The sequence below is a fragment of the Lactiplantibacillus sp. DA1 genome, from assembly GCF_032681335.1.
Classification (GTDB): Bacteria; Bacillota; Bacilli; order Lactobacillales; family Lactobacillaceae; genus Lactiplantibacillus.
On sequence record NZ_JAWHTQ010000008.1, the window covers coordinates 1 to 57,671 of the forward strand.

Annotated in this window: 55 protein-coding genes and 1 pseudogene (1 of these 56 running past the window's edge); 20 read left to right on the plus strand and 36 right to left on the minus strand. The window is 42.6% G+C overall.

The window, feature by feature from the left end; all coding sequences use genetic code 11:
- Nucleotides 1-474 (plus strand): LPXTG cell wall anchor domain-containing protein (locus tag RXV91_RS12585; RefSeq protein WP_316440142.1); only part of this gene is annotated, 474 nt, incomplete at its 5' end.
- 177 nt (nt 475-651) lie between these two features.
- Here the strand turns inward: RXV91_RS12585 and RXV91_RS12590 are convergent.
- Nucleotides 652-1,536: a polyphosphate kinase 2 family protein gene (locus RXV91_RS12590; protein WP_316440143.1), complete on the minus strand. Its 885-nt coding sequence runs from the start codon at nt 1,534-1,536 to the stop codon at nt 652-654.
- Nucleotides 1,537-1,556: 20 nt separating this feature from the next.
- On the minus strand, nt 1,557-2,120 hold the full coding sequence (locus tag RXV91_RS12595) for a nitroreductase family protein (RefSeq protein WP_316440144.1): 564 nt from the start codon (nt 2,118-2,120) through the stop codon (nt 1,557-1,559).
- Between the two features lie 200 nt (nt 2,121-2,320).
- On the opposite strand from RXV91_RS12595, the gene RXV91_RS12600 reads away from it, so the two are divergent.
- Together RXV91_RS12600 and RXV91_RS12605 are read left to right on the plus strand one after the other, a co-directional pair.
- A complete protein-coding gene (locus RXV91_RS12600; protein ID WP_316440145.1) occupies nt 2,321-3,277 on the plus strand; it encodes a nucleoside hydrolase in 957 nt (318 codons plus the stop codon).
- A 149-nt stretch (nt 3,278-3,426) separates the two neighbouring features.
- Entirely contained in the window at nt 3,427-4,329 is a 903-nt protein-coding gene (locus RXV91_RS12605; RefSeq protein WP_316440146.1) for a ribonuclease H family protein, read from the plus strand.
- Nucleotides 4,330-4,599: 270 nt separating this feature from the next.
- Here the strand turns inward: RXV91_RS12605 and RXV91_RS12610 are convergent, their stop codons facing one another.
- Nucleotides 4,600-5,403 (minus strand): glycyl-radical enzyme activating protein, encoded by an 804-nt coding sequence (locus RXV91_RS12610; RefSeq protein ID WP_316440147.1) that lies wholly within the window; start codon nt 5,401-5,403, stop codon nt 4,600-4,602.
- Nucleotides 5,404-5,539: 136 nt separating this feature from the next.
- On the opposite strand from RXV91_RS12610, the gene RXV91_RS12615 reads away from it, so the two are divergent.
- Nucleotides 5,540-6,295 (plus strand): DeoR/GlpR family DNA-binding transcription regulator, encoded by a 756-nt coding sequence (locus tag RXV91_RS12615; RefSeq protein WP_316440148.1) that lies wholly within the window; start codon nt 5,540-5,542, stop codon nt 6,293-6,295.
- Nucleotides 6,296-6,523: 228 nt separating this feature from the next.
- Complete coding sequence (locus RXV91_RS12620; protein WP_316440149.1) at nt 6,524-8,962, plus strand: glycyl radical protein; 2,439 nt, start codon at nt 6,524-6,526, stop codon at nt 8,960-8,962.
- Between the two features lie 278 nt (nt 8,963-9,240).
- Here RXV91_RS12620 and RXV91_RS12625 read toward each other — a convergent pair whose 3' ends face one another.
- From RXV91_RS12625 to RXV91_RS12645, 5 genes are all read right to left on the minus strand, one after another.
- Nucleotides 9,241-10,347: a PTS fructose transporter subunit EIIC gene (locus RXV91_RS12625; protein ID WP_316440150.1), complete on the minus strand. Its 1,107-nt coding sequence runs from the start codon at nt 10,345-10,347 to the stop codon at nt 9,241-9,243.
- Nucleotides 10,347-10,667, minus strand: a complete 321-nt coding sequence (locus tag RXV91_RS12630; RefSeq protein ID WP_316440151.1) for a PTS fructose-like transporter subunit IIB — start codon at nt 10,665-10,667, stop codon at nt 10,347-10,349. Before RXV91_RS12630 ends, RXV91_RS12625 begins: the two co-directional genes overlap by 1 nt.
- A 5-nt stretch (nt 10,668-10,672) precedes the next feature.
- Nucleotides 10,673-11,140: a fructose PTS transporter subunit IIA gene (locus RXV91_RS12635; RefSeq protein ID WP_316440152.1), complete on the minus strand. Its 468-nt coding sequence runs from the start codon at nt 11,138-11,140 to the stop codon at nt 10,673-10,675.
- A gap of 255 nt (nt 11,141-11,395) precedes the next feature.
- A complete protein-coding gene (locus tag RXV91_RS12640) occupies nt 11,396-12,190 on the minus strand; it encodes a glycyl-radical enzyme activating protein (protein ID WP_316440153.1) in 795 nt (264 codons plus the stop codon).
- Nucleotides 12,191-12,205: 15 nt separating this feature from the next.
- Nucleotides 12,206-14,554 (minus strand): formate C-acetyltransferase, encoded by a 2,349-nt coding sequence (locus RXV91_RS12645; protein WP_316440154.1) that lies wholly within the window; start codon nt 14,552-14,554, stop codon nt 12,206-12,208.
- A gap of 181 nt (nt 14,555-14,735) precedes the next feature.
- On the opposite strand from RXV91_RS12645, the gene RXV91_RS12650 reads away from it, so the two are divergent.
- The 3 genes from RXV91_RS12650 (at nt 14,736) to RXV91_RS12660 (ending at nt 17,357) form a co-directional block, all read left to right on the plus strand.
- The gene (locus tag RXV91_RS12650) at nt 14,736-15,503 is read left to right on the plus strand and encodes a DeoR/GlpR family DNA-binding transcription regulator (protein ID WP_316440155.1); all 768 of its coding nucleotides are present in this window, start codon (nt 14,736-14,738) and stop codon (nt 15,501-15,503) included.
- 48 nt (nt 15,504-15,551) lie between these two features.
- Entirely contained in the window at nt 15,552-16,502 is a 951-nt protein-coding gene (locus tag RXV91_RS12655; protein WP_316440156.1) for a sugar-binding transcriptional regulator, read from the plus strand.
- Between the two features lie 141 nt (nt 16,503-16,643).
- Entirely contained in the window at nt 16,644-17,357 is a 714-nt protein-coding gene (locus tag RXV91_RS12660) for a fructose-6-phosphate aldolase (protein WP_316440157.1), read from the plus strand.
- A gap of 61 nt (nt 17,358-17,418) precedes the next feature.
- Here the strand turns inward: RXV91_RS12660 and RXV91_RS12665 are convergent, their stop codons facing one another.
- Both RXV91_RS12665 and RXV91_RS12670 read right to left on the minus strand, forming a co-directional pair.
- Entirely contained in the window at nt 17,419-18,189 is a 771-nt protein-coding gene (locus tag RXV91_RS12665) for an HAD family hydrolase (RefSeq protein WP_316440158.1), read from the minus strand.
- A 15-nt stretch (nt 18,190-18,204) separates the two neighbouring features.
- On the minus strand, nt 18,205-19,143 hold the full coding sequence (locus RXV91_RS12670; RefSeq protein WP_316440159.1) for a LacI family DNA-binding transcriptional regulator: 939 nt from the start codon (nt 19,141-19,143) through the stop codon (nt 18,205-18,207).
- A gap of 172 nt (nt 19,144-19,315) precedes the next feature.
- Here RXV91_RS12670 and RXV91_RS12675 point away from each other — a divergent pair, with 172 nt between their 5' ends.
- Nucleotides 19,316-20,179: a MurR/RpiR family transcriptional regulator gene (locus RXV91_RS12675; protein WP_316440160.1), complete on the plus strand. Its 864-nt coding sequence runs from the start codon at nt 19,316-19,318 to the stop codon at nt 20,177-20,179.
- A 129-nt stretch (nt 20,180-20,308) separates the two neighbouring features.
- Here the strand turns inward: RXV91_RS12675 and RXV91_RS12680 are convergent, their stop codons facing one another.
- Entirely contained in the window at nt 20,309-21,286 is a 978-nt protein-coding gene (locus RXV91_RS12680) for a Gfo/Idh/MocA family oxidoreductase (protein ID WP_316440286.1), read from the minus strand.
- A gap of 225 nt (nt 21,287-21,511) precedes the next feature.
- Nucleotides 21,512-22,531, minus strand: a complete 1,020-nt coding sequence (locus tag RXV91_RS12685; RefSeq protein WP_316440161.1) for a Gfo/Idh/MocA family oxidoreductase — start codon at nt 22,529-22,531, stop codon at nt 21,512-21,514.
- Nucleotides 22,532-22,752: 221 nt separating this feature from the next.
- On the opposite strand from RXV91_RS12685, the gene RXV91_RS12690 reads away from it, so the two are divergent.
- The 3 genes from RXV91_RS12690 (at nt 22,753) to RXV91_RS12700 (ending at nt 27,768) form a co-directional block, all read left to right on the plus strand.
- The gene (locus tag RXV91_RS12690; RefSeq protein ID WP_316440162.1) at nt 22,753-24,756 is read left to right on the plus strand and encodes a sodium:proton antiporter; all 2,004 of its coding nucleotides are present in this window, start codon (nt 22,753-22,755) and stop codon (nt 24,754-24,756) included.
- A 269-nt stretch (nt 24,757-25,025) separates the two neighbouring features.
- Nucleotides 25,026-26,777, plus strand: a complete 1,752-nt coding sequence (locus RXV91_RS12695) for a 1-deoxy-D-xylulose-5-phosphate synthase (protein WP_316440163.1) — start codon at nt 25,026-25,028, stop codon at nt 26,775-26,777.
- A gap of 436 nt (nt 26,778-27,213) precedes the next feature.
- The gene (locus tag RXV91_RS12700) at nt 27,214-27,768 is read left to right on the plus strand and encodes an isochorismatase family cysteine hydrolase (RefSeq protein ID WP_316440164.1); all 555 of its coding nucleotides are present in this window, start codon (nt 27,214-27,216) and stop codon (nt 27,766-27,768) included.
- A 60-nt stretch (nt 27,769-27,828) separates the two neighbouring features.
- On the opposite strand, the gene RXV91_RS12705 is transcribed toward RXV91_RS12700, so the two are convergent.
- From RXV91_RS12705 to RXV91_RS12715, 3 genes are read right to left on the minus strand one after another with little or no spacing between them, the layout of a single operon-like run.
- On the minus strand, nt 27,829-28,602 hold the full coding sequence (locus RXV91_RS12705) for an ABC transporter permease (protein ID WP_003642673.1): 774 nt from the start codon (nt 28,600-28,602) through the stop codon (nt 27,829-27,831).
- Nucleotides 28,592-29,302: an ABC transporter ATP-binding protein gene (locus RXV91_RS12710; protein WP_003642672.1), complete on the minus strand. Its 711-nt coding sequence runs from the start codon at nt 29,300-29,302 to the stop codon at nt 28,592-28,594. Before RXV91_RS12710 ends, RXV91_RS12705 begins: the two co-directional genes overlap by 11 nt.
- Nucleotides 29,283-29,672, minus strand: a complete 390-nt coding sequence (locus tag RXV91_RS12715) for a GntR family transcriptional regulator (RefSeq protein WP_003642671.1) — start codon at nt 29,670-29,672, stop codon at nt 29,283-29,285. The genes RXV91_RS12710 and RXV91_RS12715 overlap by 20 nt, the downstream gene beginning before the upstream one ends.
- A gap of 187 nt (nt 29,673-29,859) precedes the next feature.
- Here RXV91_RS12715 and RXV91_RS12720 point away from each other — a divergent pair, with 187 nt between their 5' ends.
- Nucleotides 29,860-30,141: a bacteriocin immunity protein gene (locus RXV91_RS12720; protein WP_316440165.1), complete on the plus strand. Its 282-nt coding sequence runs from the start codon at nt 29,860-29,862 to the stop codon at nt 30,139-30,141.
- Between the two features lie 733 nt (nt 30,142-30,874).
- Here RXV91_RS12720 and RXV91_RS12725 read toward each other — a convergent pair.
- Nucleotides 30,875-31,799 (minus strand): annotated as a pseudogene (locus tag RXV91_RS12725) (alpha/beta hydrolase).
- Nucleotides 31,800-31,916: 117 nt separating this feature from the next.
- On the opposite strand from RXV91_RS12725, the gene RXV91_RS12730 reads away from it, so the two are divergent.
- Genes RXV91_RS12730 through RXV91_RS12740 form a run of 3 tightly spaced genes read left to right on the plus strand, consistent with a single transcriptional unit; the run spans nt 31,917 to nt 35,011 of the window.
- Nucleotides 31,917-33,716, plus strand: a complete 1,800-nt coding sequence (locus RXV91_RS12730) for a M3 family oligoendopeptidase (protein WP_316440166.1) — start codon at nt 31,917-31,919, stop codon at nt 33,714-33,716.
- A gap of 17 nt (nt 33,717-33,733) precedes the next feature.
- Nucleotides 33,734-34,150: a helix-turn-helix transcriptional regulator gene (locus RXV91_RS12735; protein WP_316440167.1), complete on the plus strand. Its 417-nt coding sequence runs from the start codon at nt 33,734-33,736 to the stop codon at nt 34,148-34,150.
- Nucleotides 34,151-34,159: 9 nt separating this feature from the next.
- The gene (locus tag RXV91_RS12740) at nt 34,160-35,011 is read left to right on the plus strand and encodes an SAM-dependent methyltransferase (RefSeq protein ID WP_316440168.1); all 852 of its coding nucleotides are present in this window, start codon (nt 34,160-34,162) and stop codon (nt 35,009-35,011) included.
- A gap of 127 nt (nt 35,012-35,138) precedes the next feature.
- On the opposite strand, the gene RXV91_RS12745 is transcribed toward RXV91_RS12740, so the two are convergent.
- From RXV91_RS12745 to spxB, 3 genes are all read right to left on the minus strand, one after another.
- The gene (locus tag RXV91_RS12745; protein ID WP_024002669.1) at nt 35,139-35,495 is read right to left on the minus strand and encodes a DUF6483 family protein; all 357 of its coding nucleotides are present in this window, start codon (nt 35,493-35,495) and stop codon (nt 35,139-35,141) included.
- Between the two features lie 14 nt (nt 35,496-35,509).
- Nucleotides 35,510-35,824: a LasU family protein gene (locus RXV91_RS12750; RefSeq protein WP_027821859.1), complete on the minus strand. Its 315-nt coding sequence runs from the start codon at nt 35,822-35,824 to the stop codon at nt 35,510-35,512.
- A gap of 898 nt (nt 35,825-36,722) precedes the next feature.
- A complete protein-coding gene (spxB, locus tag RXV91_RS12755) occupies nt 36,723-38,480 on the minus strand; it encodes a pyruvate oxidase (RefSeq protein ID WP_316440169.1) in 1,758 nt (585 codons plus the stop codon).
- A 232-nt stretch (nt 38,481-38,712) separates the two neighbouring features.
- Here spxB and RXV91_RS12760 point away from each other — a divergent pair, with 232 nt between their 5' ends.
- Nucleotides 38,713-39,108: a hypothetical protein gene (locus tag RXV91_RS12760; RefSeq protein ID WP_316440170.1), complete on the plus strand. Its 396-nt coding sequence runs from the start codon at nt 38,713-38,715 to the stop codon at nt 39,106-39,108.
- A 58-nt stretch (nt 39,109-39,166) separates the two neighbouring features.
- On the opposite strand, the gene RXV91_RS12765 is transcribed toward RXV91_RS12760, so the two are convergent.
- From RXV91_RS12765 to RXV91_RS12785, 5 genes are all read right to left on the minus strand, one after another.
- Entirely contained in the window at nt 39,167-39,952 is a 786-nt protein-coding gene (locus tag RXV91_RS12765; RefSeq protein WP_316440171.1) for an alpha/beta fold hydrolase, read from the minus strand.
- Between the two features lie 163 nt (nt 39,953-40,115).
- A complete protein-coding gene (locus RXV91_RS12770; protein WP_003642657.1) occupies nt 40,116-40,436 on the minus strand; it encodes a thioredoxin family protein in 321 nt (106 codons plus the stop codon).
- 71 nt (nt 40,437-40,507) lie between these two features.
- Complete coding sequence (locus RXV91_RS12775) at nt 40,508-41,629, minus strand: PLP-dependent transferase (protein WP_316440172.1); 1,122 nt, start codon at nt 41,627-41,629, stop codon at nt 40,508-40,510.
- 459 nt (nt 41,630-42,088) lie between these two features.
- The gene (locus RXV91_RS12780; RefSeq protein WP_316440173.1) at nt 42,089-42,388 is read right to left on the minus strand and encodes a hypothetical protein; all 300 of its coding nucleotides are present in this window, start codon (nt 42,386-42,388) and stop codon (nt 42,089-42,091) included.
- Between the two features lie 286 nt (nt 42,389-42,674).
- Nucleotides 42,675-43,337: a hypothetical protein gene (locus RXV91_RS12785; RefSeq protein ID WP_316440174.1), complete on the minus strand. Its 663-nt coding sequence runs from the start codon at nt 43,335-43,337 to the stop codon at nt 42,675-42,677.
- A gap of 232 nt (nt 43,338-43,569) precedes the next feature.
- Here RXV91_RS12785 and RXV91_RS12790 point away from each other — a divergent pair, with 232 nt between their 5' ends.
- The gene (locus RXV91_RS12790; RefSeq protein WP_316440175.1) at nt 43,570-44,076 is read left to right on the plus strand and encodes a DUF2798 domain-containing protein; all 507 of its coding nucleotides are present in this window, start codon (nt 43,570-43,572) and stop codon (nt 44,074-44,076) included.
- Nucleotides 44,077-44,621: 545 nt separating this feature from the next.
- On the opposite strand, the gene RXV91_RS12795 is transcribed toward RXV91_RS12790, so the two are convergent.
- The 9 genes from RXV91_RS12795 to RXV91_RS12835 all read right to left on the minus strand — a co-directional run bounded on the left by RXV91_RS12795 (nt 44,622) and on the right by RXV91_RS12835 (nt 53,167).
- On the minus strand, nt 44,622-45,071 hold the full coding sequence (locus RXV91_RS12795) for a hypothetical protein (protein WP_316440176.1): 450 nt from the start codon (nt 45,069-45,071) through the stop codon (nt 44,622-44,624).
- A 34-nt stretch (nt 45,072-45,105) separates the two neighbouring features.
- Complete coding sequence (locus RXV91_RS12800) at nt 45,106-45,486, minus strand: hypothetical protein (protein ID WP_033609678.1); 381 nt, start codon at nt 45,484-45,486, stop codon at nt 45,106-45,108.
- Between the two features lie 13 nt (nt 45,487-45,499).
- Nucleotides 45,500-46,513, minus strand: a complete 1,014-nt coding sequence (locus RXV91_RS12805; RefSeq protein WP_316440177.1) for a lipoate--protein ligase — start codon at nt 46,511-46,513, stop codon at nt 45,500-45,502.
- A 500-nt stretch (nt 46,514-47,013) separates the two neighbouring features.
- On the minus strand, nt 47,014-49,353 hold the full coding sequence (locus RXV91_RS12810) for an SH3 domain-containing protein (protein ID WP_316440178.1): 2,340 nt from the start codon (nt 49,351-49,353) through the stop codon (nt 47,014-47,016).
- Nucleotides 49,354-49,832: 479 nt separating this feature from the next.
- Nucleotides 49,833-50,255 carry a PTS sugar transporter subunit IIA gene (locus tag RXV91_RS12815; protein ID WP_316440179.1) on the minus strand — a complete coding sequence of 141 codons (423 nt, stop codon included), beginning with the start codon at nt 50,253-50,255 and terminating at the stop codon, nt 49,833-49,835.
- A 1-nt stretch (nt 50,256) separates the two neighbouring features.
- The gene (gene agaD, locus RXV91_RS12820; protein ID WP_131510159.1) at nt 50,257-51,072 is read right to left on the minus strand and encodes a PTS galactosamine transporter subunit IID; all 816 of its coding nucleotides are present in this window, start codon (nt 51,070-51,072) and stop codon (nt 50,257-50,259) included.
- Nucleotides 51,062-51,871 carry a PTS galactosamine transporter subunit IIC gene (agaC, locus tag RXV91_RS12825; protein WP_131510160.1) on the minus strand — a complete coding sequence of 270 codons (810 nt, stop codon included), beginning with the start codon at nt 51,869-51,871 and terminating at the stop codon, nt 51,062-51,064. Before agaC ends, agaD begins: the two co-directional genes overlap by 11 nt.
- Complete coding sequence (gene agaB, locus RXV91_RS12830) at nt 51,872-52,354, minus strand: PTS galactosamine transporter subunit IIB (protein ID WP_316440180.1); 483 nt, start codon at nt 52,352-52,354, stop codon at nt 51,872-51,874.
- Between the two features lie 30 nt (nt 52,355-52,384).
- Nucleotides 52,385-53,167, minus strand: a complete 783-nt coding sequence (locus RXV91_RS12835) for a GntR family transcriptional regulator (protein WP_316440181.1) — start codon at nt 53,165-53,167, stop codon at nt 52,385-52,387.
- 809 nt (nt 53,168-53,976) lie between these two features.
- Between RXV91_RS12835 and RXV91_RS12840 the strand changes: the two genes are divergently transcribed.
- Together RXV91_RS12840 and RXV91_RS12845 are read left to right on the plus strand one after the other, a co-directional pair.
- Nucleotides 53,977-54,438 (plus strand): universal stress protein, encoded by a 462-nt coding sequence (locus RXV91_RS12840; protein ID WP_021732767.1) that lies wholly within the window; start codon nt 53,977-53,979, stop codon nt 54,436-54,438.
- 83 nt (nt 54,439-54,521) lie between these two features.
- Nucleotides 54,522-55,424 carry an RluA family pseudouridine synthase gene (locus tag RXV91_RS12845; RefSeq protein ID WP_316440182.1) on the plus strand — a complete coding sequence of 301 codons (903 nt, stop codon included), beginning with the start codon at nt 54,522-54,524 and terminating at the stop codon, nt 55,422-55,424.
- Between the two features lie 164 nt (nt 55,425-55,588).
- Here RXV91_RS12845 and RXV91_RS12850 read toward each other — a convergent pair whose 3' ends face one another.
- The 3 genes from RXV91_RS12850 to RXV91_RS12860 form a co-directional block, all read right to left on the minus strand.
- A complete protein-coding gene (locus RXV91_RS12850) occupies nt 55,589-56,491 on the minus strand; it encodes a DUF6287 domain-containing protein (protein WP_316440183.1) in 903 nt (300 codons plus the stop codon).
- On the minus strand, nt 56,481-56,744 hold the full coding sequence (locus RXV91_RS12855) for a hypothetical protein (RefSeq protein WP_316440184.1): 264 nt from the start codon (nt 56,742-56,744) through the stop codon (nt 56,481-56,483). The genes RXV91_RS12850 and RXV91_RS12855 overlap by 11 nt, the downstream gene beginning before the upstream one ends.
- Before the next feature lie 107 nt (nt 56,745-56,851).
- Nucleotides 56,852-57,671: the 3' portion of a zinc ribbon domain-containing protein gene (locus RXV91_RS12860; protein ID WP_003642645.1), read on the minus strand. 56 nt of this gene lie beyond the right edge of the window; the window shows 820 of its 876 coding nt (coding positions 57-876); the start codon falls outside the window, past its right edge — the gene reads right to left on this strand; it ends in the stop codon at nt 56,852-56,854.

The following is a 57,671-nucleotide window of genomic DNA, read 5'->3' on the forward strand; positions in this document are numbered from 1 at the left end:
GAACAACCAAGTCACCCTGAACCGGAACAGCCTAGTACCACGACACCAGAACAACCAAGCCACCCTGAACCGGAACAACCTGGTACCACGACACCAGAACAACCAAGTCACCCTGAACCGGAACAGCCTAGTACCACGACACCAGAACAACCAAGCCACCCTGAACCGGAACAGCCTAGTACCACGACACCGGGAATGTCAGCTAAAGCGAACTGTCCAAATACAAACGTGGCAACCCCATTTTACCGTACACCGCTATCATCAACGAGCGCAGCATTGACGATACATCCAGGAATATGCTTATCGGCTGCTAATGCATTGATCTTACCCGATTTTGAAAGGGCCCAAAATCATAGCTTGCCACAAACCAATGAATATTCAAGTAAGTGGCAACTATTGTTTGGCCTAGTGCTACTAGGAGTGACCATTGGCTTTGCCTTCATATACTGGCAACGGCAATATCATCATTCCTAACTCAATCTTTGTAAAGTTGTAAAACGAGCCGTCCCAACTTAGCTTCAGTCACCTCTGAAGTAGCATGAACAGCTCGTTTTTTGTTGACTATCGAAACTGCCAACATTTCGATAAATATCTTTGTTTTTTATTTTGCTAAAGAATTATTTGTCACTATCCACTAACACCACTCAAGAACTAATCAGTTTCCCGATCCAACTGCTCCAAGGCCGTCTTTAATTGCAGTTGGGCTGTTTTATCCAATGACGGATAAGCTAGTGGCAACTCAGAAAGTCGCTGATTGATAATCTCAGACACACAGAGACGCGAATACCACTTATCATCAGATGGAATCACATACCACGGCGTGTTCTTGGTGGCTGTCTGTGTAATTGCCTCATCGTAAGCCCGCTGGTAGTCATTCCAATATTGTCGTTCCTGAATATCTGCCGCAGAGAATTTCCAGTTGTGACTAGGAATTTCGATACGCCGGATAAACCGTTGCTTTTGTTCCGCTTTAGACATGTGTAAGAAGAATTTCAACACTAAGTACCCATTATGTTGCAAATAATCTTCAAAATAACGTAGGTCTCCAAAACGGCGCTCAAAAAATGCATCATCAACTTGCTTCTTATGTGCAATCTCACCAATATGTTCATTAACAATAATTTCTGGATGGACTCGGCTAACGAGCACATCTTCATAATACGAACGGTTGAAAATTCCAATCATGCCCCGTTTAGGAACACGGTTATGAATACGCCACAAATAGTCGTGCGCGATTTCTTGACTAGTTGGCTGTTTGAATGACGTAACCTCACAACCTTGTGGATTGACACCGCTCATAATGTGACGAATCATACTGTCCTTGCCAGCCGCATCCATCGCTTGAAAAATAATTAGTACGCCAAATCGGTCTTGGGCGTAAAGTTTCCCCTGTAACTCCGTTAATTGTTTAATATTCTTCGCAATTTGTGTCTTCATTACCTTTTCATCTTCAAATTCCGGATCGACAGTCGTTGCTAATTTCGTCAATCCGAGTTGTTGTTTACCGGTATATCGGTAATTTTTTTCAAAGTTCATACCACAGCCCCCTTTCTGTTTTAGCGATAATCTACTAATGTCGACAACGGCTGATGATCCGCCATCTTACCTGCAACAGCCGCCTTACCAATTGATACGAGTAGTAATGGCTGGTAACGTTGCGCATCTAATTTTAAGATAGACGTGAATTCAGCCGCATCAAAACCAGTCATTGGATTAGTGTCATAGCCATGATCCTTAGCAACCAACATAAATTGCATTGCAACCAGCCCAGTGTCCAATGCGCCGAGCATGTCTGACTGTTGGCTAAACATATTATTACCTTGACCTGCTTGAAACGCGGGTTTTTGATGGTGATTTTCTCGGTCCAACACGAATAGTACTACGGCACTGGACGTGGTCAGTTGACTGATATTCCCAGTCGCCACACATAACTGTTTACGAAGCGCCAAATCTGTAATAACTAATGCGCGAATTGGCTGTTGATTTAGTGCGGTTGGTGCCAGAAAAGCAGTCTGTAACATCGTTTCCATTTCGGCTGGCTCAATCTTAGTTTGACCGTCATACTTTCGAACTGAATGCCGGGCATTCATCATTGCTTCTACTGGACTTTGAATTGTCATTAACTTCACCTTCCTTGGCTTTCAGTATAAGTCAGACATTTAATTTTCGCTAGTAAGCATTTTATTAAAATAATTCCGAACAATTTATAACTTGAAGGACATTTAATTCGCCGCTAGCCGTTGTCAGCGTCACCTGAAACGTTTACAATGAAACCATAGCTCCACAGCGCTTCAGACCTAATTTAGGAAGGATGTTTTTCATGGCAAAACGCAAAATGATTTTAGACTTAGATACTGGGATTGATGACGCGATGGCAATTGCTTACGCGGTTGGTGCCCCCAACGTTGATCTGATTGGAATTATTAGTTCTTATGGAAACTGCCTTGTCGACCAAGCCGCCATTAATAGTTTACAAATTCTAGAATTACTCGGAGCTACTGATGTTCCCGTCTTCCTAGGTGAGCCCCATTCAAGTACAACTGAGCACTTTGATGTCATGCCAATCTCACAACAAATCCATGGAATGAATGGTATCGGTGATGTCGACTTGCCAACACCACAACGTGCCGTTGAAAAACAATCTGGTGTCGACTTCTTAATCGATGCCGTTCACCAATACGGCGCTGACTTGACCTTAGTGCCAACTGGACCACTAACCAACCTTGCGGAAGCCCTTGAAAAAGCACCGGATATTGCGAGCACGATTGGTAACGTAACGTTGATGGGTGGTGCTCTGACTGTACCAGGTAATGTCAGTCACTATGCTGAAGCCAATATCAACCAGGACGCTGAGGCTGCTAACACAGTCTTCACCAGCAACATGGCGCTGACGATGGTTGGACTCGATGTCACCTTACGGACATTATTGACTAAAACTGAGACTCAACAGTGGCGTGATTTGAAGACGACAGCTGGTGAAAAATTTGCTGACATCGTTGACTACTATATTGCAGCCTACGATATTACCAGTCCCGACTTGCACGGTTGCGCCCTCCACGACCCATTAGCCGTCGGAGTCTCACTGGACCCCAGCTTTGTGACAACGCTCGACCTAAACATGTATGTTCAGGCTAGTGGCGAAGATTACGGTCGTACCATTGGTGATCCGGCCCGACTTAATGATCCCACCAACGTCACGGTTGCTTTAATGGTCGACAAAGAGCGCTACTTGAAGACGTTCATGGATTACTTAACTACATTATTTAAAGCTCATTAATTAAATCTCATCATCACAACCGGGTCGCAGAAGTTCGTTTCTGTGATCCGGTTGTTGTCATTTTATTTGACGTGTGCGCTAATTTTTCGTTCTTTCGTGGTAATTTATGGTAAATTAACAGTATCACCTTTCAGAAAGTAGGCAGCGTTATGTCACAAAAATATTACGCGGTTCGTAAAGGCCGCCAACCTGGTATTTACCGAACCTGGCCAGAAACACAACAACAAGTTAGCGGATATCCGCAAGCACAATACAAGAGCTTTACAAGCGAGGGAGATGCTCGGGCTTTTATGACTGGCAAGGCTACCCCGAGTCGAACATTCCATTCCCAGTCAAAATCGACACCTAATCAAGCCCCCATCAACGCAACAATTACCGTCTATACCGATGGTGGTTCACGGAACACGGGTAACATTGCCGGCCAACACGTGCACCAGGATGACAAGGCAGCCTGGGCTTATCGGATTGAAATGCCCGACCAACTCGTCACTGATTCAGCCGGTGAATGGGGCGCTACAAATAACCGCATGGAAATTATGGCGTTCTTACGAGCTCTCGAACAATTACAACGGCTTGGCCAAACTAAGACTATGATTCTCTTCGTGCTTGATTCACAATACGTACTCAATGCAGTCACCAAGGGCTGGCTGGCTGGTTGGAAACGTCGGGGCTGGAAACGTAGTAATGGGCCATTAGTTAACGCCGAATTATGGCGCAAAGTCGACCGACTCCTCGCAGAATTCACGACACTCCATTATCATTGGACCAAGGGCCACGCCACTAACCAGGGAAACGTCTTTGTCGACCATTTATTGAACCAGACCATGGATCAGATGCACCCCGGTCAACGGGCACAAGCATCGACCGGGGCCAAGATTAGTCCACGACAAGCAAAAGCAATTGTCCCTAATAATAAGGCTAGCTCAGTCCAATCGAGGATTGAGCAGCTCACCACTTTGAACCCTGCTCCGTCTGAAAAGAAAACCGTTGATCCAGAACAAGTCGCCCGCTCGGTAGCAGCGATTAAAAAGATACTACGCGATAATAACTAAATACTTGGTGATTACCACCATTGCGAATTATTCAGTAACTATCATCAGCATAATCAAAAGCTAGTTCCACAATTGAATTTTTGTGAAACTAGCTTTTAATTAGCAGTCATTCAAAACACATGATTCAATTAAATCAATACTACTATCTTAGTAATTAGTGCTTCTAGATTTACTTTTCGACTTCCATAATCACAAAAACGGCTTGTGTTTAGAAAGCGTTAACAAAATTGAGTTACTTCTAAAAATAACACAGCAAAACATCTTTAAAGCTTACCAACCGTTTATCCGCACTTTAATGCCATGCGCTCGAATATGTGTAGCATAATCGACTAAGTCATCCGCTTGTAATTGTTTAACATTAACTAGCGCATATTTTCGGCCCAAATCTTGATACTTTTTCAACCCAAACTGGTGAAATGGCAATAATTCAACTTCGGTTACGCCAATCTGATTAAATAGTTCTCCAAAATGATCCGCGTCATTCAATGTATAATTGAAACCTGGAACAACTGGAATCCGAACCATCATCTTTTGATGAGCTTGCACTGCAGTTGCTAAGTTACGTAAAATTCCCCCGTTATCGGCACCCGTTCCGATTCGATGTTGGGCTGGGTCCCATTGTTTACAGTCATAATACATGAAGTCCATATAAGACATGAATTCATTAAAAACCTTAGGGCGTGCGTAACCAGTTGTCTCACAGGCTAAATTAATGCCGGCTGCTTTAACTGCCTTAGCAAGCTCAATCGCAAAGGAAGCTTGAAAAAGAACTTCACCACCAGAGAAGGTTACCCCACCGCCAGACTCTTCATAGAAGTCTTTATCTTGTAGAATAACTTTCATAATATCATCAACCGTCATATAATCACCGACGATGGTTTGCTTGGCGGTCTGTTCATCATACATTGATTCTTGCTCACCTGATTGTGATTCTGGATTAGAACACCACTTGCAGCGTAACGGGCACCCTTTAAAGAAAACCACTGTTCGAATACCTGGTCCATCATTGATACTAAATTTTTGAATGTTAAATATTAGTCCTTTTACGGGCGTCTTAGTTGTGATCGTTGGCATTATGACCACTCCTTTACTTAATGTTGCCTTCAGAATAACACCAATTGCATTAAACGTAAATGCTTTTAGTTTCAAACGAAAGTAATTTTCAATCAAATAAAATGTTATAATCATTAAAGCAAGGAAGTGAAAATCTATGAATCAACGCAATGAACAATTATTAGAAATCGTCAATCAACGAAAAAAAGTCGAAGTGAACGAGTTAGCAAACTTACTTGAGGTCTCAAAAGTGACCATCCGTAAGGACCTTACTGAATTAGAAAATCGTGGTCTACTGCAACGGCAACATGGTTTTGCAATTATTAATAATCCAAACAATCTGAACTTTCGACTTGCTCAAAATTACGACATTAAACATAAAATTGCGGAAGCCGCCGCAACTCTAGTTCAAGATAATGAGACCATCATGATCGAGTCAGGATCAACTTGTGCACTTTTAGCCGAAGAGCTAGGAAAAAGTGGGAAACACGTGACAATTATTACAATTTCATTTTTCATCGCTAATTACGTACGTCACTACGACAATATTACCGTCTACACTTTAGGCGGACAATACCAATCCGATGCCCAAGTGGCAGTTGGACCACTAACAAAAACGATGCTAGCTAACTTTCACACCGAAAAGCTTTTTTTAGGTATTGACGGTTTCGATCGTAACTATGGCTTTTATGGTAATGATATTATGCGCACTGATACGGTCCATGCCATGGCTGATAACGCCGACAAGACTTATATCTTAACAGATTCAAGTAAATTTGAATTAACCAGTACTGTTCATCAATTGCCATTCCAGCAAGTTGATACAGTGATTACCGATAACCAGCTTTCAAAAGAGGCTCATCGCGTACTCAATTTTCAACAAATCAAAGTCCAGACTGTTGCGACTCATTAAGCAAATTGTCGCAATGACCGAAGCGACTCAAACCGCATACTTATTGCTGCTACCCCCATCGACTTCGATGAGGGTTTTTCGATACGCACTTCCTTAATTCGTTGATTTTTGCACAAATGTGCATTTCATAATTATTCATTATTTTGATGATATTTCTAGTCAAAAGATGCTATGATTATTACGTAAGAAAGTCATTTCTGTTTCTAACGATAGAAAGGAAGCATAATCATGTCTGAAACTTTAACTAAAACAACGACAACTATTAACCACTTCGGTAAATTGACGCCAATGATGGATCGCTTACGCGATAGCATCATTGATGCAAAACCTTATGTCGATCCAGAACGGGCGATTCTCACAACCGAAACTTATCGACAACACCAAGACGAACAAGTCGATATATTACGGGCTAAAATGCTTGAACACGTTCTTGATAAAATGAGTATCTTCATTGAAGATGATACTTTAATTGTTGGTAACCAAGCACGCCAAAATCGTTGGGCACCAGTATTCCCTGAGTATTCTATGAATTGGGTCATTGATGAATTAGATACATTTGAGAAGCGTCCTGGTGACGTTTTCTATATTACGGAGAAATCTAAGGAAGAACTTCGTGCGATTGCGCCTTTCTGGAAACATAATACCTTGGAAGACCGCGGCTACGCTAGTTTTCCAGAAGCAAGTCGTATTTTTTATGATTTAGGTATTATTGGAGCCGATGGTAATATCACTTCTGGTGATGGTCACATTGCGGTCGACTATAAGAACGTTGTTAATAAGGGACTTAAATGGTATGAAGACCGCATTAAGACAGCACTTGCTAATCTTGACCTTACTGATTTTAACCAGCAAAAACAATACTATTTCTATAAAGCGGGCCTAATTGTAATCGATGCCATTCACCATTTTGCTAAACGTTACGCCCAATTAGCGTCCAAGCAATCTCAAACCACGACATCCGCAACTCGCAAAGCACAACTTGAAAAAATCGCTCAAATTCTAAACAAGGTTCCTTACGAACCTGCAAATTCATTTTATGAAGCGATTCAAGCCGTCTGGTTAGTTCATCTGACCTTACAAATCGAATCCAACGGTCATTCTGTCTCATATGGTCGTCTAGATCAGTACCTAGATCCATTCTATGAGCACGATTTAAAAACTGGTACTATTGACGCCAACGGTGCAACCGAATTACTCACAAACTTATGTCTTAAGACGTTAACGATTAATAAAGTACGCTCATGGCAACATACTGAATTTTCTGCAGGGAGTCCCCTCTACCAAAATATTACGATTGGTGGTCAAACACCAGATGGCAAAGATGCCGTTAATCCGACATCCTATCTGATTTTACGAGCAATTGCGCAAGCACATTTACCACAACCCAACTTAACGGTCCGTTATCACCATGGCTTAAGCGATAAGTTTATGCGTGAATGTGTCGAAGTTATTAAACAAGGCTTAGGCATGCCTGCGTTTAATAACGACGAAATTATTATTCCGTCGTTTATTCGTCGTGGCGTCAAGAAAGAAGACGCCTATAATTACAGTGCTATCGGTTGTGTCGAAACAGCGATTCCTGGAAAATGGGGATATCGTTGCACCGGGATGAGCTTCATTAACTTCCCACGCGTTCTCTTGCTCATTATGAATGGTGGCATTGATCCTGAATCTGGCAAACGGTTATTACCCGATTATGGTAAGTTCACTGATATGACTTCTTTTGATCAACTTATGACTGCTTGGGACAAAGCCCTCCGCGAAATGACACGGCAAAGTGTGATTATCGAAAATAGTTGTGATTTGGCTTTGGAACAAAATTATCCTGATATTCTCTGCTCCGTTTTAACCGACGATTGTATCGGTCGTGGTAAGACCATTAAAGAAGGTGGCGCGGTATACGACTTTATCAGTGGATTACAAGTTGGTATTGCTAACCTAGCGGACTCCCTAGCCGCAATTAAGAAACTTGTCTTTGAAGAAAAAAAGTTGACGACGACCCAACTTTGGCACGCACTTACCGCTGATTTTGCGGATGAAGACGGTGAAAAGATTCGGCAGATGCTCATTAATGATGCCCCAAAGTATGGTAACGATGATGATTATGTTGATGATTTGATTGTTGAAGCTTATAAACCTTATATTGATGAAATTGCCAAGTACAAAAACACGCGCTACGGTCGCGGCCCTATTGGTGGCTTGCGTTACGCAGGAACCTCTTCTATTTCGGCCAACGTTGGTCAAGGGCACAGCACTTTGGCTACACCAGATGGTCGGCACGCACGGACACCATTAGCTGAAGGTTGCTCACCAGAACATGCAATGGATACCGATGGCCCAACTGCTGTGTTCAAATCAGTTTCCAAGTTATCTACTAAGGATATCACTGGCGGCGTATTACTGAACCAAAAGATGTCACCACAAATTCTACGGAGTGATGAGAGTTGCATGAAATTGGTTGCACTACTACGGACCTTCTTCAACCGACTTCATGGTTACCATGTCCAATACAACATTGTTTCACGGGACACCTTGATTGATGCACAGAACCGTCCTGACAAGCACCGTGACTTGATTGTTCGGGTTGCTGGATATTCCGCCTTCTTCGTGGGACTATCCAAAGAAACCCAAGATGATATTATCGAACGGACGGAGCAATCTTTGTAACGTCTACCTTATTTACAGTAGCTGTTCAGAAGAATTAAAATTCTGGACGGCTATTTTAATTGATCATTAATTAAAATTATTTATGGTTAAGTTTTTCAAGCATCATGTTATATTCAATTATTATTCATTTTGAGGTTTGCTTTAAAACTCTATTCATATGATGTAATAGTTCATATAAATACTCTCGAAATTTTTCTAATATTATGGACGTGCCATTAATCCGTTATTGCAAATAAGCCTTGCAAGAATTTCACTTTTCTTACAAGACTTGAATAAAACTATTCCATAATTTTAAGATTATCTAAACTAAAGTCATCATCAACGGTCGGTTTAGATTTAACAGCTATTTTTTGATCTGGCTTCAATAGAATAACCATTGCCGTTGTAATCACAATACCAACTACTGAAGCCAATATATACGTTAAAGGTTTTTGGGCAACAAATGCTACGATCCAACCACCCCAAGGTGCTGGGTTTCCTGCACCTAACCACATGGCCAAGCAAGCTCCAACAGATGATCCGATAACGTTGCTAGGAATTACTCTTAAAGGGTCTGAGGCCGCAAATGGAATCGCGCCTTCTGTAATCCCTACCAATCCCATAATAATTGCAGCTTTACCAGAATTTTGTTCCTCAACATTAAACTTACGAGGTGCAATTAGAGTAGCCAGCCCCATACTTAACGGTGGAATACAAATTGCAACACCGATACCAGCCATGATTAGCATTGCAGCCTGTGATGGCAATCCAGTAACCTTATCAATTGTGCCAACCATAGCAGCACCAAAACTAAATGCTACTTTATTAATTGGACCTCCCATATCGAAACCAATCATTGCGCCCAAAATTAGACCCAATACAATAACATTGCCAGTTCCCATTCCTGCTAACCATTTGCTCAAAAACATCATAATGGATGCTATGGGTTCACCAATCACCCACATCATTAACGCTCCAACAGCCAATGTACCAACCAGCGGTATAATGAAAATTGGCATTACGGATTGTAGACTTGCGGGTACTTTGATTTTCTTTAAATAAAAAACAATTATTCCTGAAACTAATCCAGATATAATTCCGCCAATAAAACCAGCACCAATCTGAGTTGCTAGTAAGCCACTGACAATTCCAGGTGCAAGCCCTGGACGATCAACCATTGAAAATGCAATATATCCAGATAAAATTGGAACCATTAAACTCAAGCCAGCACTACCAATTTTGGCTAAATTTAATAAATTTCCAGTTGTCGGCACTGCAGAATGACCAGAGAATAAAACACTTAGTGCCAGCAACACACCACCCGCCACAACGAAGGGAATCATGTACGAAACACCAGTCATTAAATGTTTCCGCGTGTCTTTCATCAAAGAGATAAAATCTGACATTAATTATCACTCCCATCAAACTTTTCTGTTAATTTATTTATAATTATTTCTGACTTGTTGACAAGATCACTCGTTCCGACCTTCAAAACAGGTTTACCGATAAACCGTTTTTCATCCTTAATACCAATATCATTAGTTAAAATTACAACATCGGCATCTTTAATCTGTTCAGTAGTCAATTCATTTTCAATACCAATCTGACCTTGAGTTTCGACAAAACAACTATCTTTATGTTTCTTAGCAGCTAACTGCAGACTCTCTGCCGCCATATACGTATGTGCAACTCCGGATGGACAAGCTGTAACACCAACAATTTTCATGATATTTATACCTCCATTTTGGACTCAAGCGATGAGCCAATAATCTTTAACACTTCTTCTGAACTATCAGCTTTTTGTAATTCTTGCCGAAATTCTTCATGAATTAATTGCCGAGACAGCGCTGAGATCAATCTTAAATGTTCATCTCCACAACTACTTTCTGGCACTGCAAGCTGAAAAATCATCGATACCGGCTTACCATCCAAAGATTCCCATTCAATCGGATTGTGCAATCGTCCAAACGCAACCGATATTTCCTTAACAGCATTCGTTTTACCATGCGGAATCGCTATTCCAAAACCAATTCCTGTTGTTGTTAACGCTTCTCGTTCTTGGACATTCTTTATATAAGCATCGTAATCTCGTAGTCGATTGGCATCATTTAATAAACAGCCTAATTGCTTAATGGCGGCTTGTTTATTATTCGCTTTTAAATCCAAATTAATTAAATTTGGCACAATAATTTTTTCCATGTGATAACCTCCGTTAATCTTATTTACATACTTAGTGTATTTGTGATAGCCAACACAAGCAACAAATTAAGAGTCGCTTTTGGAAGCGCTTTCCAAATAATCCTTATATATTGGGCTTTTCCTTACACTAACTACTTTTTTTATTGAATTAAACACAACAATTGTGCGTTATCAAAATTTTTATCTAGATTTTCCAAGCTTTATTGATAAAAAATGTCAAATCATACTAACAAGTATAATTTGACATTGGAAACACTACTCCAACCCACTTACAATCGTTTTTATTCGTTCATTTTCAAAAAATTGATGAATGTTATTTACTTGTGTTTCTGTTAGAAGCGCAGTATCTTTTAATTCATAATTGCGACTCAAATAATCATATTTTTGACTTCCATATTGATGGAACGGTAAAATATGAACCTCATGGACACCGACTTTGTGCACATAATCTGCAATTAATTGTAAATTACTTGTCGAAGTTGTATAGCCTGGTATTAACGGTATTCGTGGCGTTACTCGAACATTAACTGTTTTTAGTGCAGTTTCAAAGCTAGCTTTAACTTGTGAAACTTCATCTCCAATGACTTGTTTTGCGCGTACAGGATTCATTATTTTGAGATCAAACATCACGTTATCAGTATACGGTAGAACTTTTTCTATTTCTGTCACCGGCATTGCGCCCGTTGTTTCAATAGCTGTTGAAATCCCTAATTGTTTACAATTCTTTAAAATACTAGCAGCAAAATCAGCCTGTAACAGACACTCACCACCGGATAATGTCACTCCACCACCAGAGGTACGATAAAAAATTTCATCTTTCTCAATTTCTGTCAAAACTTCTGCTACAGTCATCCACTTACTAATCGTTTCTTCTTTGCCATTTTTCACCCACGTTACCGGTCTAACACTCCCTTGTGATTCAGGATTACAACACCATGGACAACGTAATGGACACCCTTGTAAAAAGACAATTGTTCTAATACCAGGTCCGTCATGAATCGAATAACGCTGAATATTAAAAACTAGTCCGTGATCCTTGTTAGAACGCAAGATACTCCCCCCACTCTATAATTCATGCTCTGTTCGTCTGATAATGTCATCTTGGATCTTCTTGTTTAAGTCTACAAAGAATGCACTGTATCCAGCAACCCTGACGACAAGTCCAGCATAATTTTCGGGATGCTGTTGTGCATCTAATAATGTTTGCCGTGATTGAATATTAAATTGTACATGTCTAATTTTTAACTGCGTAAAAGCCATTAAAAAGTCAGCAAATTTACGAATACCAGCGTCGCCTTTTAACGTATTGGGTGAAAATTTAACATTCAACAAACTACCATTAACTGCTAGAGTATTGTCAATCTTAGATACTGATTTCAAAACTGCAGTCGGACCAAGATGATCTCTCCCAACCATTGGCGACAAACCACCATCGGCTAATTGATCATGTGCCTTTCTACCGTCCGGTGTTGCACCAACGTCTTCACCTAATGGAATATGTGCAGAGACCGTATACGCCCCAGCATTAAATCTTCCACCTCGAATATTATGATACTTATCCAATTCCAAAGCATAATGTCGAAATATTTTAGCGCACTCTAAGTCTAAATCAGCATTATCGTTGCCATATTTATCAAAATCATGAATCAGATGTTGACGTAATTGCTCACCCGTTTGTCCAATAAAATTATGTTCCATTTCGTCAACTAGTTCTGAAAATGATAGTTCATGATTTTTAAATACCGCCTGCCTAACCGCATATAGTGAATCCGCAAGATTAGGCTCGCCAATACCTTGAATACCTGAAAAATTATATCGAGCACCACCAGCAGTCACATCTTTACCATTTTTCAAGCAATCAGAAACTAATGATGACAAAAACGGAATTGGCGCAAACTCACGGTGTCCCAGATCAACTATGTCAGATCCTTTAGTAACAACTTTTACATAATAGTCAATATTATCTAGTATACGTTGCCGTAATTGCTCATATGTCAAGTCCGATTGATCACGTAATTCATACATACTAAGTTCCATAATACGCATTAAATTAAACAGTGCAATATCGTGTAAGCCATAAGTTTTTCCAGGAATTGTTGTTTCGACACAGCCTACAACAGCATAATCTCGTGCATCATCTAATGATACCCCTTTGCTTAGAAAACCGGGCACACATACTTCATCATTGAAAATCATTGGGATACCAGTTCCTAGCCGAATCGTTTCACAAGTCTTATTTAAGAACTGTCGTGGAATCTGTTCATTAATTCTTACCGATAAATTTGGTTGTGGCAGTTGAATATCTTGATACAAATCTAGCATTTTATAAGAAAGTTCATTAACCGCATATTGACTATATTTATCAAAACCACCAAGTGCAACCGTGTAACCAGTTGGAAAACCCGCAAAACATTTCGCGCTTTCTGCACTTCTAAGTAACACTACATCATCGGTTTTAATATAAAAGTCGCCTAAAACTTCGCGCATAAAGAACTCTGGAACCCCATTCTCTCGTGAACGTTTATAAAATGGGTACATATACTGATCCATCCGCCCTAAAGACAATGAAGAAGCATTCGATTCAAATTGACCAACAATGCACGTCATCCATAACAACTGTAATGCTTCATAAAAACTTTCCGGAGCATGTGTTTGAAGCCGAACACACATAGTAGCAATCTCCTGCAATTCGATTCTACGATAGCTTGGACATGATCGATTCATGCTCATCGCCAATGCTAGATCAGCATATCGCTGAAAGTGCCGCTGCATAGCTTTAAAAATTAATAATCCGGCTTTATAGAATTCATTTTTGGGCTGTTCTACCGCTAATGCCGTCATTCGATCAATATAATCACCCAATCCTGTATTGAGAATTTTGGAAAAGTTCATAATAATATGCCCTTGCCCCTTATCTGTCTGATTGAGTTTGATAACCAATTCAGCTTCTGCTCTTTTAACATCAGGAGTAATTTTTTGGTTGATAAAATCTTTCATTGAACGTTTAGACCAGTATGGCAACAAATATTTACGGTAATAGTTCTGATCTGCACTTGTAAATTCAAATTGATCTTGAGGTCGATCACTAATCGTATCAATCTCATTCATGATCCAATAAGGATCCATTTCAGGTGATAAGATTCCACTACGAGGACGAACAGTGCGATTACCAACTAATAATTCTCCTGGACGAATACTAATTTTAACATGGTCAAGAACATGTACTGTAGCTCGTGCCCGTCGCATAATAACTGTCTCGCCTTCAGTTTGCTGATAACTCTCTGTGTATAATTTTGCCCGTTCCAATGAAATCCGTCTTTTTTGTTTAAATAAATTCGCTTTCATTTCATTAATTCGAGACTCTGGACGACAATTTTGAAAATTTTTTGTTTGTTCATGAACTATCACAGTCATACCTGATCACTCCTTTGATTTCAGTTACATTGTCATCGCTTTACTGAACAAAATCAACAAAATGTTTGGAATTACTAAATTTAAGCTTGAATTAGCACAAATGTGCCAACTTTTTTGATTGTTTTTGCTGAAAATACTTTTATAATTAAATTAATACATTAATCAATGGAGGTCTTCAATATTGAAAGCAACCGAAATTCAAGCGCGCCGTGATCAAATATTAACATTACTTGAGTCTAGGAAAACCATGCGTGTTAGCGAACTAGTTAACATTTTAAAGATATCTGATGAAACTGTGCGTAAAGACCTATCACAACTTAGCACTCAAGGACTCGTCAAAAAGGAATTTGGTAAAGTATCACTTCTTGTTGCCCCAACCCTTGCCCCTGTTCATCAACGAACAACTGTCAATGCTTCATTTAAAGCAGCAATCGCAAATGAAGCGCTTGAGTTACTTCCAGACAGACCATCAACGATCGCATTAGATCAAGGAAGCTCCGTTGCACAACTTGCTAATCTGATTGCAAATCGAACTCGGGACACAATTATCACTAACTCGCTTCTTGCTATGATTGCATTACAAAATAGCCACCAGCAAATCTATGTAACTGGTGGAAAATATAATGTCACCGACATGTCATTCCAGGGCGAGCGACCGTCTAGAATGTACACTGATAGTTTGTTTGACTTTTGCTTTCTTGGTTCTAGTGGTGTGGCAGGTAGAAATGGATTATGCTCTTCAAGCTTCGCAGATGCAGAAATGAAACGTCAAATGATTAAAAATAGTCACGTCAGTATCGTCTTACTTGATGCAACCAAATTTCAACAGTCTTCCTTAGTTCAAGTAGCAGATTGGAATCAAGTCGATTATGTCGTAACTAATCTATCTCCAACGAATCCGCTATATGTCGAAATTAATCAGCAAACACATCTTGTTTCAGTTATGTGAATCGCTCTCAAAAGCCATCAAACTAACTATTAAGGAGAATCTATATTCATGGGTAATAATCGTCACCAATTACTTGCAAAAGTCGCTTACCTGTACTATGAACGTGATTACACTCAAGCAGAGATTGCAAAAGAACTGAGTATTTATCGAACCACAATCAGTCGAATGTTAAAGCAGGCACGTGAAGATGGCATTGTCGAAATTAAAATAAATGATTTTAATTCTGATTTATTCACTCTGGAAGAAAAACTTAAGCAACGCTATCACTTAAAGAAAGCCGTCATCATCGCTGGCGAGCCACACGCTAATCATCAGCGTAAAGAACAGCTACTATCAACGGAAGCTGCGCTCTACCTCAAACAAATCATCAAACCAAATAACATTGTCGGTTTTGCATGGGGATCAATACTTAGTGGTATGATTGGCCAATTGCAACACCCTATCCAAACTGACGCTACCTTTGTGCCACTAGTCGGTGGGCCTAGCCCATCAAATGCAGCATACCACGTTAATGGTATTGTCTATGACGCTGCACGTACTTTTGGTGGTCACAGTTTATTTGTAGATGCTGCTGCGGTTCAAGAATCTAAATATATTCGTGATGGTATCTTGACGTCTAATTACTTCCGTCAGATTCGTGATTGTTGGAACCACTTAGATATTGCACTACTCGGTATTGGGGGACCACTCTCCAATACTAGTAGCCGTTGGCGCGATCTGTTAACCGATACTGACCGTGAGCTTTTAAAGGAACGACAAGCAATTGGTGATTGTTGTTGTACCTTTTTTGATAAGCATGGCAAAATTCTGACTGGTGACCTGCTTGATCGCACAATCGCGATTCCCCTACCACAATTAGCACACGTTCCCAATTCAGTAGGTATTGCTCGTTCATTAACTAAAGCACCCGCTATCTTAGCTCTCTTAAAAATGGGCGTCCTAAATACACTGGTTACGGATGCCGAAACCGCACAAAGAGTGCTGGATTTGGACGATTAGCACATTTGTGCATTTTCCAATCATAAAAAGATGCTCATCCCTGTTATACCGGGATTCTAGCGATTATTACTCTGCAGATTATTGGTATCGCTTCCACAACCGGTTACCATATAGTTGTAAATAAAAACAGGGGTGATTATCATGGAATTCTTATTAGATACTGTACACATTGAAGATATTAAAAAATACGTGGATATCATACCACTTAGCGGCGTAACGTCTAATCCTTCGATTGTTAAGAAGGAAGGTCGCATTGACTTTTTCAAGCATATGCAATCCGTTCGGCAAATCATTGGTGACCAAGCAACGCTCCACATTCAAGCCGTTGGTCAGACCACGGATGCAATGTTACAAGATGCATATACAATTCTTAAAAATGTTGATGAAAATGTTTATATTAAGATTCCGACAAACGAAGCTGGATTAGCAGCTATCAAGCAATTAAAAGCTGCTGGTATTAATGTTACCGCAACCGCAATTTATACGAAATTTCAAGGCTATCTAGCTATGACGGCGGGTGCCGATTATCTCGCACCATATTACAACCGGATGGTCAATATGAATATTAATGCCGATGAAGTTATCGGCGAGCTTTCAACCCAGATTTTACGTGAAAACAGTAACACTAAAATCTTGGCAGCCAGCTTCCACACCGTACAGCAGGTCAACTCAGCCTTTGAAATGGGTGCCCAAGCTGCAACGATGAGTGCTGACATTCTAGAAACAGCGCTTTCAGCGCCGGCTATCAGTGCTGCCATTAATGATTTTACAACTGACTGGGAATCACTTTATGGTAAGGGAAGCACCATCAAGTCACTTGCTAAAAAACAAAACTTGACCACCGCTACACACTAAATCAAAAATAACGTCACAATGATGATTATTAAAAACACCATTGTGACGTTATTTATCTCATTTAAATCCAACCGATTGATTTTAGACCATTTTCAATTCCATCGTGATCACAATCAGTAGTCGTCATATCAGCTTGAGCCTTGATTTCAGGTGCAGCATTTCCCATTGCGATACCAATACCGGCACTCTGCAACATTTCACGATCATTTTGATTATCACCAAATGCAACAACATTTTCAGGAGCAACTTTCAACGATGCGGCCAGCTTGGCGACACCCTGCGCCTTTGAACCCACTTTGGGAATAATATCGACACCGTTAACATCAAAGCGAACAAATGAGAATTCATCTGCATGCGGTAAATTAGCGTCCTGTTGGTGCGGATAAAACATCATTGCTTGATAAATATCATTATCCAAATAATAATTTGGTGCATATTCAACAGCAGGTGCCCGAAAAGTATCCAGTACTTGGCGTGTTTGTTCATTCAGATGCGTGTGCGCATGCAAGCCATCTAACGACTCAAAAATAATATCAATATTATTCGCATCCGCAGCAGCAACTAATGTCGCCATATTATCACGCGAGAGCGTATGTTCATGAACCTGTTGATGGTTGGCAAATGCGGCGGAGCCATTGCAAAGCACAAAATCATTCAGGTCAAGCTTATGAATGACTGCCTTAGCCATCGCCAGATTGCGCCCAGTGGCAATTGCAACATTAATTTGTTGTTGCTTTAACTTCTTAATACTCGTCAACGTACTTTTTAAAAACGTCTTGTTACTTGCTAATAATGTATCGTCAATATCAAAAACTGCTAACTTTGCTACCATAGTTGTTCCTCCGACCTATCTTTCAATAAATTCTGATTTTATTAATTGGTGTTTCTGACCATGACTAATTGACAACTCAAAGGCAGCTTTTCCTAATGCTTCCAAGTGATGGTCAATTGTTGAAAACTGCATAAGGCGACTGGAAAGTAAATTTTCTTGGCCAATAATTTTTACCGGTGTTAACTGGTGTGCCCGATAATAGTCCTGAATACCAGCACCAATATCGTCGCCATTCGCTAAAATGGCATCAACAGATGGCTTCAACTTTGCAAAGTAACGCCCCGCACGATAACCGTCTTCAAAAGTGACCGCACCAGTAAAAAGATTAGCTGCTGGTAATTTCCCATATGTTTCTTGATAGGCCATTCGGGTCACCCGAGAACTCGCACTGATCAAATTATCCCGACTGATAACCACCCCTACATTTTGACAGCCTTGTTGCTTGGCCCACATCAAGGCGCGTACATATGATGCCAAACGGTCGGTATAAGCCGCAGCCAAGCAACTACTTGTTCCTGGATCTTCACAACAAACAATCCGACCATATTTCTGATACCGCTCTAATGCATCCAATGAATTACTACGTGATGTAAATATTAACGCATCATAAGCCTTACTCTTGAGCTGTTCAAGGTAATGTCGTTCCACTGTCATATCATAATTAGTCGGCAACAATGTGACTTTGTAACCCTTTGCAAAACCGGCACTGACAATCCCATCAACAATTCGAGCAAAATAAGGATGGTTCGCGTATGGCAAGACAATCCCAATTGTCTTAGTTTGCCCCTTACTCAAATCCCGTGCTAATCGATTAGGAACATAGTCCAATTCTTTAATTAATGTCTCAATTTTTTGCCGTTTATCATCCGCAACGTACTTTTGATGATTAATTACACGTGAGACGGTCGAAACTGAGTACCCCGATAATCGAGCAATGTCATGAATATTGGTCATTAATTCCACCTTCGTCTATTATTTGATTTTTAATTGATTGTTGGCCAATATTAAATACTTCGCTAGTGTAGCCTGTGAAACCGGTACCAGGTCAATCAAACATCCCGGTGATTGTTAAGAATTTCGCACAATCCCATCATTTATCGTACAATGTTAATATTGGAGGGATTGTATGCAACTTATTGAACAATTAAGCCATCGTTCTGACTTTACCACTACTGAAACACGCATTGCAACTTATATTTTGAGCCACCAAGATGCAATGCCTAATATCTTAATTAAAGAATTGGCTGCTAAAACTTATACCTCGCATTCTGCCATCATTCGGTTAGCGCAAAAGCTAGGGTTTCATGGGTTTCGTGATTTTCAGCGAGCACTAACAACTGAAGTTGTCATTAACACCCAGGCCACAACAAACGTTGATGCTAACTTTCCATTCACTGATAAAGACGCGGTCACTGAAATCATCAAAAAAATGGCGGATCTAAAAACCAATGCCATTGCCAATGCTCAACATCAATTGAGACCTGAAGTACTAACAAAGTCTGCTTATTTGCTAAACAACGCACGGCATATTATGCTCTTTTCCCAAGGTGACTCTCAGCTACGGGCTCGTAGTTTTCAAAATAAGCTCGTTAAAATTAACCGATTTGCCCAAATTGCCGAAATGTACGCAGATGAGGCTTGGAATATTGCCAGCCTGACACCACAAGATTGTGCCATGTTTATTTCATATGCCGGTACAACCAACATTCACCGACAATTTGCCAAATACTGTCAAACACATCATATTCCCGTCATAGTATTAACTGGAAACGTCGATTCGCCGCTACAAAAATTCGCCACCTATCAATTAGTCATCACACAAAACGAACAGAACGACGCCAAACTAGGAACGTTTGCCTCACAAGTCTCCTTTGACTACGTCTTGGACACACTCTTCGCTATCATGTACGCAAATAATTTCCAAACAAACTTAGCCCACTTGAAAACAACTCAACTATTGATTCAAGATGGGACACTACAGACAAAATAGCGTGACGAATTGTCATTCTACAATTGAATAACCGCTTTTAAAAAGGCCGACTTCTTAATTTTATAAGAAGTCGGCCTTTTCAATCACATTAATACGAATCTATAATAATTTGATAATTAGCTTTGGAAATTAGCCCAATCGCAATCCCGCGCTCGCTAACGCTTGGTCAACAACTTCCATGACCGCTTGGGAATGATCTAATTGCCGCTTAACGGTTACCATATCGTGATTAGCAATAAGACGTTCAAACGCCACAAACTCAGCATACATCCGATGCTCAGCTTGATTAAGCGCTAAATCAGTTGTCGTTCCATCATGTGCAATTTCAGTGATACTTTCGACCGTATTAGTAGGACCGTTGACAATGATCGAACCAGTCGTCCCCTGAATCGTGGAACGTACCGGTGAAGTCGAATCCTTGGCACCGATACAAACGACTTTAACATTCGGATAGGTCAACACTAAGATGCCTGATGTATCAATATTTCGTTCAACATTAGCTAAATACTGCACGTGCGTTGGTGCGCCTAACAAGCCAACCACAAAATGAATATTATAAATATTCAAGTCCATCAGGGCGCCCCCACCAAGCTTAGGATTAAAAGCTGGTAAGATCGTTCCGGCTTTAAACTGATCATAACGTGATGAATACTGCGAATAGTTGCATTCGATAATTTTCAAGTCGCCCAACTTGGTCAAATCACGTTTGATTGCCTGATAGTTTTCCAAATACTGATTCGTAATTGCTTCGATTAACACTAAGTCTTGGCGACCTGCCAATTCGATTAGTTCCGTTAGCTGGGATGCCACTAACGTAAACGGCTTCTCACAAATGACGTTCTTCCCCGCTTGCAATGCCCGCTTCGCATAGTCATAATGTAATGAATTCGGCAAAGCGACGTACACTGTATCAATTGTTGTATCGGCTAGCAAAGCTGCATAATCTGTGTAGACCGTTCCAATACGATACGTGGCTTGCAGCTCGCGAGCTCGCGCCACACTCCGCGGCGTTGACAGCAACCCCACCAATTCAATCGCGGGAATGCGCTTCACCATTGGCAAGAAGTCCTGAACAATCTTGCCTGTTCCTAAAATTCCTAATCGCATCATAATCCTCCTCATAATTTATATTAACGAATTAATGCCTGCCAAATGCAACCAGCTAAGGCCCGCTGAAAAAAGCTCAAGTTTGCGTAAACATGTTTGGCCAGCATCGTCCTACACCGACTTCCAACAATTGGCACCCAGCCCCTAGGACGCACACCGGCAGACGAACAACAATCTAAAAACGACACGTACTAATAGCTAGACTAGTGCAGTGCTCAAGAAGATCTAATGTCGGCATTGTTGAATACCAGTTTCTAACATTTTCACTTGCAGCAACGTTTCCTCATCTTTGACTAACTTAGGTTGCCCATTGATAATGCTGTCGTAAACACCGGCGTAAACCCGACTGTAGTCACCAACTTCCGAAACGACTGCCTCTTCATGATACTGACCCGCATCGTCGATATAAGTTAACGTACCATAGTTTTCAGATTGATCAATGCCAAAGTCAGCGTGATTCGGCATGTAAAAATGTTTCAGATCGTATTCCTGACGATCCTTAGTCGCCTTTACGAACATGCCCTTTTTGCCATAAACCACGAAGCTCGGCCGTGATTTAATGCGGAAATAGCTAGATTTTACAGAGACTTTCAAGGCACCGTAATACAGGTCGATATCAAAATAATCATTCATCCGGTCACTTCCCAATAGTTGCCGAACATCATAGTGCACGTCATCCGGCTCCCCGAAGTATGCAATCACTTGGTCTAAAGTATGGCAAGCATGACCATATAAATAACTCGTATCTAATGAAAAATGGTCAACATTGGTTGGAACCTCTGGCCGGAAATAATCAAAGTGCATTTCGACTTCCAGCAAGTCACCGAGGACGCCGCTTTCAATGACCTTTTGTGTCGTCAAATAGTCCGAATCAAAGCGCCGATTCTGGTAACACTGAATAAACAAATGCTTTTGCTTAGCCAATTCAAAAAGTTCGCGGGCTTCCGCTGATGTTTCCGTAAATGGTTTTTCCACCAAGACATTCTTACCATGGTTCAAGACATCCTTAGCTACCGAATAGTGCGTATGACTAGGCGTTGAAACAACTACGAGCTGAATATCAGGGTCCTCATAAATATCTGCTAACGTAGTCGTGTAATGCACGTCCGCAATTGGTTGCCAATTCTGGCGTCCTGAACGTGAATAGATGGTCTTCACCTTAATTTGATCTTTGAGTTTCAGTGCAAATGGTAAGTGATAGCGGTTAGCACTCTTACCGTTGCCGATATAAGCAATTGTTAACATCACGATGTCCTCCAGTTAAGTTGATAATTTCATTATACTGACTTAGAACGTCACGCCAAGCTAATGACATACTTTAGGTCAAAACGTTCAATAATTAACTTCTAATCGGTCTGTTTTTAAACATTAGGTCCAGCCCCAAATTAATCATTGCAGATAATACTTTTATTCATATGATTGCGTTAAAATTAAACTACTTTACAAAATCTAGGAGGAAATTTGGTTTGCAAACCGTTTTCTTAGTCTTATTACTCGTCGCGGCGGTCGTCGTTGCTAACGCCGTCTACGCACGTTTCAATCAAGTCCCAGTTGCCTTTCTACAAATTGGTGCTGGTTTAATCTTGTCACTGATTCCACTGTATCGAAATTTTGAATTGGAACCTGAAATTTTCCTATTCGTCATTATTTCGATTTTAATGTTTAACGATGGTCAAAACACCAACTTTCGCAAGCTCAGTCACCAGTTTGGCACGACCCTTTCGCTTTCGGTAGTGTTAGCCATCGTGACCATCCTAATTGTTGGTACGGTCACTCACTTACTGATTCCCGAGTTTTCGCTGGCACTTGCTTTTGCCCTTGGCGCTATTATTACGCCAACCGATGCCGTCGCGGTCTCATCGATTACGACTAAAGTTGCGATTCCAGGTGAGGTCATGACGACCCTTGAAAATGAATCACTGTTCAATGACGCTTCCGGAATCGTGGCCTTTAACTTAGCGATTGCTGCGATCGTCACTGGTAAGTTTTCGGTCTGGCACGGAATCACTAACTTTTTATATGTTTTTGCCGGTGGAATCTTCGTCGGCCTAATCATCGGTTATGTCATTGTTGCCGTCAGGATCATGCTTATTCACATGCGAGTCGACACGCCTTCTGTGATCGTCCCCTACACATTACTGACACCGTTTGTCGTCTATTTCTTAGCCGAATCATTAGGCGTTTCCGGTATCTTGGCTGTTGTTGCCACCGGTCTCATTCATGGTGTCCAGTCCGATCAATTGCGGTTGACCACTTCCCGGCTACAAATCGTGATGACAACGACTTGGTCAATCGTGGCTAGTATTTTGAACGGTATCGTCTTTGTGTTATTAGGTGTGTCGTTGCCAAGTGTCATCAACCACTTACAGCAACGTGATACTAGTTCGGTCGCGGTATTAGTCGGTCTGGGAATCTTGCTCTACCTAATCATGACGTTCGCCCGTTTTCTCTGGACGCGCTTCGACTTAGCCCGTATTCGCGCGTGGGATAATCATGAAAAGACCCGTAATGCATTCGTGATGGGTCTGAGCGGCGTTCACGGCACGATTACGCTGGCGATGGCCTTTTCATTACCACTAACACTCAACGGCAGTGCTTTTCCTTATCGCAACGATATTATTTTCGTTGCCGCAGTGGTCATTCTAACTAGTCTGCTGGTGCCAACACTTTTGTTACCGTTGACGTTGCCAAAACAAGTTGTTAAGGTCACTGAAGATGAATTGGCAACCGCCAAAGCTGACATGGTAACTCACGCTATTGATCTCATGCAAGCACGCCATGGTAATAATGCTGGCACTAGTAAAGTGATTGCGATTCTGTCCGGCCAACGAGTACTAGATGGTCGTCCTAAGCGCTCGCAACTGGCGAGCTTGTTCGACGCCACTTTCAAAGTTGAACAAACCACTATTGATGAAATGGTTGCCAACAATGAAATCACGCCCCAGGCCGCCGAAAAGTACATGCGCGTCGCTAGTCAGACGCGTCTGCAGAATCAACAAACTTTCTTCGAACGCTTTAAATTATTTTTCCGGTTTACACTCAGCAAATGGTCGCTCAGTAAAAAAGCTCGTGCCCGACGTAAAATGTTCCGACAATACCGGCCCCGTGGTGGTCAGAGTCGAACTGAGCTCATGACTCGTAATCGGCAAATGTGGCAACAAATGCGACAGATCGAACAAAAGCCGTATGAGGCCGTGTTAGCTTATTTAGCTGACACGATTACTGCCGAAAATCAGCAAGCTATCGGGATCGTTCGCCGCGCCTATGATGAACGTCATCGCCGCCTATCTGGTGAACGGGATTTCCAGGAAACTCAAAATGAGCTTCTAATTGAAGCATTCCAGTTGGAATATAACTTCATTCAGACCCAATTAGCCAATAAAACATTCAGCTCAGAACTTGGTAACCAACTCTATGAACAAATTTCAACTGATCAGTTAGTTTACTTGCAATCGATCAATACCGACTAAATTCGTTTAGTAATGTCAATAACGTGACCAACTGTCCACACCACTATTTGGGCATCGGGTCCGTTACACTAACGTTGTACCATTGGTCGAACTGCCAACTGAACGTCCCAACAAGCCCCCCAATCTTGTGACCATGGTAACCTAATGACGCCTGACAACTTGTCGGCGTCATTTTTTATGATATTTTTGAAACAAAACACTTGTCTTAGAGTGGCTCTAAGGTGCTAATCTATAAAAGTATTCATGAATGAGAAAGTGAGCGATAGATAATGGAAACACCGATTTTAGCACGCATTGATCAGCCGGCCGATCTGAAACAATTATCCTTGCCGGAATTAACACAACTCGCAAGCGAGTTACGTCACGTCCTACTCAATAAAGTTAGTCAAACTGGTGGTCACGTTGGCCCTAACTTGGGCGTAGTCGAATTAACCATTGCCTTTCACACCATTTTTAATTCACCAGTTGATAAGGTTGTATGGGATGTTTCACACCAATCCTACACACACAAGATTCTAACGGGCCGAAAGCAAGCTTGGCTTGACCCCGCTCATTATAATGATGTCAGCGGCTACACTGCCCCAGAAGAAAGCCCCCACGACTATTTCAATATTGGTCATACTTCAACCTCGATTGCCTTGGCAACTGGCATGGCTGTTGCTCGTGACCTTGAGGGCAAAACAGGCAATGTCATGGCAGTGATTGGTGACGGCTCATTATCCGGTGGTTTAGCATTGGAAGGTCTAAACATCGCGGCCACCTTAAAGTCTAACCTCATTATTCTGGTTAACGATAATGGCATGGCAATTGCAGAAGACCATGGTGGCATTTACCAAAATCTCCGTGAACTCCGCGAAACTAACGGCACGAGTTCCCATAACTTGTTCAAAGATTTTGGCCTCGATTATCGCTACGTTAATGATGGTAACGACCTTGAGACCATGCTAACGACTTTTAAGGAAATTAAGGATGTCGACCACCCAATCGTGTTGCACGTCCATACCGAAAAGGGTCACGGCTATCAACCCGCGATCACTAATAAAGAAGCTTTCCACTGGCACGTGCCGTTTGACCTAGCGACCGGTCAGACGTTGCATCCCAACACCAAGGAAACGTATACGGATGTCATTCATGCCACGTTAGCCGATGAGTTAGCAGCCAAGACGCCTATCACGGCAATTACGGCGGCTGTTCCAGGAACTTATGACCTCAAACGCTTTGCTCGCCAATATCCAGACCGGTACTTTGACGTCGGCATTGCCGAACAAGAATCGATTACATTTGCTGCCGGACAGGCCCAACAAGGCTTACGGCCAATCGTCTTCCATTCTGGTACCTTCTTGCAACGGGCCTATGATCAACTATCCCATGATCTTGGCATCAATAAATTGCCCGTTACGATCATGGTTGCCGGTGGCCGCATTAACGCAGGCGATCCAACTCATCAAGGTATCTTTGACGTTGCCATGCTCAGTAATATTCCTAACTTAACTTACTTAGCGCCAACGACCAAGGAAGAACTTCAAGCCATGATGCACTGGGCTCTCCATCAAAATAACGGTCCGGTTGCCATCCGGGTACCAAGTAATGACGTCCAGTCAGTACCTCTAGCGCCTGATTTTGACGCAACTAAGATGCACACATTACACGCTGGTCAGCAAGTTGCTTTACTCGGTGTAGGCAGTCTCCTGCCTTTAGCAACAGCCGTGCAACAACAATTAGCTGAGCAACACATTGACGCGACGCTCATTGATCCCCGGGACATTTCTGACCCCGATACGACGACTTTGGCCAACTTAAAGGCCGACCATCAGTTAGTTGTCACGGTTGAGGAAGCCAGTCTCAGCGGTGGTTTTGGTGAAAAAGTTAGTCGCTACTATGGCAACAGCGCTATGCGCGTTCTGAACTTTGGTGCTGCCAAACGCTTTAATGACCGTGAAACAACTAATGAACTGCGGCATGAATTTAAGCTGACCCCTGACCAAATTGTCACGGCAATTACTGATCAACTAGCAGAATAATCATCAGGCCAGCGACTCAACTTTCGTTTACCCACCAAAAGTCTAGCCAGTATGTTGTCGAACTCAACACGCTGGCTAGACTTTTTATATTTAACTGACAATAACCCAATCTCAGTTTAACGATTGGGAAAACAGGACGGCGGCTACTGTGCCAATTTGGGGCAAAAATCAGCAATTAGCAAACAGAACGCCGGCTAATAAGTCGCCATTCGCAATTATTTATATTAACGCCCGATACCTGGCGCCTTGGTCGGCCACAAAATATTATTAATATTTTATTGTTCAGAAAAGACTTTCAGCAAGCTGCTGTCCTTATAGCTCCAAATCTCATTAATATAATTATTTAGTCAATCCAACGCTAGTTAAACAATTGACAGTCCCATCAGAGTTGTTTACAGTAAAACCAATCTCAAACCTAATATTGGAGGCCTTTATTATGGCAAGTCACCAAGCCTTACTGATTATTGATTATACGAATGATTTTGTGGCTGACGGCGGGGCACTCACTTGTGGGCAACCCGGCCAAGCGCTCGCACCAACGATCGTCAAACTCGCCAACCAAATGGCTACGGCAAGCGACTGGGTCTTACTGCCAACCGATGTCCATACCCCGCATGATCCTTACCATCCCGAAAGCAAGTTGTTTCCACCTCATAATGTTCGGGGTACTTGGGGTCGTGAACTCTATGGGCCACTCAAAGATTGGTACGCTGATCATCAAGCCGCCGATAATGTTTGGGCATTCGACAAGACGCGTTACAGTTCATTTGCGGGTACTGATTTGGATTTACGTCTGCGAGAACGCCATGTTGACACCCTGCACTTAGTCGGTGTTTGTACCGACATTTGTGTCCTTCACACGGCTGTTGACGCCTATAATTTGGGTTACCAACTCGTCATTCATCAGGATGCCGTTGCTAGTTTTGACGCCGCTGATCACGAATGGGCGTTGCGTCACTTCAAAAACAGCTTAGGTGCAACCATCGTTTAAAAAATGCGCAATAAAAATCACTCATTCAATACGAATGAGTGATTTTTTAGGATTACTAAATTAATTCAAGGTTGGCTCAACCCATTTTTGCAACATCAAGGTATTCAACACACCTTCAACTAAGATAACTGCCAACATGACGAGACTACCGACCCATAAAGAATCGATTTGTCCCTGGTTGACTAGCTGACTGGAGAGAAAGCTGACCATGCTAATCAACAAATTAGCTAAGCGGAAAGCTACGTAAATGACCACCACCGTGATAATCACATTGACGAACCGTTGCCGAAATCGTGGTAAAAAGCCCTTGGTCGCATTCGTAACAAAATGGCAAAGCGTTATCGTGCTCCAAATCAGAATCGTCACAAGAACTAAGACTAGCAACGTTCCGAGTGCGAACTGCACGGCACTACCCGCATCAAACTGGCTAAAGAACAGCGACGCTGATGTTAAGCCTCCCATCAGTTCATTCCAACCAATCCACAGAGTTAAGCAGAATAAAATCACTTGGACCAACCAAACATAAACAATATCAACCAACGAAACGACTAAATTAATCGTATAGCGTCGCCAATCGCTAATTGGCAATAACCAGAACGTCCCCGCCCGGAAGAATTTTTCATTTGAAACTGCCAATAAGATAAACCCAACGATTAAAGGTAACGCCATCCAAGCACATAAATTATAGAATAATGTGGCAGCTGTGAAGTTTCCTTTGATGGCAGTCCACAAACTAGTGACAATCACCGCCAAAGCTTCGATACCAATCAATAAACTCATTTGCTTAAAGCGTGGCCAACTGAGGGCCTTAAATAGTGACCAACTACTTGTCATCCGTCACACCTCCCATATATAAGCTCTCATAATAATCTTCAAGTTCCATGCCATGTTCGTCGCGAATCTCATCTGCACCCTGATGAACAACAATTGTTTGGTCCTTAACGACCACGATTTCATCAAGAATCGGCGCGATTTCAGTGACATAATGATCACTAATCAATAATGTCGCTTCGGCAGGCGTCCACTTGATAATACTGTTAATAATTTTTTTGCGGCTCATACTGTCGATCCCACTAAACGGTTCATCTAATAAGTACAAAGCCACTTTGCGACTCAGGGTCAGCGCAATGATTAATTTCTCGCGGGTCCCCTTAGACAACTCACCCAATTTTTGTTGTTGGTTGAGTTCCAGAAAGTCAACCAGCTCTTGATAGCGTTTGGCGTCAAAATCAGGATAAACAAGTTGATAAAATTGCGCGATTTGTTGTAATTTCATACCGGCACTAAAACCAGTCAAATGATCCGTGAAACTTACCTGCTGCTTACGGGCTACGGCAGTTGTCGCGCCATTGATCACAATACTGCCCTGACCCTTGGCACTACCCGTAATTAGTCGCATCAAGGTCGTTTTACCCGCCCCGTTTTCACCTAATAAACCGACAATCTTGCTGGGCGCCAGGGTTAATTGAACATTTTGTAAAATCATTCGTTGATTATGTTTATATCGTAAATCCTTAATCGTCAATGCTGTCATGATTGTGCTCCTCTCGTTGGGCAATGTATTGTTGCAGACTCGCCACGATTTCGGCGTCACTTAAATTTAGTGCGTGCAATTGGTCGTACGCTAATGCTAATTGCTCGTTCACCAGTGTAGTCCTCAATTGCATAATATGCGCCTGATCTTCCGTTACGAAATTCCCCTTACCTCGTTGGGACGTCAGAGTGCCTTCCGTAATCATCTCACTGAGTGCCCGCTGAACTGTATTAACATTAACCGTCAAGTCCAACGCAAGCTGCCGGACTGCGGGCAACTTTGCCCCTGGTGGTAACGTTCCGTCAATCATTTTATGATAAATATACTGTTTGATTTGATAATAAATCGGAACCTTGTCATCAAATTTCAATTTAACGGCCTCCTTAGTGTTCTATTTTTCTATTACAATATAACACAGCTGATACCAAAAGTACAATAATGACCTACCGTTACTTGTGATAGCGGTTACATTTGTAACTTGAATCTCAATTTAGGAGCGCTATACTTAAATTAGGACGTGGACTAAGTTCGCCACATCACAGGAGAGGGATGGTAGCATGTTAAAAAACGAAAACGCCATTGCGCTAATTCGCGCCATCGATGTCGCTTATAGTGACCCCGAAGTACGCGCAATTCCCGAATTACAACAAGCCTTAGCTAAGGCCGCACAAGACTTAGACTGTGTTGCGGACCACCATCAAGTCGCTAGCCGCCTAAACCAGTTGCTAACTACTTGGGGGGCTCGTCATTCACAAGACCCCGCCGTACTTGACCAGTTATACCTGATCACACTCAAAGATGGCGTCGATGTACCTTGCCAGGTCCCATACCGGGCATAATTATCTTAATATCACAAAAACTCCCAGATCGAATCGATTTGGGAGTTTTTGTGATATTAAGAGGCCGTTTGTTTGATTCCTGTTCGTCAGCAATGATCGTCCGATTCCGACCTCCGGGGCTGGGTGACAATTGCTGGAACGTAAGCCGAAAGCAACCCACTTCCGACTAAGAATAATTTGGCTACTAAGCATTGTCACCCAGCCCCTCCAGTCGGTAAGCCGCTCGAATGGCTGATGAACGGCCACTGAACTCGGTACAATCTGTCGTTGGCTATTTTGGCAAAGGAACCTCCAACGAAAATTTAAGGTTACAGTAACCGCTTTGTCTAGACGGTCAATTATTACTATGTTGATTGAGAAAATTACCGTTTATGAAAAGCAACGACAAATCCAGCAAAAGTTGGGTATATCCCTGTCCGCCATTCGAATACTCTCCCGACTGGAAGGCGTTTCTGACAATGCCCAGTGGTGAAATTTCACTTAGCAAGCGTCCTGTGCTTGGTTAGTGAAAGGCTAGTATTTGAGACGTGGTTTTTCGGCTCAAATCTGTGCTCACCACGTTCCGGCAATTGGCAGAAATGCCTGGAAGTCGGCGTAGGACGAACTAACTAAGCAAGGTTACGCTAACTCGCACTTCTTCCAGTGGTCCATAGCTGGCTGCTTTTGACCTTGAAAGTTAGCCTCTTAATATTACGATTCATGACAAATCAGTGCTAATTCAAGCAAGCTAACATTACTGTACGTATTGTTCCAAGAATGCGGCGACGTGACGCTTGTAACGTTGGTAATTCTGAGTAATGGCCGTGGTGTGGCCGGCTCCCTTCACCAACCATAAAGACTTGGGTTGGTGAGCATTGCGGTACAGCGTCTTGCCCATGCTAGTCGGGACAAAATCATCCCGGGTACCGCTGATAATCATGATAGGCAAGTGGTTTTTACGAATCTGTGCGACTGCATCCGCCTCTTTGAAGCTATAACCAGCGCGCAACTTCGTAATTAGACTGGTCACATTGACTAGCGGAAATGCTGGCAAGTGGTACAACTGCCCCGCTTGATAACTAATAATCGCATTGGCACTCGTAAACGGGACTATCGACGACGTACGCTTTGATCTGTGGAAGCTGTTGTTCACCACTGGCCATTGTCATCCCAGCTGCGCCCATACTGATACCGCTCATCACGATTTGAGTTGTGGCCGTTTTATGTACGACGGTTTTGGCCCACTGCAAGTCGTCGCGGCGCTCCAGCCAGCCGTAGCCGACCGCTTTTCCCTGGCTTGCACCACTTGCTCGGGAATCAGGAACTAAGACATTATAACCGAGTTCGTGATACATCCCAGCCCACGCCCCCATTAATGACTTATTACCAGCAAAACCGTGCGCCAAAATGACGGTCTTCTTAGACTGCTTAGCGGGAAGATACCAAGCAACCAAACGTAAGTGATCGCTTGATTCAATAGTCCACGTCTGTTTACGTGCATGTAAATACCAATACTTTTGGTGATAAACCGAACTTTTTTTCGATAATTTGGTGCTTTGCGTAACAAACGCTTTGTCACCACGCGCAATCGCCACATGATAAAAATAACTACTGGCACCGATCAAAGTCCCCACCACTAGGACAACAAGCACCCCCAGCGTGATCCACCATTTCTTCATTATGTCTCACTCCTTGATTTCATAAAAATCCGTTTCAAGCGGGAAAATTTCGCCACTCCTTCATAATAACCGTTATAATTAAAGATAACTAGACCATATTGAGGAGGGCTTTATTTTATGCACTATTCCGAAACGTGGGATTTGGACAGTATCTTTGCTGGTGGCATTGATTCCCCAGCACTGACTGCCAAAATGTCCACGATTAAACAACAGTTGACCACGACAGCAGACACCTTAGTTCACTGGCGCGCTGCCGCTGACACACCAGACGCCGACTGGTTTACCCAACTCGTCAACAGTCTGCAAGCCATTCAAGCCGGTATTGACCAAGCTACCGTTTTCGTGGTTGCTTATCAATCCGCACATGCGGACGACACCAAAGCCGCCCCACTACTGAACCAAATTTATCAACTTGATAATCAGTTAAACAATTTATTAACCCGCTTCAAGAAGCAGCTCGTTAAGTTAGATCAAGCCACCTTTGACACGCTCGTGCAACAACCGGCACTACAAGCCATCGCCTTTAACTTAACCGAAATGCGTCAGCAAGGCTTAGCACTCCTAGATGACGACACTGAAGCCCTAATCAACGACTTAGCACTCGATGGTTTTCAGGGTTGGAGTGACCACTACGACACGTTAGTTAGTCAAATTCAAGTGCCATATACCGATGAGAATGGCGTAACCCACCAACTGTCCGCGGGGCAAGCCCAAAACATGTTAGCGGCCGCCATGCCGAACGCCCAACGCGCCGAATTAATGCGCAACTGGGAGCACGCTTGGCAAACTCACGCCGCTCCCTTTGCTGATACGTTGAACCACTTGGCGGGCTTCCGACTTGCCAATTACCGTGCGCATGGTACCACGAACTTCCTACAAAAGCCACTAGAACTCAACCGTATGAGTCAAGCGACACTAGACACAATGTACCAAGTTGTCGCTGACAGCAAGGACATTTTACTAAGTTACCTGAAGCGTAAGGCCCAGTTACTCGGTAAAGATCAACTAGATTGGCAAGATATTGAAGCCCCATTAACCTTGGGACAGCTTCCTAGCCAAACTTACAACCAAGCTGCCGACTTTGTCATTAACAACTTTCGCCAATTTAGTCCAAAGATGGGCGCTTTAGCCCAACACGCCCTTGAACATCGTTGGGTCGAAGCTGAGAATCGCCCTAATAAGCGACCCGGTGGCTATATGGAAAATCTACCAGAGACCCACGAATCCCGAATTTTCATGACGTTTACGGGTTCACCTAATGACACAGCCACCCTCGCCCACGAATTAGGGCACGCCTTTCATGGCAGCGTCATTCAAGATCTACCACTTTGGCGTCAAGATTACGCGATGAACGTGGCCGAAACCGCCTCAACATTCGCCGAACTGATTGTCGCTGACGCCAGTGTCAAAGCGGCCGATGATGCCAAAACCAAATTAACTTTATTGGATGCTAAAATGCAAAATCCGTTAGCTATGTTCCTTGATATTCGAGCCCGCTTCTTGTTTGAGACACGCTTCTATACCGCCCGTCAGCACGGGATCGTCACTCCTGATGCCTTGTCAGATTTGATGCTAACCGCCCAAAAAGACGCCTATGGTAATGCCTTAAATACTTACCACCCGATGTTTTGGGCTAGCAAGTTGCACTTTTACATTGACGACGTCCCGTTTTATAACTTTCCATACACATTTGGCTACCTTTTCAGTCTCGGTATCTATGCTCAAGCTAAAACACAATTGGACTTTGAAGACCGCTACATTGCCCTATTGCGAGACACCGCCAACATGTCGACCGAAGCCCTAGCTGCCAAACACCTCGGTGTTGATCTGACCAAACCAGCCTTCTGGCAAGCTGGTGTAGCTTTGATCAAGCGGGACATCGATGAATTCATGGCGTTATCCGCACCGTTAATCTAAGGAATGGAAGTGAGCACATGTTTCCAGAACGTTTAAGAGCACTACGTCGGGGGCAAAAAATGACCCTTGCTCAACTCGCGGCGGCCCTCAATCAAATGCCGACCGCTGACAAAGCAACTCGCCAAAATACCGCCGCTCAAATTGGTAACTGGGAACGGGACTTACGGACCCCGTCCTACCTAGAAGTTCGTAAATTAGCCGAGTTTTTTAACGTCACGACCGATTACTTGTCAGGCAAATCAGATCAAGAAGAGTATGACCTCGGCCGCATCTTTTTATCGGGCAAGCCGCTGACATTTAATCAAGAACAATTATCCAGTGAAGACCGTTATGAACTGTTTCAGTTGATGGATGGTTACTTACATGGCCGCCAGCATCGGGTTTCAACGGATGTGACCGGCCAAGAAGAATTAGACTTACACTTTGATGACTAGGAGTTTTTTATGAATCCCAAGAAGTTAAAACAATTAAAAAAGCGGGTCAAAAAGCAAGCCGGTGCCCCGTATATTCAACAGTTGATGAAGTACCGCGACTTATTTAAGGATGATCCCCAAATTCTAGTACTGATCAATAATGTCTTGGAAAGTGACCGCTTGCTGGCAGCCGGCTTAGCTCCCCAACAATTGCCAGTCTTAGAAGTCCCTGATGATTTTCAGGACCATCTCTTTGAGCGCATCAATCAGCAATATGCCATGGGTGATCCTGCTGGTGATGCGGCTTGGAATCAACTATCAGCCGCTCTCCCAAAAGTTGACCAACTTCTACGCAACTTTCGAGACTATATCGAAGATCAGTATGGGATGTGGGCCTACATCAGTGCGCCATTCCTGAAAGACCTAGCTGACTTCACTGGCAGCGCGCCAGTTCTGGAAGTCATGGCCGGTAACGGCTACATTTCCAAGGGCCTCAAACGTCTCCATCCTGGTCAGCCAATTTATACCACGGATTCAAAGGATTGGACACACGAAACTGGCAATCAGACGGGACGCCACCCAGTCACGACGATTGAAGCGTTGGATGCCGTCAGTGCCTTCAATAAGTACGCCGCAACTATTAAATACGTCATTATGGCCTGGTCACCGGACAAATTGACTATTGATTGGGACTTGTTACAAGCTATGCGGCAAAGTCCTTACGATATCCCATTGATCGTCATTGGCGAAAAATACGGTGCCACGGGTTCCAAACAATTTTGGGACCACGCTAATTATCAGGATAACGAGGCCGTTACCAAGTTAAATGCTCATTTCCGACCATTCGATCTGATTCACGATCAAGTCTATGTGGTCCGATAATTGAACACGCGTTAAATTAAAAGTCGTGCTTTCAGGATTAAATTCTGAGAGCACGACTTTTAATTTTTCCGTTATAGCTGAATCCCTTTTTTGCCAAATTCATTCGTAAGTTGCTTAAATCTTAGCATCACATTTTCAATTGTTGCAGTTGTTCTAATCCCGCCACCAACGATGTTCGTGAAATTCCCCCGGCAGCGAGACTTTGGTCGTCAAATTGATTAAGCGTTGCATAAAGCCAAATTCCGAGCTGCAAGAATTCAGCTTCCGTCATTGCGAACTGCAACGCTAACAACCGCTGAGCGGCTTGAGCATAAGCCTTTCTGTCAATTAGTTGTGCCAATTCGACTTGATGTGGCAACGGCTGATCTTGATCTTGCGGAAACACCACCTCAGTTGTGCCTCCCTTATGACGACTAAGCGTGTACCCTAACCCCGTTGCGAACGCATGTAACTGCCGCATTAACCAATCACTTTCATCTTGCATTAGCATTAATCCCCCTAATTGTGTGCCATCCAATAAATCGCTAAAATTGTCAAAATGACTGATAACGTACACATATACCAGTAAAATTGTTTTTCCGGTACTGTTCGACCATGCTTTCCCTGATAGGCATCCGCCATACTAGTGATAAACGTCGCCAAAATTGTATATAAGATCAGTAACGTAAACGCGTAGGCCGTCCAAGCCGTCCCCATCGGTTGGTGCATTGCTTGCAAGCCCCAGCCAATCAACCACCCCACCAATAAAAGACCCGTAGGCGCTGCAATTAACCGTCGCTTCATCCTCATCACTCCCCCTAGAATTAACTTCATTATCCGCTTTTAAAACTCCCAGACCAAGCAGAATGACGCCCTAAAATTATATCCACATGATACCAAGCCTTTTCTGCACGAAATATTGTTAAAAGGTTCCGGTTTAAGATCAAAAGCAACCAGCTTAGGCCCGCTGGAAAAAGTTCGAATCAGCGTAAACATGCTTGGTTAAACGCGTCCTACGCCGACTTCCAGGCATTTCCGTCAATTGCTGGAACGCGGTGGACACAGATTTAAGCCGCAACCCACGTCTTAAATACTGGTCTTCCACTAACCAAGCCAAGGACGCTTGCTAAGTGGAATTTCACCGCTGAGCATTGACCGAAACGCCTTCCAGTCGGGACAGTGTTCGAATGGCTGACACGTGCGTTCCGAACTTTTGCTGGACTTGTCATTGTTTTTTACAAACAGTAATTTGTCAATTAACTGTCAGGTTGAAGATGCTATTGTGATAACTTACCATTTCTGAATTACCGTAGTAATAGTTGAATATTTCGACAAAGTAGAGAATACACACTGATATTTCACTAAAAGTTCCAATAAAAAATAGTCAGCGACTAATTGTACCAAGTTAAGTGGCTGTTCATCAGCCATTCGAGCAGCTTCCCGACTGGAGGGGCTGGGTGACAATGCTCAGTAGCCAAATTATTCTTAGCTGGAAGTGGGCTGCTTCCGGCTTAGAATAAGACTCGTATTTGAGATGACGCGGGTTGTGCGTTAGCTCAAATCGACGTCGGCTGCGTTCCAGCAATTGGCACCCAGCCCCGGAGGTCGGCATAGGACGCGCACCGGCTGACGAACAGGAATCGAGTTAACCGGAACCTTTTAACAATGATTCCTGACCTATCCGTGAACAAAAAAGCCTGCAATCAATTGATTGCAGGCTCGTTCACACTGACTATTCGACGTTGAACTCCTTGAAATAACTGGTTAGTGGTTTCAATTCGTTCGCGTCATATTTTTCTTTGAAGGCACTGACAGAAGCATCCGATGTCTTGGCTGGATCAACATCAAGGATTTCAACTGGTAACCCCCGTTTGTCCGTAATCTTGGCATCAATTAAGACCGGACGACCGGCCTTTAATTCGGTCATCGCAGTTTCGAAGGCTGCGTGCAGTTGATCAAAATGTTCAACACGGATACCTTTGACGCCCATTCCTTCAGCTATCTTAGCAAAATCAGCATCAATCAAGTCGATACCATAATATGGTTGTGGCACATCTTCTTGTTCTGATTTAATAAAGTTCAACGTTTGGTTAGACGTAACAATATTAAAGATTGGTAAGTGATACTTAACTTCGGTCAATAAGTCTTGCATGACCATTGAGAAGGCCCCGTCGCCAGCAATGTTGAAGGCTTGCCGATCAGGATAACTCATCTTCGCCGCAATCGCACCGGGAACGCCGGCACCCATCGTGGCAAATAGTGCTGAAGTCAATAATTTTTGCTTGGGATTCATCTTTAGGAAACGGAAACTATTAATCGTATTGTCGCCAACATCCATTGAGAAAACTGCATCATCGGCAGCGACCCGGTTAATTTCTTGGTAGACTTGTTCGTATTCAAGTGGATCGGTCGTCCGTTCACTCAGCTTCTTCAAATACTGTTTCCAGTCAGCCATATCTGCTTTAGCTGCTTGGTAGTATGGCGACGGTGACGCTGGTTCACTTAATGCCAAGGCCCGTTTGATGAAGACTTTAGCATCGCCATTAACCCCGAAATCCAAATGATGGTGCCGACCAAACTTGCCAGGATCCAGTTCAATTTGCACATATTTGAAGTCGTGAGTCGTGTACATAATCTGTGCGAACGAATAATCCGCGCCAACTGAAACGACCAAATCGGTAATCCCCATCAGTTCATCCGCCGCTTTCGAGGCTGCCCGATAAGCGCTTCCCATATTACCATCAAAACTATCAGGAATGACGCCCTTGGCTAACCCAGTGATAATAATCGGTACTTGCAGACGCTCCGCTAACGCCATCATGTCCTCGGTTGCACCACGCGTCCCTTGACCAACGTGGAAGACGGGGTACTTGGCGTTCTTGATCATCGTTAACACCGTCTTAACTTGTTCATCATCAATAGTAGGAATGCCGGTCAGTTTAGCTGGGACACTTGCTGAATCGTAATTAAGATCAGGAATTTCAACATATCCAAAATCATTAGGAATTGTCACCACCGCAACCCCATTCTCACGGTAAGCCGTCCGAATGGCCTTATCGACGACGTATGGTAAGCTTTCTGGTGTCATGACGGTCCGATTGAAGACCGCCACATCACTGAAAATCGGTTCTTCAGCAAATTCTTGGAAATAATCATAGTTCATATTGGTGTGAGCAACTTGGCCTACCAAGGCAAGCACGGGCACGTGATCTTCCTTAGCATCATACAACCCATTGAGTAAGTTAACGGCACCAGGACCGGCTGAACCAAAGGCAACCCCGATTTGGCCTGTCAACTTCGCATCCGCTGCCGCAGCGAGGGCCCCCACTTGTTCGTGACGTACCTGCACATATTGGAGCCGTTCTTGCTCAACATCCAACGCGTGCATGGTTGAGTTAAACGATCCACCAGCATAGCCGTAAATCTTTTTAACATCCCAAGCTTCAATAACTTTTAACATTGCAACAGACGCTTCAATCATCTTTGCCATAGTAAATGCCTTCTTTTTTTAATTATTGTATACGTTTTCATTTACAGTTATCAGAATACATCTAAATTGTTCAAAATTCAATTGTAAACAATTATTATTTTATAAATATTGTCTTAACTAACCAAATTCAATGACCTGACACTGGTCCGAAATCGTGTTAACCTGCCGCTGTTCTCGAAAACATTGAACGCTTATCCATCGGTTTAATCTAACCAATCGGCAAGGTGAAATAATGATGAAAGACAAAGTGATTAATATGCTGACTGCCGAACTGTCAGCATTCCCCGTTTTAATAATGACGTACTATGCGCTTACCGCGAAACCGACCGGACAGTGGCAACTGACCTTTAGTCTCCCCGTTTATTGGCTGATCAGTTCCGACCTGTTGGCCTATCCCTGGCTCCTCACCCGGATTCCCCGCTTGCGCCACAACCCCCTTAAAATGAATTCACTGGCTCTAAAGGCAAGCTCAAGATACAACTGCCGGCTCAACGAACGAGTCGCGCGCTGGGATGATGAGATGAATCTCGCGATTTTCTTACTGGAACGCGGCTGTCTAATGTTACTGTCAGAACCACTACTTTTAGGCGATTTAGGCTATCATAGTGTCCGACGGTTATGGTATTAATGACAATAAAAAGCACCCATGCTGTTCAGTTTTATGAACAGTGTGGGTGCTGTGTGCATTATTCAAGAATGTTGGTCTCCAAGAAGGCGACAGCAGCTTCTTGAATCTTGTGAGGTACGTGGTGAACGCCACCTTCAGCGCGTTTAAAGACAGTTGCCTTCAGGGCTGGCTCATCTTTAAAACGGTGCTTAAAATCACGAATATACTGATAAGGTACCATTTGATCGGCCGTACCGTTGAAAAAAAACATTGGTCGTCCTGCCAGTGCTTCGGGGTGTTCAGATAAGTCAAACTTCGCCAATTGTTGATAAGTTTGTTCAATTAGTTCTGCTGGGAGCTTAGCTTGTAATGCCGCTGGTAATTGTGCAACTTGATCGGTTGCAAAGGCCACCGGTTCTGGTGAACCAATTAACGAGACACCAGCAACTACCGTGGGCTGCGTTGCCATAATACCGGCAGCGGTAATACCGCCCATCGAAGTTCCCATGACACCGATTTTATTAGCATCACTAATTCCAGCCGCGACTAGGGCCGCGACTAATTGTGGAAATTCCGCAACTGAATGTCCAACAATCGACCAAAAATGTTCAGGATGCCGATCGAGATCAGTCCCATCATTTCGACTGCCATGTAAATATGCCGTCGGAAGAATGACTCGAAAGCCCACGCGTGCTAACTGATAAGCCGTGCCCAGTTCAGTCGCTGTTTGATTTGTCCAGCCATGATAATCGATGATCGTTGGTAATTTAGTTTGTGCTTGACTAGCTGCAAACACGTGTAGTACTGGCAAGTCACCAAATTTGGTCGTCCGTACCACCACGTCTTCAAATAAATTTGTTGTCATATTTATCACCGTTTCCAAAATTAATAGTTAATAGTGTAGCAGAAGCCCAAACGAAAACCAACCCAAACGCGACCATCGTGGTTAAAGCTTAACCACCATGGACATACTCGGGTTGGCTCATTTTAACACGGTTAGCCACTAGCTAACGTCGTGCCCTTCAAAACTACTTTTCAAGCGTATCTAAGAAATCTTCAACTTGTTTTTGGGTTTTACGGAATTTGTCAACATACCGACCAATTTCTTGACCATCTTCAATACCAACAAAACTAGGAATTCCCATCACACCCATGTCTTGTGCGATTTCAATGTTGGCATCACGATCAACCGTGATCCAATCGTATTGATCGTACTTCGCTTCGATTTGGGGCATCACTGGTTTAATGAAAGCGCAATCCGGGCACCAGTCCGCCGTAAAGAATAACATGTGCTTACCCGTCTTGATACGTTCGCGAATTTCTTCGTCGCTTAAAGTTGCAGTTGCCATGAAAAATGCCTCCAATATCTTTATGTTAGTTATAGTTTAACACATACTAAAAGTAAGTAAAGCCTTTTGCTTTATTTTGTCGCTTGGACTAGGGCTTGCTTGAGATCCGCTGCTAAATCGGCACTATTCTCAATCCCAACGGACAGCCGCAATAAGTTGGCGGTGATCCCCTTTGCTTGTCGTTGTTCTTCCGTTAAATCCGCATGTGTTTGAACTGCGGGAACGGTCAGCAAGCTTTCGACACCACCAAGGCTTTCCGCAAACGAAATGACACGGAGGGCCCGTAAAAAATCATCAACGTCCGTACCAGTGGCGAGATAAAAGCTAATCATCCCACCACGTCCAGGATATAAAACACGTTCAACGTGTTCATCCGCTTGAAGCACCGTGACCAGTTTCTGGGCGTTGATCTCCTGTTGATGCAATCGTAGTGGCAAAGTCTTCAAACTCCGCAATAGCAACCAAGCATCAAAAGGATCGAGAACCGCCCCAGTTGTTACCAGATTGAATTCGAGAGTCTCAGCATCCGCCTGTGACTTAACGACGACCGCTCCGGCTAAAATATCATTGTGACCGGCCAGATATTTGGTTGCGGAATGAACCACAATGTCCGCTCCTAAATCTAGTGGTTTTTGAATCAAAGGGGTGTAAAATGTATTATCAACAATCAACTTAAGGTTATGAGCGTGGGCGGTAGTTGCCGTGGCTGTAATATCAATGACTTTCATTGTCGGATTGGATGGCGTTTCTAACCATAGGGCGACGGTCCGATCGTCGGCCAAAGCTGCCAGCGTTGCTTGATCTTGACCATCCCAGACAACAAAATCCAAGTGGTAATGATCATGCAGTAGGTCAAAGAAACGGTATGAGCCACCATACAAATCATCAGATACAATTATCTTGTCACCACTATTAAACAACGTGAAGACAAGCTGAGTGGCTGCCATCCCTGAGGTTAGCGCATACGCTGCAACCCCGTGCTCCATCTCCGCCAACACCTGTTCCAAAATACAGCGAGTTGGTTGGGCTTCACGAGGATAGTCAAACCCCGTCGATTGTCCCAGACCAGCATGCCGGTATGCGGTCGACAGGTAGATTGGTGCTGAAATGGCCCCGGTCTTCTCATCATCGCTCCGATTGCCAGCTTGTGCTAACCGTGTTTCAATATGTAACTCATCAGTTTGTTTTGTCATATTTTTCAATCCCGTCCTATCTAAATTATGCGACCCGCTAAACAGTCGTGACTGTGCAAAAGCAGTCACAAAAAAACCGCCATCTCCAAGGGACGCCGGTTGCGTGTTACCACCCAAGTTCAATCACGGGTCACCCCGCCAAACTCATCAAGTTATGTTCTAACTTACTGGAATATCGGCCAGTCCCGCCAGTGCAGCCTTGTAACCGCTGCTGGGCATTCCGAGTTCATCTTCATTGGGCGTAACCTTACCGCTTTACACTCACCACGGCTCCCTGTTAAAGGCGTGACCCAATTACTCTTCTCATCAACATGTTATTTAATGATATTTTCATCTTACTCTCATAATAAAATTCGTGCAAGTCCCAAAATCAACACTAGCCAAAGATTAACTAAAAAAGCGGTCTGTCAACTAAGCGACACACCGCCATTAAACTAACCAATTGTTTATTAACATCACTTATCCTAAAAATTTTTGGACGATAGCAAAGTAAACCAAAATTAGAATACCCAGGCCAAGTGTCTTTAGTAAGGCCAACCACTGGCCCCCAGCAGTTCGACCCTTAGGACCAAAACAAATGGCGACGCCTCCGCAAATAACCGCTAATGTCCCGAGCTCGCGCCCCCAGTTAGTATTCAATAAAAAAATAAACGGCCCCACTAAACCAGTGACAATGGCAACAATCCCCATAATTTTAAGAATTAACCGTCCCAGCCGCTTATCTTTTTCATCGTAAATTTCATGTTTTTCTTTTGCCATAATCCATCCACCAACCTTTATTCGCTATAATCTAGTATGCCGTATTTTGCCCCAATGAGCAAGAAGGCGGTTACAGATTTAACATTACCCGGTGAAGGCCTACTAATTAATTATTAATAATCAAACTATTGAGCCACCAAGCGGGCTCGGTGTGCTCAACACCTTGATTTTCTGCCAATTACTAGTGCTGATCACGACTAAAAATTAGATGTTCAAAATATAAAAATCCTGAACACCTAACTGGTAATACTTATTAATAATCCGTTTGGACAATTATTCTTATTAATTAAGGTTGCGTTGCAACGACTTGCCAAACATCGCCCTGAGCTAATTGTTGTTGTTCTAATTGTCCTTGAGCGTTAACGCGGAAACGACCGGCTAAATGGGCGACATCGGCGTTTTGATTCTCATAGACCTCCACGTAGACTAAACCACCGTTCTGATATTGATTGAATACAAAGTCTTGCTTCTTAACTGCCGTTTGTTGATAGTCCTTGGCAACCTGCTGCCAAGCCCAATCATTGATTTGACTAGTTGTTAAATGACGTGAATTAACCACCTGACTACTACTCGTCGCCGGCTGTTGGCTAGTCGCAGCCTGACCAGCCGTTGTCGTCGTGCTCGTCTGATTTGAACTAGCTTGTGATTGGTCGGAGGCGGTTACATTGTTATTATCCTGACGACTATTCGTGCTAGTTGCGGCTTGTGATTCGGCAACAGAACTGGCAACTGTTGACGATGACTTAACTGACGATGATTTAGCCGCGGCTGATTTCTTAGTTGTCGTCGCTGAAGATGACGTGTCTTTGTTAGCTTTAGTCTTTGACACGACCGACTGAGTTTCACTAACCTGCGACTGGTTAGACTGATGGTCAGCTTCTAAGTAATAGCCGCCCCCCAGCGCAATGATTCCAGCAATCACGGCTGAACTAACTAATATTTTTTTCAAGATAATCAACTCCCCAAAGATTAATTGTCTGATGCTAACTACAGCATACGCTATGTTGCCTAACTTTACCAACGTTTACCTGTTTTGGATTTAATTTTAACTATTTGATTAGATTTAAGTTATCTCACAATGTAACCGGTTCATAATTTGTCATCAAATTGTTACTTATGTAAACCGGCCTTCACATGCTATAGTAATCAACCGATACTAAAATTAGGAGTGTGTTAATAGAATGCCACGTAATTTAAAAGAAGAAGTTGTCTTTACCGCCATCATGGCTGGTCTGATGGTTTTTGTGATGACCGCCTACAACGTTACCCTTGCTCAAGGCTTCAGTAACGGGTTAGTAATGGCAATCCTTAGTGGCTACCCACTCGGTTTAGTCGTTGCAATCATTTTAGACTTATTGGTCGTGGGACCAATTGCCAAACGATTAGCTTTCAAATATATCATTAATGATTACATGCGCAAACGGGTCGTCCTGATTGGAATTACCATTTCCGTTTTGATGGTCCTTGGCATGGTCACTTGCATGTCCCTCTTCGGGATTGCAGTGGAAGGTGAATTGGCTGGAAGTCACGTCTTAGCGACTTACGGTCACACTTGGATTTTTAATTTGATTGTTGCATTACCACTTCAGCTCATCATTGTCGGCCCAATCGCCCGCGGTGTGCTTGGAAAAATGCAACGCGCAACTGCTAATACCGAATCAGTAGCTGCCATGGATGAAGAAGATTAATATTTTTAGTAATAAATAAACGGGAGGTTGACTGATAGTAGTAATAATCAGTCAACCTCCCGTTTTTATTTGACACAAAAAAACGTGTGTCAGCCATCCGAAAATGGTTAACACACGTTCATCGCGGCGCTGGTAAACCAGCGGGGGTGACACTCCACAATGTCAGTGACCCAAGCACTCTGAAATACGTCAGAGAAACGTGCCCCGCTATCAATATTAGTCACTAGCCGCTCGCGCGGAACCGTTATTACTAACGATCTGACTCTATCGACTCATCGCATGGACTACCATATCATCTCTAGCCATAAAATGCAAGTCTTGATTGTGGATGACTGAAGCACAGCTGGCAACTACTGCTTGTCATTATTATTAGCACTACTTGCCACTAATAAAAACGACCATCACTAAAAAATTGGGTGTTCCCGTTAACTAGCAACCGGCACACCCAATTCCATTGGTATTTTGATTTTGGCTTGGCTCCAATATCAATTCTTACCTTACCATAGTCATGTAAAGATTCAGTAATTAACTCGTAAAGGTTACGTTTAAGCTTCCGCCGCAGTAATTTGATCTAACCGATCAGTCTGCGTCGTTAGCCAATCCGTTAATAATTTTTCAGCATTAGCTTGATCTGCCAACACATCATCGGCCGTTCCCAATTCATCAATCCGCAAACCAGATGGTAAGGCTTCGGACTCAGCAATCATATAGACGTTGATTGGCATCGTATCATCAGCAGCCGTGACCTTTCCAATTTCAGTTAAATTGGCCAGTGGCAAGTTAATGACACTCGTTTCCAGTCGAAAGCTAATTGCGGGCTCATGCTTGGCCGTTAAAGTCACTTGGGCTAATTGGTCGGCCTTAATCGCGGCCAATAATTTAGCTAGCCATGGCTTGGCCTTGGTTGCTAATTGCGCATAGGCGCCCGTTAAACTTGCCTGCGTGATCTTTTCAGCCGTAACATCATCGATAAAATCTTGTACGTTTCGTTGCATAAAACACTATCCCTCATTTATTTATTCAATTTCATTAATTTGCACGCCGCCAGCGAGTCAATAACACTAGCGTATAAAAATTGATTCCCAATCCAATCACACCCATAATCTCTAACAACAGCTTGATCTCCATACCAGCCGTACTCTGATACCCGGACATCAACGCACTGACTAGTCCCAGACTATAAATCAACACGACGAGCCCTAGAACATAGAAACCCAGCATGCGGTTAATATACACTGCTAGCACGCCCAAAAAATACAACACTAAGGCAATTAACAATCCCTGCCACATTTCAGCCACCGAAATGCTTTTTGATTGTAAGTGAAAATGGCTGGTTGACATCATCCAGTTGACGATACCGTAACAAAAAAAGGATACAAACGCAAATGCAACTAAGCGGGTCAGTTTCAACAAATCACTCCTATTACTGGGCAATTAAGTCAATAATGGCTGGTCGTTCAATTCCAGTGAAATACTGGTTCAAATCAATATCCGCTAGCGCCTTGGCGATGGCTTCATGGTCATACCGCACGCCTTTGAGGGCTGCTTCAATATCTTGAACGTTGCCACTACCAAAGAAATCGCCATAAAATTTAATATTATTAATTAAGCCGTCATCCACTGAGATCCGGGCATCAATCGTTCCCATATCAAAATGTTGACGTCGTTTAACTGAGAATTCTGGTGATTTGCCGTAAACCCAGTCCCAATTAGCATAATAGTCTTCGTAAATTTTATCAATAGCTTTTTGTTGTTCAGGAGTGACCTGGTACTCCTTGTCTGCAATTTGATCTAATGAATCCACATGAAATAACTCTTTCAGTAATGCGTCTTGGAATTCAGGTACCGTAATATTCTGGTATTCCGGTGCTAAGTATGGTCGCAAGTTCGTCACCCGGCTTCGAACTGATTTGATCCCCTTAGAAGCAATCTTATCAGTTGGTACCGTCAGTGCTTGAGGCACAACGTTCAAGTCAACGTTCAGCATTAACGTCCCATGGGAGAACGTCTTGCCATTGCGTGAATACATCGCGTTGCCAGAAAACTTCTTGCCATCAACTAACAAATCATTACGACCACTAACCGTTGCTGTGGTGGCACCCATATCGTGTAAAGCATCAATAATTGGTTTCGTAAAGGTCTTAAAATCACCAAACTCTTGACTATCACTATCCACTACGAAGCTGAAGCAGAGATTGCCAAGATCTTGATACACCGCCCCACCACCAGAAAGCCGTCGGGTGACAGTAATATGGTGTTCCCGCACGTAGTCTGCATTAATCTCTTCAAGGGTGTTCTGGTTACGACCAACAATGATGCACGGTTCTTCATAGTAGAACAAAACTAATGGTTCATCAAAATCCACGTTATTCATTAAATATTGTTCGGTAGCCAGATTACGGCCAATCTCATGATCTTTCATTGCGACATAGTACATAGTTTTAATATCTCCTTCAGCTTTAGGTTACTTTAATCATACAGCAAGATGAAAAAAGGACCCACAATGTGAGCCCTTTTTTTGGAAGAATCATACAAAAAGTTTGGCGTGGTATTCTTCATACCACAAGATGACTGATTCACTATCCACATCCGTGAACGTTTGATTGGCGGCAATCCGTTCTCCGTGGGTATAACCGTGCCATCAATAGATGGAGGTTGGGCCAGTCAGTTATCCGAAATTAGCGGAAACGCTGCTATACTGCACTAGCTATCACTTGACGGGTTTGTTACAACAATTGGGTAACGATTGATACTGACCTGTGACTCTTCCGATAAATCCAATATAGCATATAATGTAAGCGATTGCAAACGCGAATAAAAAACAACCTGATCAGCCGAAGCCGACCAGGTTGCCGCAAAATTAATAGCGGTCGTAATCGCTATCCATTTAACTATTGTCAGTATAAAGCCATTTAAAACTCGGAACAACTAATATGCTTATCCCTTGAGCATGGCAACATAATGGGTGGCACCTGAACGACTGAGGTAGCGTAACCAGGTGTAACCTTCAGCCTGAACAGTTCCATTATAATAAACCGTCTCACCCGCATTATATGCGCCAACTACGCTCGATTTCGTGCTTGGTGCAGTACGAATATTAGTCGTCGTTACGAAACGAAAGGCGCCCTGACTATTCATGACCGGTTTAGATGTCGTGTTCCCGGTTGACGCGTTCCCACTAATAGCGACATAGTGTTGCGCACCTGAATAAGAAAGATACCGCAACCAGGTCTGACCATTAGCCGTTACCTTAGCATTGTAATAAACTGTATCACCAGCATGATAGGTGCCAACACTTGGGGCACTGCCCGCTGGTGTGTTTTTAATCGTTGCTGTCTGAGTAAATCGATAACTACCGCTCTGTGGTGTTACTTGAGGCTTGTTGACATTAGTCGAAGTACTCCCACCAGTAATTTGAACATAATGTTGGGCACCTGAATAGGACCTGTAACGTAACCAAGTTTGCCCATTGGTCGTCACTTTACCATTGTAATAGACTGTGTCACCAGCATTATACGTACCGATCGTTGTCGCACTAGTTGTGGGTGAATTCTTGATTGCAGTCGTTTTCGTGAACCGATACGACCCACTAGTTGCAACCACGTCTGGTTTAGCCACAGAACCAACCTCATCACCACTCATGGCCACGTAATGCTGAGCACCTGAATAGGACAAATACCGTAACCAAGTTGTCCCACCCGTGGTAATCTTGCCATTATAGTAAACCGTATCACCGGCATTATAAGTGCCGACCACTTGAGCCGTTTTGCTTGCAGCTGATCGAATGTTGGTCTTTGCGGTAAATTTATATGACCCACTAGCAGGTGTAACCGTTGCTTGATTATTGTCATTATTAGTGGTTGTCTGGCTGATCATCACGTAACGTGATACCCCAGAGTAAGACTGATAACGTAACCAAGTTGCATTGCCGACCGTCAACTTACCATTGTAGTTCACGGTTTCACCAGCATTGTAAGTCCCAACTACGGCACTGGCTGCGTCTGGCGCATTGTGAATCGTCGTGGTCTTAGTAAATTTATGTGTGCCACTCGTTGCCGTAACGTTTTGATCGGGTTGAACCTGATTGTTATTATTACCGCCACTAGGCTGACCACTAATTGCTTCTTGATCCCACTCATGCAACTTGTTATATTCAATGATGCTAATCAGTGAACTCGCGTACGTTGGGGCCGTTGCATAACCATCTTGTTGCAAGAGACTAGCAACACGCCGATAATCGGTGACCCCAATTAAATTGCTGTAACGTGGATTGACGACCAAAAAGGCACCATGATCTTCGACACTCGCTGACCAATTCGGGTACTTCCGAAAAGCGTCTTGAATCGTAATGTATTGTGAGCCATTCCATTCCTGCGTTGGGAAATAGATCGACTGTCCCTGGTAACTGCCCTTAATACCGAACAAATTATTACCTTGAGTTGCTAATTGTGATTTACCCCAACCACTTTCCAGAATCGCCTGTGCGGCTGTCACTGATGGTAAAACTTGATATTTGTTCCAACCAGAGATTGCGCCAGCTTTGATTTGATCCAAGAAAACTTCTTGACTAGTGGCCGCCTTGGTCGAACGCGTCGTCATCACCGATGAACGAACCGCATCAGCTGCCACTGTCGTCTCAATCTGTGGCGACACCTTAGCAGCAACGGCCCGCTTAGTATCTTGCGCTGATGCTGATGACTGCGCAGTCGACTTAGCGGCATCACTAGCGACTGCTGAAGCGGGCTTGTCCGTAGTCACAGCTTGCTTGGCTTGACTTGTCGCCTCACTGGCCTTAGCTGGCTCAGCACTAGCACTCTGACTCGCAACTTCACCAGTCTTAGCCGTCTTATCAAGTTGTTCGACCGCACTAGTCGTCGTAGCCGCCGTAGCACTGGCCGCGGTATCATCATTAGTGGCTTCACTGGCAGATACCTGACTTTGCAGTGCTGTACTGTCAGTTTTAGATTCCTGACTGGTTGCTACGCTAGCTGCCCGAACTGTCACGCGACTCGTGGCACTAGCACTAACTGTATTAGTTTTATTATCCGCTGAATTGGCATTACTAGCAGCCGATTGATCAGTTGCACTGGTAGCCGTCTGACTGCCTGCACTTAGTGTGACCTGTTGACTAGCAGCAGAGGCCGTACTACTCCCCTTAGTCGCAGCTGCTGGTTTACGATCTGCTGTTGCCGTATCAGCTTTACCGCTCAACATTGGTAATAAAGCGGTACTCAACAATAATGAAGTTACTACTTTTTTTGTCATTCCTATTTTCAATTTAAAATCCCCAAACTTTCCGTGAGTTAGCTGTTAACACAACCGATTGATTTCCCTTGTGAAACCTGCTATTACAGAATAATATTAGCATGTCACTGGCCCACATTCAATCTTGATTGCTTCCAATTATTTTATTCATATCGATTGATTGACACCGTTATCATTTTGAATTATTAACCAATTACCAGGTGGTTATCATGACTAGTATCACCAATCGCCCAAATCCCTTGATAATATTAACTTTGTCAAAGTTGACTTTATTTTTAAGCACTTTAAACTAATTAAGAACAGATGATTATCCAACCAACTTCACTCACAATTATTAATTTTTCAAAAACACTCTGTAACCAAAAAAGTCATGCTTTTTCATCTGCATCAAAATATTTATAAGGCGCACTTTTTCTATCCCAAATAGCATATTCTCAACAAAAAAATCCGATCAACGGATAACTTGTTAATCGGACAATTTATATATTTCGTTAAATACCCTCTGCCTCATCATTAACTTGAATAACTCGATGATGAAAAACTTTGGTTTGTACCTGACTAATTTCAACTAATTTTTCAGCTAATTTTTCAGCCGAAGCTGAATAAGCTGTAAGCTCAATCCCCACTTCAAGCAATGCACCAACATTGCAACCACTTGTAACTGCAATATCCTTTTGACTCACTTGACTTAACTTAACAGCTTCCTTAAATGGCGTACCTCCCAATAAATCACACATAAAAACAGCACTATCCTCACCAATCACAGCACGTTGAAATCGCTCACTAAGCTGAATATCATTCATATTATCAGTAAAATCGACATACTCAATATTAGCGACATCACCAGCTAACAAATGTATTGTTGAATGTAGCCCACTTGCATAATTTCCGTGTCCACTAACTATTATCTTCATCCTAAAGAACTCCCATCCATGAGAAAAGGATTGCCAAAATAAATGTTCCTAATATTAGGATTACGGGACTCACATTTTTCTTCTTCAATAGCCAATACAATAAGAAGGTATACCCTAATGGTAATAAATTAGGGAAAATCCGATCAAAAAATTGTGTTTGAATAGCAATCGTATGTCCTGCTGAAACTGGAATCTTTGTTTTGACCGTAATTTGTACATAGGTAGCAATTAATCCCCCAATAACAGTGCACCCCAAAATACTAGCACAATGTGATACAATTCCAGAATTTTCACGAATCTTTGAAATAGCTTTTGTACCGGCATTATATCCCAATAACGCAATTGGTGCCCGTGCTATAAACATTGCCAAATAGACTAGGAAAAAAACTAATGGGCCAAGAATGCTACCTTGTTTAGCAAAAGATGCTGTAATCCCAGCGACAATTGGTAAGATTGTAAACCAGGTAATCGCGTCTCCAATACCAGCTAACGGACCAAACAATGCGATTCTTAATCCATCAATTGTCGATCTTTTTTCGCCATGTTCTTCAAGTGATGCTTCTAGGCCCATCAACAATGGTGCAGCATAATTATTAGTGTTAATAAATTGCAAGTTTGATTCAAGAGCAGCAGCTAAGCCTTCTTTATCATTACCATAAATTTTTCTTAGTGATGGCAACATTGCCAGTGTCCAACCATCTGCCTGCATCCGTTCATAGTTCATTGCTGACTGATTGAACAGTGATCGCCAACCGAGCATTCGTACATCATGTTTCGTTAATTTACCTCGTTCTGATATCGGTGAATTAGATGCCATCACTATCATCTCCGTTTCCACTGGCACTTTCAATCATTGACTTAATTTTTTTCTCGTTATCAGTTTGTTTCTTATTGTGATAGAACTCAATAAAAGCAAGTGCAATCCCAATTACCGCAACCGGCATCAAATTACCAAACTTAATAAAGCATGCCGCGGTAAAGCCAAGTAATAAATACGGAACATATTCAGCTTTTAACATACTTTTAAGTAACAATCCAAATCCAACTGCAGGCAAGATATTCCCTGCAATTTCAAAACCATGACTTAACCAGACGGGCATCGAATTAACTAATGCTTTCATTGGCTCTTGAGCACCATAGACACAAAGAAAAGCAATCACACCATACGTTAATGCAACAAGTACTGTAGGCAACAGTGCCAGTCTTGTAAACTTTTTAGTTTCAACATTAGATGCATATGCATCTAATTTTTTAGTAAGGACTGAAAATGCAGAGTAATAAAACAAAATGATATATTGCATTAAAATACTAAATGGTAGTGCCAATCCAATAGCCGTTGAAGGTGTTTTGCCAGTAGTATACGCTAATACAACTGTCATGATCCCTGCCATAATTGGATTAGGTGGCTGTGTCCCACCAACTGGTGTTAACCCCGCAAAAGCTAGCTCTGTTAATCCACCGGCAATAATACCAAGAGTCAGATTACCTAAAATAGCACCAGTTACTGTACATACGATCATCGGTCGAAATATATACAAACCCTCTAACCAAAAATCAATACCAGCAATTACAGCAAATAATCCAATCAGGAGGCCCTGAATTAAGGTGACTTGCATCTAGATCACCTCTTCCAAAGGTTGTTTTTTATCTTCCGGAACTTCTTGCACATAAACATTCACACCATGATCAGCACAATATTTCAAATCAGCCTTGTCCTGCTCATCCATATAAGTATATTTAGTTACTTGAACCTTTCCCTTTGAAAAATGCATATTTCCAAGATTAAGATTTTTTACTGGAACACCACCCTCTACTAATCGACGCGCATCTTGGGCATTACGAATCACCAAAAAGATATGTTGTCGCGGACTTGCTTTGCGAATAGTACTGATAGTCTTGTCAATTGTCCAAAATCGAATTCCAACTCCTGATGTTTCAGCAGTTGCAGCCATCAATTCTTGTTGCAATTGATCATTAGCAGTTTCATCATTAGCCACCAATAATAAATTGGCTCCAACAGAAGAAGTCCAAACAACACCAACTTGTCCATGAACTAGTCGGTTATCGATTCTTGTAAGCACAATATTTGGTTCACTCATATTTATCCCTCTATTCACAGCGGATAGTAATTAACCTACGATATACATAATCAGATTTCCTACCACGGCTGCTTTTCTATAGTAAATTATTTCTTTCTCTTCTATTCCACGTGTCTGCATATAAATCATTGGATCGCCAACATTTAAGTCAAATTCTTTCCGGTTACTTTTAGTAATTAACGCAGGTTGAGTATGTGAAAAGAAACTAGCCTTTAGTCCATACTTTTTAACCAAAAAAGGCATCAAATCATTATTAACAATCTCGCTGTTAAAAATACGTGGGAAGCGCTCAAAAGGTAAATAGACTTGTTCATGGAAGACAGGTCGATGATCCGCATAAACCATATAACGTAGATAATACAAATAAACATCGGAGTTTATTTCCATTACTTTTCGAACATCAGACTCCGAACCATCCACAATCAATTTAAACGCTTCAAGTCTTATTTCTGGAACAGCATTCATATTTTCAATTGCTTTGCGGACATCTAGGTAATGAATACCTAAATCAATGTCCTCTTTGTTTTTTACAAACGAACCTTGTCCTTGTTTTTTGTAAATATAATCTTTATTTTCCAGCTCTGCTAGTGCGCGTCTAACAGTAATCCGGGAAACATCATACTTTTCACCAAGTTTCTGCTCTGATGGTAACTTAGCATTTTCTACCAACTCACCAGACTCAATCTGACGAATCAAATCATTAAGCATGCTCTGATAAAGTGGAACAATTTTTGAACTAGTCATTTTGTTTTTATCTCCATGACTTGTTATGTTGTTATAACAACCTACATCAATATTAAACCACCACATCATTCTCATGTCAACGCTTACATTGGCGGTTTTCTATTTTATTTTTAAGATTTCAGATGTTTTTGACATTCCCAACACACAAGTTTCTTTTTTTCTTATAGTTATAAGTACTAATAGTTTACGTAAAGCAAACATATCATTATTAGTTTAAACCTTATCACGCCACGTTACGATTACTAATTGAGTAAAGTAAAGATCCAGCATTTTAACATTCCAAGCAAACTACTTATTATTAAATTTATGATTAATAAAACATATAATACTATTATGACATCGGTTTGCGACATGATATTTGCAAAATATAATACCATATCTATTTAACGTTATTAGAACGGTCAAACAATAGTGTCTCCATATATTAATAAGTCATAACCGATATTTTATTAATATACATACCACTTCATTACATAACTGACTTGTTAAAAATTTGTTACTAACAATTGCACCCAGCCTAATTTTCCCAGTAAAGTTGATAACTATTAGCTCTACTGGGAACAGCTTGTCACGATTTACACTCTCTTACTTCAGATATATCTTTCGAACCACCTACATCTTGGCGTCGTAATGCTCAAAAATTAAACGGTGCACAGCAATTTCGATAAGTTTAATATTTTGAACTACTTGTAGATAATCTTTGCCACTGATAATGATTCTAGAAAAACACTTTCCTTGCTATTGTTACTCGACTACTATTTACTCAGATAGTCTAGCTAAACATACATGTTCATAAATCGGTTTAAAATACTTACATCATTGAAAATTAATGCTAAAATATAGATATTAACTAGCCATATCAAACGGGGGTAACCATTATGTTACAACAATATCAAAATATCTTGGTACCAGTTGATGGCTCCAAGGCCACCGATGAAGTTCTTCGTCGGGGCATCGAAGTCGCTAAGCGTAACAAGACACATCTCGACATTTTAAACGTGTTGGAAGTTAACCAATTCAGTGACACGTATGGCGGCGCGGTCAGTGGTGACGTAATCTACAAGTTATCAGAAGATGTTCAAAAACGCTTAGGTGAACTCAAGCAACAGGTCCTTGACGCTGGGGTAACCGACGTTGATGTTCACGTTCGTTTTGGCAATCCTAAAACAGTCATTGCTCGTGAATTTCCAGCTGACCATCACAACGAATTAATTATGATTGGTTCAACTGGCTTATCCGCCGTTGAGCGTTTAATGGTCGGTTCCGTAACAACTTATGTCAGTCGCAATGCAATTTGTGATGTCCTAATTGTTAAACCGGCAGCCAAAAAAGAAGACTAACAAAAAAGTCTGGATACGTTCCAGACTTTTTTAGTGGCTTCTGTGCGTTGCCTCGTCTTCCCCGTTATAAAGGAGTTTCATTCATGACCTGGACTTATCAACTCACCATCCCGCCTAGTTTGAATCAACAGTCGATTCGGACTTGTCTTCAGGCTTGGCTGATTCCCAAGCGCATTCAGGGCCAGTTACGCCAAACGCGTCGAATCCAACTGAACGGTGCACCAACGTCGATTGCACAACTCGTTAATACTGGTGATTGCCTGACGTTAACGTTTATCCCCAGTGACTTTCGGACCCCGACCTCGAACTATATTGCGGCTGCCACGGCCCCGGCTACGATTTTATATCAAAGCAGCGATCTGTTAGTCGTCGATAAACCCGCTGGCGTGAAATCGCATCCTAATCAACCGGGTGAAACTGGATCAATTTTAAACGACCTAGCAGCCACACTCCAGCCAACTCAACAAGCCCCGTACATGGTTCACCGATTAGATCAAATGACCTCTGGTGCGATGCTAGTCGCATTGAACCCGGTTGTTGTCCCGATTTTGGACCGCTTAATCAGTGACAAGCAAATTCGCCGGACTTATTATGCCTGGGTACGTGGTCACTTTGCCACGCCAACTGGGCATTTCAACGCGCCAATCGGTCACGATGCTACCGACAAACGCAAACGCTGGGTCAACACGGCCGATGCCCAGCCAGCACTCACCGACTACGAAGTATGTGCAACCACCGCCCATCAGAGTTTAGTTAAACTGACCCTGCATACTGGCCGCACCCATCAGCTACGGGTCCACTTGGCCGCCAGTGACCACCCGATTATCGGTGATCCACTTTACGACTCGCAAGCGGAGTCGGCGCCTCGGCTGATGTTACATGCCCAATTGTTGGATCTACAACTTCCATTTAGCACCACACGGGTGACGGTACCGGCCCCATTGCCAAGTTTATTTAATAGTCCGCATCTAATCGAGCGCTACTGACTAAGCAAGTTCAACTTCATTCAGCTGGCTACCGACGCTTGCCATCAAACTGTTATGAAAGTATCTATCTTGAAGGGTCCAAAAAGGAAGCTCAGTGAGCTTCCTTTTTTTGACACCTGCATATTTATCTTAGCCACAAAGAGCTTTATTATGCCTCTAAACTGTTAATTTGAGCGATAATAAATCTTATCACTTGGAATGTTTTGGGGATCATTTTGCGTTCCTAACGCCGCAATACGGTCCCGACTACTATCACCATTATTTAGGTCAGCATTATTTCCACCGGGCATAAATACCACATCATAAAGTCCGCCAGATGAGCCTGATATTGAAAAACTGCCTTGAAGCATGCTGGCACCGTTTGAGGTTTGATAAGTTAATTGTTGATGATACTTCAATCCATCAACCGTCTTAGGATTTCCTTGCTGATCATCTAATGATGGCACATCCATTTTGAGTTTAGTAATCGTCCCCGGAGTAGCGTCTTGCGTCAGGCCAAAATCGCTAAATTTCATCCGCTGATTATGAATCTTGATTTGATTTCCTTGTCCATTTTGCCAAGTCCCATTCAAACTTGAATAATCACCAGTTTTAATCTGGCCGAGCGCCATTGTCGACTTGCGGTTTCCCGTATTGGCGGCGGTCGTTTGACGTTCAAAAACTTTTACATAAGAATTATTACTTGTGCGCGTTATGATTCGCTCAGTATCCGTCTTAATGGTGGCAGGAACGTTATCACCCCAGCCACTGATTGCGACTCCCTTAGGATAAAACCAGTACGTGACAGCAGCTGCACCGATATCACCATCGATATGCAGTGCGCCTTTTTCCTGTTTAATGGTAGTAGTAACAGCCTCTTCATCACCATTCGCATCTTCAAATTTCCCGCTTGCTAAGGCCATTTCACCGTCACTGATTTTCGTGTCTTTTACGGTTAATTTAGCGCCAGCCTCGGGAGATTGCCAAACATTGCCCTTAGTATCATGCTTATTGACACTACTAGCAACTTCCTTCCAGTCACCTAACAAACTCCCATAGGAGCCCTGACTGATCTCATTAAGATTCATAGTCGTAGCCCCCCCGTTGTTGAGACGTTGTTTTTGTCGACTGAGAACTTGCGTTGACTGACGTACTCGTTGCCTTAGTTGCATCATTTGTTTTGTGCGCCTTATCAGTAATCACTTTGGGCTTCACTTTGACCACACTAACGCCATGCTTCTTATCCGCATGTGAAGCTTGCGAGGCCTGCTGTGAGCTACCACAACCGCTAATAAATAACAGTAATAGCATACTGATACAGACAGTTTCACTTTTTTTCAAAATCTGGTCCCCTTTTTTTCCGCTCTGAATCCATGGCATCGTCTCTTTTAAAATTAACTAATCCGTCACGGCAACTGACGAAGCCGGTAATCCGACGGTACTAACACTTACGAAAATAGTGACGATAGTTGTGAGAAAAGCATATTGCCACCTAAAACGGCTAATATCATGACATAAACAGATAGTGCAAACCCTAATGCGATTTCAGCAATGATTAACGCATAAAATTTGTCAATATGGGGCTTCACAACATTATCAATAATGATATAAATAAATGCCAGATTCATAATCCCAATGGTTGGGATCATAAAGAAGAACAATCCAGTCATGCCAGAAAAATTACCAGTTCCAGTGAGAATCGTCAAAAGCAACGTGAGTAGATTAAAGATTAGAATCAAATTCGTAATTGCTGCAAATTGATTGATAAAATCACTAAATTGCATCGAACCAGTATTAACAACGCGGCGAAAGGCATAGGCAATGCTAACATAAATCGCATATATCCCAAGAACCATGAAAAACACCAGCATACTCGTTTTTAGGATAAAGCTGCCAGCATGAATCGCAGCTTCCGAACTACCACCAGTCAATGAACTAGTAAAATCATTGGCGACATTTTGTGCCTTACGTAAGATTAACGCAATTGATAAAACCAGTAAAAAAGCCTCAAGACCGATCGAAGTTAGTCCAAAGTACCGATTAGTCGGTTCAATCGGATGACCGGGATGCCGGATCGTCATCTTAAACCACGAAAAGTAGCTTCCAGAGAACTTTTTGACATGTTGGACGGTATCTGTGGTCAAAATTTTATTGACGGTATCATCACTACTACGTTCAACCGTATTCTCGGATTCGGCAACTGACTGCCCTTGATCCGGAATTTCCTGGTTTGGGGCAACCACAGCACCACATTTCGGGCAAAACTTC

Coding starts and splice junctions, on each gene's coding strand:
- RXV91_RS12590 (WP_316440143.1), bottom strand. CDS start 1,536: ATGAACTTTGAAAAAAATTACCGATATACCGGTAAACAACAACTCGGA.
- RXV91_RS12595 (WP_316440144.1), bottom strand. CDS start 2,120: ATGACAATTCAAAGTCCAGTAGAAGCAATGATGAATGCCCGGCATTCA.
- RXV91_RS12600 (WP_316440145.1), top strand. CDS start 2,321: ATGGCAAAACGCAAAATGATTTTAGACTTAGATACTGGGATTGATGAC.
- RXV91_RS12605 (WP_316440146.1), top strand. CDS start 3,427: ATGTCACAAAAATATTACGCGGTTCGTAAAGGCCGCCAACCTGGTATT.
- RXV91_RS12610 (WP_316440147.1), bottom strand. CDS start 5,403: ATGCCAACGATCACAACTAAGACGCCCGTAAAAGGACTAATATTTAAC.
- RXV91_RS12615 (WP_316440148.1), top strand. CDS start 5,540: ATGAATCAACGCAATGAACAATTATTAGAAATCGTCAATCAACGAAAA.
- RXV91_RS12620 (WP_316440149.1), top strand. CDS start 6,524: ATGTCTGAAACTTTAACTAAAACAACGACAACTATTAACCACTTCGGT.
- RXV91_RS12625 (WP_316440150.1), bottom strand. CDS start 10,347: ATGTCAGATTTTATCTCTTTGATGAAAGACACGCGGAAACATTTAATG.
- RXV91_RS12630 (WP_316440151.1), bottom strand. CDS start 10,667: ATGAAAATTGTTGGTGTTACAGCTTGTCCATCCGGAGTTGCACATACG.
- RXV91_RS12635 (WP_316440152.1), bottom strand. CDS start 11,140: ATGGAAAAAATTATTGTGCCAAATTTAATTAATTTGGATTTAAAAGCG.
- RXV91_RS12645 (WP_316440154.1), bottom strand. CDS start 14,554: ATGACTGTGATAGTTCATGAACAAACAAAAAATTTTCAAAATTGTCGT.
- RXV91_RS12655 (WP_316440156.1), top strand. CDS start 15,552: ATGGGTAATAATCGTCACCAATTACTTGCAAAAGTCGCTTACCTGTAC.
- RXV91_RS12660 (WP_316440157.1), top strand. CDS start 16,644: ATGGAATTCTTATTAGATACTGTACACATTGAAGATATTAAAAAATAC.
- RXV91_RS12665 (WP_316440158.1), bottom strand. CDS start 18,189: ATGGTAGCAAAGTTAGCAGTTTTTGATATTGACGATACATTATTAGCA.
- RXV91_RS12670 (WP_316440159.1), bottom strand. CDS start 19,143: ATGACCAATATTCATGACATTGCTCGATTATCGGGGTACTCAGTTTCG.
- RXV91_RS12675 (WP_316440160.1), top strand. CDS start 19,316: ATGCAACTTATTGAACAATTAAGCCATCGTTCTGACTTTACCACTACT.
- RXV91_RS12680 (WP_316440286.1), bottom strand. CDS start 21,286: ATGCGATTAGGAATTTTAGGAACAGGCAAGATTGTTCAGGACTTCTTG.
- RXV91_RS12685 (WP_316440161.1), bottom strand. CDS start 22,531: ATGTTAACAATTGCTTATATCGGCAACGGTAAGAGTGCTAACCGCTAT.
- RXV91_RS12695 (WP_316440163.1), top strand. CDS start 25,026: ATGGAAACACCGATTTTAGCACGCATTGATCAGCCGGCCGATCTGAAA.
- RXV91_RS12700 (WP_316440164.1), top strand. CDS start 27,214: ATGGCAAGTCACCAAGCCTTACTGATTATTGATTATACGAATGATTTT.
- RXV91_RS12705 (WP_003642673.1), bottom strand. CDS start 28,602: ATGACAAGTAGTTGGTCACTATTTAAGGCCCTCAGTTGGCCACGCTTT.
- RXV91_RS12710 (WP_003642672.1), bottom strand. CDS start 29,302: ATGACAGCATTGACGATTAAGGATTTACGATATAAACATAATCAACGA.
- RXV91_RS12720 (WP_316440165.1), top strand. CDS start 29,860: ATGTTAAAAAACGAAAACGCCATTGCGCTAATTCGCGCCATCGATGTC.
- RXV91_RS12730 (WP_316440166.1), top strand. CDS start 31,917: ATGCACTATTCCGAAACGTGGGATTTGGACAGTATCTTTGCTGGTGGC.
- RXV91_RS12735 (WP_316440167.1), top strand. CDS start 33,734: ATGTTTCCAGAACGTTTAAGAGCACTACGTCGGGGGCAAAAAATGACC.
- RXV91_RS12740 (WP_316440168.1), top strand. CDS start 34,160: ATGAATCCCAAGAAGTTAAAACAATTAAAAAAGCGGGTCAAAAAGCAA.
- RXV91_RS12745 (WP_024002669.1), bottom strand. CDS start 35,495: ATGCAAGATGAAAGTGATTGGTTAATGCGGCAGTTACATGCGTTCGCA.
- RXV91_RS12750 (WP_027821859.1), bottom strand. CDS start 35,824: ATGAAGTTAATTCTAGGGGGAGTGATGAGGATGAAGCGACGGTTAATT.
- spxB (WP_316440169.1), bottom strand. CDS start 38,480: ATGGCAAAGATGATTGAAGCGTCTGTTGCAATGTTAAAAGTTATTGAA.
- RXV91_RS12760 (WP_316440170.1), top strand. CDS start 38,713: ATGATGAAAGACAAAGTGATTAATATGCTGACTGCCGAACTGTCAGCA.
- RXV91_RS12765 (WP_316440171.1), bottom strand. CDS start 39,952: ATGACAACAAATTTATTTGAAGACGTGGTGGTACGGACGACCAAATTT.
- RXV91_RS12770 (WP_003642657.1), bottom strand. CDS start 40,436: ATGGCAACTGCAACTTTAAGCGACGAAGAAATTCGCGAACGTATCAAG.
- RXV91_RS12775 (WP_316440172.1), bottom strand. CDS start 41,629: ATGACAAAACAAACTGATGAGTTACATATTGAAACACGGTTAGCACAA.
- RXV91_RS12780 (WP_316440173.1), bottom strand. CDS start 42,388: ATGGCAAAAGAAAAACATGAAATTTACGATGAAAAAGATAAGCGGCTG.
- RXV91_RS12790 (WP_316440175.1), top strand. CDS start 43,570: ATGCCACGTAATTTAAAAGAAGAAGTTGTCTTTACCGCCATCATGGCT.
- RXV91_RS12795 (WP_316440176.1), bottom strand. CDS start 45,071: ATGCAACGAAACGTACAAGATTTTATCGATGATGTTACGGCTGAAAAG.
- RXV91_RS12805 (WP_316440177.1), bottom strand. CDS start 46,513: ATGTACTATGTCGCAATGAAAGATCATGAGATTGGCCGTAATCTGGCT.
- RXV91_RS12815 (WP_316440179.1), bottom strand. CDS start 50,255: ATGAAGATAATAGTTAGTGGACACGGAAATTATGCAAGTGGGCTACAT.
- agaD (WP_131510159.1), bottom strand. CDS start 51,072: ATGGCATCTAATTCACCGATATCAGAACGAGGTAAATTAACGAAACAT.
- agaC (WP_131510160.1), bottom strand. CDS start 51,871: ATGCAAGTCACCTTAATTCAGGGCCTCCTGATTGGATTATTTGCTGTA.
- agaB (WP_316440180.1), bottom strand. CDS start 52,354: ATGAGTGAACCAAATATTGTGCTTACAAGAATCGATAACCGACTAGTT.
- RXV91_RS12835 (WP_316440181.1), bottom strand. CDS start 53,167: ATGATGTGGTGGTTTAATATTGATGTAGGTTGTTATAACAACATAACA.
- RXV91_RS12840 (WP_021732767.1), top strand. CDS start 53,977: ATGTTACAACAATATCAAAATATCTTGGTACCAGTTGATGGCTCCAAG.
- RXV91_RS12845 (WP_316440182.1), top strand. CDS start 54,522: ATGACCTGGACTTATCAACTCACCATCCCGCCTAGTTTGAATCAACAG.
- RXV91_RS12850 (WP_316440183.1), bottom strand. CDS start 56,491: ATGAATCTTAATGAGATCAGTCAGGGCTCCTATGGGAGTTTGTTAGGT.